Origin of the sequence: Parvibaculum indicum, from assembly GCF_011762095.1 — a bacterium.
Taxonomy (GTDB): Bacteria; Pseudomonadota; Alphaproteobacteria; order Parvibaculales; family Parvibaculaceae; genus Parvibaculum; species Parvibaculum indicum.
Window position 1 is genome coordinate 111,439 of record NZ_JAASQO010000006.1, and the last position, 55,605, is coordinate 167,043.

At 60.3% G+C, this 55,605-nt stretch carries 54 protein-coding genes and 1 pseudogene (2 of these 55 cut by a window edge); 35 read left to right on the plus strand and 20 right to left on the minus strand.

Features of this window, described 5'->3' with window-relative positions; genetic code table 11:
• From FHS78_RS09230 to FHS78_RS09255, 6 genes are all read left to right on the plus strand, one after another.
• Positions 1-232, plus strand: partial view of a metallophosphoesterase gene (locus FHS78_RS09230; RefSeq protein WP_167093455.1) — the 3' portion only. Its footprint begins 944 nt before the window's first position; 232 of the gene's 1,176 nt are visible here — the last part of the coding sequence; its start codon lies off the left edge, out of view; the stop codon is at positions 230-232.
• Complete coding sequence (locus tag FHS78_RS09235; RefSeq protein ID WP_281356618.1) at positions 232-810, plus strand: metallophosphoesterase; 579 nt, start codon at positions 232-234, stop codon at positions 808-810. The genes FHS78_RS09230 and FHS78_RS09235 overlap by 1 nt, the downstream gene beginning before the upstream one ends.
• A 281-nt stretch (positions 811-1,091) precedes the next feature.
• Positions 1,092-1,700, plus strand: a complete 609-nt coding sequence (locus tag FHS78_RS09240; RefSeq protein WP_167093459.1) for a DUF6088 family protein — start codon at positions 1,092-1,094, stop codon at positions 1,698-1,700.
• Positions 1,693-2,766: a nucleotidyl transferase AbiEii/AbiGii toxin family protein gene (locus tag FHS78_RS09245; protein WP_167093461.1), complete on the plus strand. Its 1,074-nt coding sequence runs from the start codon at positions 1,693-1,695 to the stop codon at positions 2,764-2,766. The genes FHS78_RS09240 and FHS78_RS09245 overlap by 8 nt, the downstream gene beginning before the upstream one ends.
• A gap of 35 nt (positions 2,767-2,801) precedes the next feature.
• Positions 2,802-3,092 carry a HigA family addiction module antitoxin gene (locus tag FHS78_RS09250; protein WP_167093463.1) on the plus strand — a complete coding sequence of 97 codons (291 nt, stop codon included), beginning with the start codon at positions 2,802-2,804 and terminating at the stop codon, positions 3,090-3,092.
• Between the two features lie 206 nt (positions 3,093-3,298).
• Positions 3,299-3,529 carry a hypothetical protein gene (locus tag FHS78_RS09255; protein ID WP_246220420.1) on the plus strand — a complete coding sequence of 77 codons (231 nt, stop codon included), beginning with the start codon at positions 3,299-3,301 and terminating at the stop codon, positions 3,527-3,529.
• 18 nt (positions 3,530-3,547) lie between these two features.
• Here FHS78_RS09255 and FHS78_RS19770 read toward each other — a convergent pair.
• Positions 3,548-3,802, minus strand: a pseudogene (locus tag FHS78_RS19770) (transposase); the annotation flags it as partial.
• Positions 3,790-4,278 carry a hypothetical protein gene (locus FHS78_RS19380; RefSeq protein ID WP_246220421.1) on the minus strand — a complete coding sequence of 163 codons (489 nt, stop codon included), beginning with the start codon at positions 4,276-4,278 and terminating at the stop codon, positions 3,790-3,792. The gene FHS78_RS19380 and the pseudogene FHS78_RS19770, both read right to left, overlap by 13 nt.
• Before the next feature lie 127 nt (positions 4,279-4,405).
• On the opposite strand from FHS78_RS19380, the gene FHS78_RS09265 reads away from it, so the two are divergent.
• Positions 4,406-6,535, plus strand: a complete 2,130-nt coding sequence (locus tag FHS78_RS09265) for an RNA-guided endonuclease TnpB family protein (protein WP_167093467.1) — start codon at positions 4,406-4,408, stop codon at positions 6,533-6,535.
• On the opposite strand, the gene FHS78_RS19385 is transcribed toward FHS78_RS09265, so the two are convergent.
• Together FHS78_RS19385 and FHS78_RS09275 are read right to left on the minus strand one after the other, a co-directional pair.
• Positions 6,511-6,873, minus strand: a complete 363-nt coding sequence (locus FHS78_RS19385; protein WP_167093468.1) for a nucleotidyl transferase AbiEii/AbiGii toxin family protein — start codon at positions 6,871-6,873, stop codon at positions 6,511-6,513. The two genes, FHS78_RS09265 and FHS78_RS19385, sit on opposite strands and share 25 nt — an antisense overlap.
• Positions 6,866-7,714: a type IV toxin-antitoxin system AbiEi family antitoxin domain-containing protein gene (locus FHS78_RS09275; protein WP_246220422.1), complete on the minus strand. Its 849-nt coding sequence runs from the start codon at positions 7,712-7,714 to the stop codon at positions 6,866-6,868. Before FHS78_RS09275 ends, FHS78_RS19385 begins: the two co-directional genes overlap by 8 nt.
• Positions 7,715-8,100: 386 nt before the next feature.
• Here FHS78_RS09275 and FHS78_RS09280 point away from each other — a divergent pair, with 386 nt between their 5' ends.
• Positions 8,101-9,315 (plus strand): RNA-guided endonuclease InsQ/TnpB family protein, encoded by a 1,215-nt coding sequence (locus FHS78_RS09280; protein ID WP_167093471.1) that lies wholly within the window; start codon positions 8,101-8,103, stop codon positions 9,313-9,315.
• Between the two features lie 479 nt (positions 9,316-9,794).
• Here the strand turns inward: FHS78_RS09280 and FHS78_RS09285 are convergent, their stop codons facing one another.
• From FHS78_RS09285 to FHS78_RS09295, 3 genes are read right to left on the minus strand one after another with little or no spacing between them, the layout of a single operon-like run.
• A complete protein-coding gene (locus FHS78_RS09285; protein WP_167093473.1) occupies positions 9,795-10,082 on the minus strand; it encodes a HigA family addiction module antitoxin in 288 nt (95 codons plus the stop codon).
• Positions 10,083-10,092: 10 nt separating this feature from the next.
• Entirely contained in the window at positions 10,093-10,371 is a 279-nt protein-coding gene (locus FHS78_RS09290; protein ID WP_167093475.1) for a type II toxin-antitoxin system RelE/ParE family toxin, read from the minus strand.
• Positions 10,372-10,402: 31 nt separating this feature from the next.
• Positions 10,403-10,585, minus strand: a complete 183-nt coding sequence (locus FHS78_RS09295; protein ID WP_167093477.1) for a hypothetical protein — start codon at positions 10,583-10,585, stop codon at positions 10,403-10,405.
• Positions 10,586-10,740: 155 nt separating this feature from the next.
• Here FHS78_RS09295 and FHS78_RS09300 point away from each other — a divergent pair, with 155 nt between their 5' ends.
• The 3 genes from FHS78_RS09300 to FHS78_RS09310 all read left to right on the plus strand — a co-directional run bounded on the left by FHS78_RS09300 (position 10,741) and on the right by FHS78_RS09310 (position 12,839).
• A complete protein-coding gene (locus FHS78_RS09300; RefSeq protein WP_167093479.1) occupies positions 10,741-11,046 on the plus strand; it encodes a hypothetical protein in 306 nt (101 codons plus the stop codon).
• A gap of 243 nt (positions 11,047-11,289) precedes the next feature.
• Positions 11,290-11,514 carry a helix-turn-helix domain-containing protein gene (locus FHS78_RS09305; RefSeq protein ID WP_167093481.1) on the plus strand — a complete coding sequence of 75 codons (225 nt, stop codon included), beginning with the start codon at positions 11,290-11,292 and terminating at the stop codon, positions 11,512-11,514.
• On the plus strand, positions 11,511-12,839 hold the full coding sequence (locus FHS78_RS09310) for a HipA domain-containing protein (RefSeq protein ID WP_167093483.1): 1,329 nt from the start codon (positions 11,511-11,513) through the stop codon (positions 12,837-12,839). Before FHS78_RS09305 ends, FHS78_RS09310 begins: the two co-directional genes overlap by 4 nt.
• 58 nt (positions 12,840-12,897) lie before the next feature.
• Here the strand turns inward: FHS78_RS09310 and FHS78_RS09315 are convergent, their stop codons facing one another.
• Positions 12,898-13,203 (minus strand): HigA family addiction module antitoxin, encoded by a 306-nt coding sequence (locus tag FHS78_RS09315; protein WP_167093485.1) that lies wholly within the window; start codon positions 13,201-13,203, stop codon positions 12,898-12,900.
• Positions 13,204-13,208: 5 nt separating this feature from the next.
• Positions 13,209-13,436, minus strand: coding sequence for a type II toxin-antitoxin system RelE/ParE family toxin (locus tag FHS78_RS09320; protein WP_343041953.1), 228 nt, complete (start codon positions 13,434-13,436; stop codon positions 13,209-13,211).
• Between the two features lie 130 nt (positions 13,437-13,566).
• Here FHS78_RS09320 and FHS78_RS09325 point away from each other — a divergent pair, with 130 nt between their 5' ends.
• Together FHS78_RS09325 and FHS78_RS09330 are read left to right on the plus strand one after the other, a co-directional pair.
• A complete protein-coding gene (locus tag FHS78_RS09325) occupies positions 13,567-13,758 on the plus strand; it encodes a type II toxin-antitoxin system HicA family toxin (RefSeq protein ID WP_246220424.1) in 192 nt (63 codons plus the stop codon).
• The gene (locus FHS78_RS09330; RefSeq protein WP_167093489.1) at positions 13,755-14,099 is read left to right on the plus strand and encodes a type II toxin-antitoxin system HicB family antitoxin; all 345 of its coding nucleotides are present in this window, start codon (positions 13,755-13,757) and stop codon (positions 14,097-14,099) included. Before FHS78_RS09325 ends, FHS78_RS09330 begins: the two co-directional genes overlap by 4 nt.
• Before the next feature lie 65 nt (positions 14,100-14,164).
• Here FHS78_RS09330 and FHS78_RS09335 read toward each other — a convergent pair whose 3' ends face one another.
• Positions 14,165-15,019, minus strand: a complete 855-nt coding sequence (locus tag FHS78_RS09335; protein WP_167093491.1) for a nucleotidyltransferase domain-containing protein — start codon at positions 15,017-15,019, stop codon at positions 14,165-14,167.
• 25 nt (positions 15,020-15,044) lie between these two features.
• On the opposite strand from FHS78_RS09335, the gene FHS78_RS09340 reads away from it, so the two are divergent.
• Positions 15,045-15,923 carry a metallophosphoesterase gene (locus tag FHS78_RS09340; protein ID WP_167093493.1) on the plus strand — a complete coding sequence of 293 codons (879 nt, stop codon included), beginning with the start codon at positions 15,045-15,047 and terminating at the stop codon, positions 15,921-15,923.
• A 22-nt stretch (positions 15,924-15,945) separates the two neighbouring features.
• Here the strand turns inward: FHS78_RS09340 and FHS78_RS09345 are convergent, their stop codons facing one another.
• The 4 genes from FHS78_RS09345 to FHS78_RS09360 form a co-directional block, all read right to left on the minus strand.
• Positions 15,946-17,316 (minus strand): rhodanese-like domain-containing protein, encoded by a 1,371-nt coding sequence (locus FHS78_RS09345; RefSeq protein WP_167093495.1) that lies wholly within the window; start codon positions 17,314-17,316, stop codon positions 15,946-15,948.
• A 95-nt stretch (positions 17,317-17,411) separates the two neighbouring features.
• Positions 17,412-17,930: a BLUF domain-containing protein gene (locus tag FHS78_RS09350; RefSeq protein WP_167093497.1), complete on the minus strand. Its 519-nt coding sequence runs from the start codon at positions 17,928-17,930 to the stop codon at positions 17,412-17,414.
• An 89-nt stretch (positions 17,931-18,019) separates the two neighbouring features.
• Positions 18,020-19,051: an SAM-dependent methyltransferase gene (locus FHS78_RS09355; RefSeq protein WP_425500296.1), complete on the minus strand. Its 1,032-nt coding sequence runs from the start codon at positions 19,049-19,051 to the stop codon at positions 18,020-18,022.
• A 15-nt stretch (positions 19,052-19,066) separates the two neighbouring features.
• The gene (locus FHS78_RS09360; protein ID WP_167093501.1) at positions 19,067-19,891 is read right to left on the minus strand and encodes a DUF1295 domain-containing protein; all 825 of its coding nucleotides are present in this window, start codon (positions 19,889-19,891) and stop codon (positions 19,067-19,069) included.
• 145 nt (positions 19,892-20,036) lie between these two features.
• On the opposite strand from FHS78_RS09360, the gene FHS78_RS09365 reads away from it, so the two are divergent.
• Entirely contained in the window at positions 20,037-20,720 is a 684-nt protein-coding gene (locus tag FHS78_RS09365) for a DUF6134 family protein (protein WP_167093503.1), read from the plus strand.
• A gap of 9 nt (positions 20,721-20,729) precedes the next feature.
• Here the strand turns inward: FHS78_RS09365 and FHS78_RS09370 are convergent, their stop codons facing one another.
• Positions 20,730-22,814 (minus strand): TonB-dependent receptor domain-containing protein, encoded by a 2,085-nt coding sequence (locus FHS78_RS09370; protein WP_167093505.1) that lies wholly within the window; start codon positions 22,812-22,814, stop codon positions 20,730-20,732.
• Between the two features lie 224 nt (positions 22,815-23,038).
• On the opposite strand from FHS78_RS09370, the gene FHS78_RS09375 reads away from it, so the two are divergent.
• From FHS78_RS09375 to FHS78_RS09385, 3 genes are all read left to right on the plus strand, one after another.
• Positions 23,039-23,689, plus strand: coding sequence for a cytochrome c oxidase assembly protein (locus tag FHS78_RS09375; protein ID WP_167093507.1), 651 nt, complete (start codon positions 23,039-23,041; stop codon positions 23,687-23,689).
• 105 nt (positions 23,690-23,794) lie between these two features.
• Entirely contained in the window at positions 23,795-25,675 is a 1,881-nt protein-coding gene (locus tag FHS78_RS09380; RefSeq protein ID WP_167093509.1) for a potassium transporter Kup, read from the plus strand.
• 12 nt (positions 25,676-25,687) lie between these two features.
• A complete protein-coding gene (locus FHS78_RS09385) occupies positions 25,688-26,437 on the plus strand; it encodes a rhomboid family intramembrane serine protease (RefSeq protein WP_167093511.1) in 750 nt (249 codons plus the stop codon).
• Between the two features lie 4 nt (positions 26,438-26,441).
• Here FHS78_RS09385 and FHS78_RS09390 read toward each other — a convergent pair whose 3' ends face one another.
• The gene (locus FHS78_RS09390) at positions 26,442-27,071 is read right to left on the minus strand and encodes an HAD-IIIA family hydrolase (RefSeq protein WP_167093513.1); all 630 of its coding nucleotides are present in this window, start codon (positions 27,069-27,071) and stop codon (positions 26,442-26,444) included.
• Positions 27,072-27,247: 176 nt separating this feature from the next.
• On the opposite strand from FHS78_RS09390, the gene rfaE1 reads away from it, so the two are divergent.
• Positions 27,248-28,708, plus strand: coding sequence for a D-glycero-beta-D-manno-heptose-7-phosphate kinase (gene rfaE1 / locus FHS78_RS09395; protein WP_167093515.1), 1,461 nt, complete (start codon positions 27,248-27,250; stop codon positions 28,706-28,708).
• Positions 28,709-28,715: 7 nt separating this feature from the next.
• Here the strand turns inward: rfaE1 and FHS78_RS09400 are convergent, their stop codons facing one another.
• Positions 28,716-29,297, minus strand: a complete 582-nt coding sequence (locus FHS78_RS09400; RefSeq protein WP_167093516.1) for a D-sedoheptulose 7-phosphate isomerase — start codon at positions 29,295-29,297, stop codon at positions 28,716-28,718.
• A 342-nt stretch (positions 29,298-29,639) separates the two neighbouring features.
• Here FHS78_RS09400 and FHS78_RS09405 point away from each other — a divergent pair, with 342 nt between their 5' ends.
• From FHS78_RS09405 to FHS78_RS09415, 3 genes are all read left to right on the plus strand, one after another.
• Positions 29,640-30,116, plus strand: a complete 477-nt coding sequence (locus FHS78_RS09405) for a polymer-forming cytoskeletal protein (protein ID WP_167093518.1) — start codon at positions 29,640-29,642, stop codon at positions 30,114-30,116.
• Positions 30,117-30,383: 267 nt separating this feature from the next.
• Positions 30,384-31,715 carry a porin family protein gene (locus tag FHS78_RS09410; RefSeq protein WP_167093520.1) on the plus strand — a complete coding sequence of 444 codons (1,332 nt, stop codon included), beginning with the start codon at positions 30,384-30,386 and terminating at the stop codon, positions 31,713-31,715.
• 16 nt (positions 31,716-31,731) lie between these two features.
• Entirely contained in the window at positions 31,732-34,821 is a 3,090-nt protein-coding gene (locus FHS78_RS09415) for a FecR domain-containing protein (protein ID WP_167093522.1), read from the plus strand.
• A 72-nt stretch (positions 34,822-34,893) separates the two neighbouring features.
• On the opposite strand, the gene FHS78_RS09420 is transcribed toward FHS78_RS09415, so the two are convergent.
• Positions 34,894-35,922 carry a KpsF/GutQ family sugar-phosphate isomerase gene (locus FHS78_RS09420; protein WP_246220425.1) on the minus strand — a complete coding sequence of 343 codons (1,029 nt, stop codon included), beginning with the start codon at positions 35,920-35,922 and terminating at the stop codon, positions 34,894-34,896.
• Positions 35,923-36,141: 219 nt separating this feature from the next.
• Between FHS78_RS09420 and FHS78_RS09425 the strand changes: the two genes are divergently transcribed.
• The 11 genes from FHS78_RS09425 (at position 36,142) to FHS78_RS09475 (ending at position 49,808) form a co-directional block, all read left to right on the plus strand.
• Positions 36,142-37,146 (plus strand): lysylphosphatidylglycerol synthase transmembrane domain-containing protein, encoded by a 1,005-nt coding sequence (locus tag FHS78_RS09425; protein WP_167093524.1) that lies wholly within the window; start codon positions 36,142-36,144, stop codon positions 37,144-37,146.
• A complete protein-coding gene (locus FHS78_RS09430) occupies positions 37,143-38,585 on the plus strand; it encodes a UbiA family prenyltransferase (protein WP_167093526.1) in 1,443 nt (480 codons plus the stop codon). The genes FHS78_RS09425 and FHS78_RS09430 overlap by 4 nt, the downstream gene beginning before the upstream one ends.
• 88 nt (positions 38,586-38,673) lie before the next feature.
• Positions 38,674-39,900, plus strand: a complete 1,227-nt coding sequence (locus FHS78_RS09435) for an FAD-binding oxidoreductase (RefSeq protein WP_205305264.1) — start codon at positions 38,674-38,676, stop codon at positions 39,898-39,900.
• Positions 39,897-40,634, plus strand: coding sequence for an SDR family NAD(P)-dependent oxidoreductase (locus FHS78_RS09440; protein WP_167093530.1), 738 nt, complete (start codon positions 39,897-39,899; stop codon positions 40,632-40,634). Before FHS78_RS09435 ends, FHS78_RS09440 begins: the two co-directional genes overlap by 4 nt.
• A gap of 178 nt (positions 40,635-40,812) precedes the next feature.
• Positions 40,813-41,769 (plus strand): IS1595 family transposase, encoded by a 957-nt coding sequence (locus FHS78_RS09445; protein ID WP_167093532.1) that lies wholly within the window; start codon positions 40,813-40,815, stop codon positions 41,767-41,769.
• A complete protein-coding gene (locus FHS78_RS09450; protein ID WP_167093534.1) occupies positions 41,769-43,301 on the plus strand; it encodes an RNA-guided endonuclease InsQ/TnpB family protein in 1,533 nt (510 codons plus the stop codon). Before FHS78_RS09445 ends, FHS78_RS09450 begins: the two co-directional genes overlap by 1 nt.
• 110 nt (positions 43,302-43,411) lie before the next feature.
• Positions 43,412-44,215 carry a metallophosphoesterase family protein gene (locus tag FHS78_RS09455; protein WP_343041949.1) on the plus strand — a complete coding sequence of 268 codons (804 nt, stop codon included), beginning with the start codon at positions 43,412-43,414 and terminating at the stop codon, positions 44,213-44,215.
• Positions 44,216-44,480: 265 nt separating this feature from the next.
• Positions 44,481-45,134 (plus strand): polysaccharide biosynthesis/export family protein, encoded by a 654-nt coding sequence (locus FHS78_RS09460; protein WP_205305265.1) that lies wholly within the window; start codon positions 44,481-44,483, stop codon positions 45,132-45,134.
• A gap of 371 nt (positions 45,135-45,505) precedes the next feature.
• Complete coding sequence (locus FHS78_RS09465; RefSeq protein WP_167093536.1) at positions 45,506-46,033, plus strand: hypothetical protein; 528 nt, start codon at positions 45,506-45,508, stop codon at positions 46,031-46,033.
• A gap of 128 nt (positions 46,034-46,161) precedes the next feature.
• Positions 46,162-47,400: an outer membrane beta-barrel protein gene (locus FHS78_RS09470; RefSeq protein WP_167093538.1), complete on the plus strand. Its 1,239-nt coding sequence runs from the start codon at positions 46,162-46,164 to the stop codon at positions 47,398-47,400.
• A 131-nt stretch (positions 47,401-47,531) separates the two neighbouring features.
• Positions 47,532-49,808: a GumC family protein gene (locus FHS78_RS09475; protein WP_167093540.1), complete on the plus strand. Its 2,277-nt coding sequence runs from the start codon at positions 47,532-47,534 to the stop codon at positions 49,806-49,808.
• 701 nt (positions 49,809-50,509) lie between these two features.
• Here the strand turns inward: FHS78_RS09475 and FHS78_RS09480 are convergent.
• The gene (locus tag FHS78_RS09480; protein ID WP_167093542.1) at positions 50,510-51,958 is read right to left on the minus strand and encodes an O-antigen ligase family protein; all 1,449 of its coding nucleotides are present in this window, start codon (positions 51,956-51,958) and stop codon (positions 50,510-50,512) included.
• 322 nt (positions 51,959-52,280) lie between these two features.
• Positions 52,281-53,105, minus strand: coding sequence for an IS5 family transposase (locus FHS78_RS09485; protein WP_167093544.1), 825 nt, complete (start codon positions 53,103-53,105; stop codon positions 52,281-52,283).
• 201 nt (positions 53,106-53,306) lie between these two features.
• Here FHS78_RS09485 and FHS78_RS09490 point away from each other — a divergent pair, with 201 nt between their 5' ends.
• Positions 53,307-54,656, plus strand: coding sequence for a sugar transferase (locus tag FHS78_RS09490; protein ID WP_167093546.1), 1,350 nt, complete (start codon positions 53,307-53,309; stop codon positions 54,654-54,656).
• Between the two features lie 26 nt (positions 54,657-54,682).
• Positions 54,683-55,605: the 5' portion of a bifunctional UDP-N-acetylglucosamine diphosphorylase/glucosamine-1-phosphate N-acetyltransferase GlmU gene (glmU, locus tag FHS78_RS09495; protein WP_167093548.1), read on the plus strand. Its footprint extends 439 nt past the window's final position; the window shows 923 of its 1,362 coding nt (coding positions 1-923); it begins with the start codon at positions 54,683-54,685; its stop codon lies beyond the right edge, outside the window.

The window sequence follows — 55,605 nt, forward strand, 5'->3', positions numbered from 1 at the left end:
GGAAATCGGCGATCGCGTCCGTGCCGGCGGGATCGAGTTGCCGAGCGCCATAGCCGAGCTGCGGGAAGCCTACTTCTTGACGCAAGACCAGCTCTCGCTTCTCACCAAGATGCCGGCCGATCGGATCAACGACATCGAAAACGGAGACGTCGACCCAACCCTGTCCGAACTTAACCGTCTCCTCCGGCCTTTCACCTTTATCGTTGGTGCTATTGCAAAGAAAGACAGCTAATGCCCCGGGAATTTGTCATATCCGACCTGCATTTCGGGCACGGGCTCATGATCTCCGAGAAGATCCGAAGCCCGCGACCGTACGACGATACGACCCAGATGAATAATGCCCTCGTCGAGGCGTGGAACGCGGCCGTAGAACCCGAAGATACGGTCTATGTCCTGGGCGATGTCGTGCTCGGTATGGCTCCGAACGCCGGCATCGCCCAGCTCTCGCGCTTGTTGGGGCGCAAGGTGCTCGTGCGCGGCAATCACGATGACGACGAGATCGTGACCGCCCCCGGCCTCTGGGATGAGGTCCATTCCTATCTAGAGCTGCTCCGCACGAAGAACCGACCCATGGTCGTGCTGTTCCATTTCCCGATTGAGGAATGGCACGGCATTCGGCGCGATGCGGTCCATCTGCACGGCCATCAGCACGGGCGCAACCGCCCGATGAAGAACCGGCTTGATGTTGGGGTCGATGCGGTCGGCCTGGCGCCGATCCGGCTGGAGGACGCGATCAAGCTGGCGCAGAAGCAGAAGACGGTGATGACCGCTCTCGATGTGCACAGCCCGCGCTCGAAGCGGCCGAAGTGAATTGCGCGAGAGAAAGGGCGGGCGGGGCAACCTGCAATGATTTCTTGCAGGTTCAATCTGACTCCGGCCGCACTGAATCCGGAAGATTCTCGACGGCGCTGACTTTCTTTTAGCGGGCTCTCGAAGGGATTGAGCTGCCACGCAGGGTATTTAGATCGCCTATACGGCACTGCGTGTTAAAAAATATCATAACTATATGAATATGAAATGATTTTTCGAAAACATGCAAAATTGCTTGTTAGAAATATATATGATAATATCTAACAAGAAAGTGAGGCTCAATGTCTGCAATTGCCGACAAAATCATGAAGCGGGTACGCGGCAAAGGCCGTGGCTGGGTCTTTACACCCAAAGACTTCATCGATTTCGGCACGCGCGGGTCTGTCGATATGGCGCTTTCGCGGCTTGTCCAGTCGGGAACGATCAGGCGCGTCGGGCGCGGCCTTTATGACTACCCGGAACTACACACGAAGCTCGGGCCTCTAAGCCCGGACGCAGATAGGCTTGCTCGCGCGGTTTCACGACAAGGCGGCGACCAGGTGACTACCTCCGGCGCGGCGGCGGCAAACCGCCTTGGGTTTTCGACCCAAGTCCCGGCCAAAGCCACCTATGCGACGACCGGCCCGACGCGCACCAAGAATGTCGCGGGACGCACCCTGACCCTCAAACATGCCCGCGCGCCGGTGATCGACAAGGCGTCCGACCGCGCCAATTCGGTGTTGCAAGCTCTCGCCCATATCGGAAAGGACCGCATTGATGCTGATACGATCCGGCAATTGGCGCGCCGCCTCGACGACCACGACATGAAAACACTCATCAAGGCCCGTCCGAAGATGCCGGGCTGGATGGGCGATATCGTGCTGAAGATCGGAGCGGTCAGACATGGATGAGTTCGCTCGCAGACCGGCAGACGACCGCCGCGCCTTCATCCAGGAAGCAGCGAGCCGGCGCGACCTGACCGCCGCCATCATCGAAAAGGACTTCTGGGTCTGCTGGACTCTAAGACGGCTGGTTCGCTGTGCGGAGCTGGAGGGGCATTTCACGTTCAAGGGCGGAACGTCGCTCTCGAAAGCCTATGGGATCATTCAGCGGTTTTCGGAAGATATCGACCTGACCATCGACAGGAACGCGCCGATGGTTCGCGACGCCCCCTCTCCTATGGAGAACGGAATCAGCGGCAAGGAACGCAAACGCCGCACCGATACGCTCAAGGCCGCCGCGCAGGAGTATGTGACCACCGTCGTCATGCCGGTTTTGCGCCGGGAAATCGAGACCGCGCTCGGCACTGCCGAAGGATGGGACATCGTTTCCGATCCGGACGATCCCGACAGCCAGACACTGCTGTTCAATTACCCGCGTCTTGCCAATTACGGCCAAGGATATGGGCGTGGTGGATGGGGCGTTGGCAGATTTGGCGAGGGCGAAATCGGCTACATCAAGCCCCGTATCAAGCTGGAATTTGGCGCGCGCGGAGATACCGATCCGTCGGAACTGAAAGACATTACGCCCTATCTGGCCGAGACATTTCCGGAAGAGCTGCCGGATTCCATATCCCCTATCCCGACTCTGGCGGTGGTGCGGACCTTCTGGGAAAAAGCGACCATCCTCCATGCCCTGCATCACAACGGAAAACTGCGTGAAGGTATGTCGCGGCACTATTACGACACGTTGATGCTGGCCCAAAAGGGCATTGCGGACGAAGCGCTGCAACAGCCGGACCTTCTTGCCCGCGTCGTGCACAACAAGAGCCTGATGTTTGCCGACAACTCCGCCTCTTACGACACGGCCGTCATAGGTTCGTTGCGGCTCGTCCCCTCGGAGGAAATCAAAGCGCGGCTCGAAGAAGACTATGCGGCCATGTCGGAAATGTTCATGGACACCCCGCCTACATTCGAAGACCTGCTGGCGGGGAGCGCCGAACTGGAAGCACGGATAAACGGCCAAGCCGAACGCTGAAGCGGGATCGTCGATTATAATTGACGGGATGTGGAATGAGCTTGGTGAAAAATCCATCGCATCCAGGCGAGGTGCTCAAGGAGTTGTATCTGGACGGGCTGGGGCTTAGCCCGATCGGTCTGGCGAAGCGACTGCACGTGCCTCGCACACGCATTGAGCGGCTTGTAAAGGAAGAGACGTCGGTCACTGCAGACACCGCGATGCGGCTCGGGAAGTTTTTCGGCACCACGCCGGAATACTGGTTGAACCTGCAACGAGCGTGGGATCTGGCGCGCGCCCGCGATGAAATCGACGTCTCCGATATCACTCCGCTAGAGGCGGCTTGACCGCGCTCGATGTGCACAGCCCGCGCTCTGAGTCGCGCGTAGACGCTTCGACATAAGAATAAGTCAAGAGGCGACTGTTAAAGCCCCGGGGGACATCGAGGCGCCATCGGCGACTTGACGTGACATCACATACGATATCATATTAACGTGTGATTGTTGTGACATCCAACATGAGCACCTACCCTCTCAGAATCGCAGATCATGTTATGGAAGAAGCCAAGCGAGCAGCGGCGGAAGACAATGTTTCGCTCAACCAGTTGCTTTCAGCGTTTATCGCCGATGGCATCGGTCATCGGCGTGCCATTCTGAACCTGAGAAACCGAGCAGCACGCGGCAATGTCGATGCGGCTCTGGAAATTCTCGATCGCGCACCTGATGTCGAACCTGACCCGGGCGACGAGTTGGTAAAAGCCCATGTCCGAGATGGCGCGGGATAGATGCCTGTTCGCCATCATGCCGCGAACATTGAGATCCTCAATGACCACAGCGCTGGCCTTGCGGGCCAGCCCGGTCGTGAGTTTATGCAGCCCATCCTGCCGGATATTGCGGATGCGCGCATGGAGCTTCGCGATCTTGGCGCGAGAACGCGCGCGGTTCTTCCCGCCTTTTGCCTTTCGCGCATGGGACCTCTGGAGCCTGGCGAGCCGCTTCAGATTTCTGCCCAGAGATTTCGGACCGGCAAACTTGCGGCCATCGCTCAGGGTTGCCAGGTCGGTAACACCGAGATCGACCCCGAGAACCTCCTCGTCGGGACGCGGCGTAAAGCTGTGTGTAACGCTCGGATCTCCGCTTCTTCCGCATGTATCAGCTCTATTCGCTGGAGGCCGACCCGCAGCCAGCGGCTCTGTCCGCTCGTGAGGTAGCGGTCTCCGGTCATGCTGTCGCCTGACCCTGACTTGTTGCTGCCCTGCCCTATGCTGCCGGCGCTTGGCGAGAAGAGTTCGCCCTGGTACTTCGCAAGCGCGGCCAGGATATGTTCGGGCCGCGGAAATCGGCTTGTGTACCCGTCGCCGGGCCGAATGTAGATCCCATCCTCGATGTGATAGGTCTTTTCCTGCTCAGTGAGCTCGGCCAGGGCGGCTTCAACGGCGCCGCGCTCGCCAAGATGCAGCAACTCGTTCGCTGTGACCGCGCCGCCGTCGGGGAACACGGCAACGTACGCCTCTACCTGCTGTGCCAGACTCATCGCGCGTCTCTCGAGGTTTCCGCTGCCGGTTTTGATGGTCAGAAACCAAGCATATCCGATGGAAACGCCAACAGACCTTGATAATTCAGGTTTTCCGGACATCTTTCAACCAGCAGAGGATTGAGAGATGACCGTCGAGATTTCCGAATTCATGGCCGATGCCTTGGTGCAACCCGGGCCGGACAGGCGCGTCTTCGCGATCGGCGACGTGCATGGCCAGCACGACGCCTTCCTGGACGTGCTCAAGGCCATGACGGCTGCGGCGTCTGAATGCGAGGAACACACCGAATTCGTGCAGCTCGGCGATCTCATCGACCGGGGGCCGTATTCCCTGTGTTGCATCGACGAGATGATGAAGTCGGCCGCCGAACTCGGCTTCGACGATAAAACCGTTTTAATGGCAAACCATGAGCAGATCGCCCGGATCGTCATGGACGTCGATGCGGGAAAGGCTGATTTGTGGATCGAGAACGGGGCCAAAGCGATTTTCCGGGAATGCGGCGTGCCGGATGATGCTCGCCGGCGTTTCAGCGCATCGCAGAAAGCGAGGGCTATGCGCGATTTCTGGGGCAAGGATCGTCTCGAGTTTCTTCGCTCGCTGGAGCCACATCGACAGATCGGAAACCTGCTTTTCGTTCACGCCGGGCTCAACCCGAACGTGCCGAAGGATGAGTTCCTGGCGCTGCCATGGGATTACACCTTCCAGCCGAATATCCTGGGCGACCGGGAAAATCACTGGGCCTGGATCCGGTTCCCGTTCCTGAATCATATCAGCGGATGGGGCGGCGATCTCATCGTGCACGGTCACACGCCCGAGCCGAGGGTTATTGCCTATGAACGAGAGGATCCGCGCATGGCCCACCGTATTCGCTACGACCGGCTGGACCTCGACGGCGGCGCCGGCATGGGCGAGCCTGTGGCGGTGGCGGGTGCCGAGTTCATCCGTGTCGCGCGGGAAACTCGGCCCTTCAGGGCGGGGAGGAAAGCGCGCTGGCCAAGGTCTTTAGAATTCTCCGTTTCTGACTATTTTCCGAGAATGATCTCGAACCGAGCGTACCGATACCGGCTGAAGCCGACGGAGGAGCAGGCCGCGCAGATGCGCCAGTTCTCCGGCGTGGTGCGGCTCGTTTACAACCTCGCGCTGGAGCAGCGACGCGACTGGTGGCGGCAATACGTCGCCCGAACCGGCAAGTCGCTCACCTATGTAGTCCAGGCGCGAGAGCTCACCGAACTGCGCCGGAGCTTCGACTGGATCGCAGCGGTCTCCCAGACGAGCCAGCAGCAGGCGCTGCGCGATCTCGATCGCGCTTATGCGAACTTCTTTGCCGGTCGATCCGGCTATCCATCGCCCCGGCGCCGGGGCGTTCATGACGGGTTCCGCTTCCAGGGTCGCGAGTGCCGGGTCCGGCGCCTCAATCGGAATTGGGGCGCGATCCATCTGCCGAAAATCGGTCCGGTCCGCTTCCGCTGGACCCGCGACATCGCCGGTGCCGTGAAGAATGTGACCGTGTCACGAGACCCGCTCGGCTGGCATGTCAGCATCGCCTGCGAGGTCGAGATCGAGGCGCCGGAGAAGCCGCCGTTGAAGGCGCTCGGCATCGATCGCGGTGTCGTACATACGCTGGCCTTCTCCGATGGGAGGTTCGCCGATCTCCCGCTGGAAAGGTTGCGCGTCCTCGACCGCCGGGCGCGCAAACAGGCCCGGTCGCTTGCCCGCTGCCGTCGCGGTTCGAAGCGCCGGGAGAAGGCCAAAGCGCGGCTGGCCCGGACCAGGGCGAAGACAGCGCGTGTCCGCAAGCACTGGGTCCATGAACGCACCGCCGGTCTGGCGCGTAGCTGCGGCACCGTCGTGATCGAGGATCTGCGGGTCCGGAACATGACCGCGAGCGCACGGGGCACTGTCGAAGCGCCCGGCACGAATGTGCGTCAGAAGGCGGGCCTTAATCGATCCATCCTCGAACAGGGCTGGTTTTTCTTCGAGACCTGCCTTCGCTACAAGCTTGAGGCCGCTGGCGGGACGCTGATCAAGGTGCCCGCTTCCTATACGAGCCGGACCTGCTTCGCATGCGGGTCCATTTCAAAACATCACCGCAAGAGCCAAGCGGTGTTTCTCTGTTCCGACTGCGGGTACTCGGCCCATGCCGATACGAACGCGGCGCGGAACATTCTCAAGGCCGGAACGCGGCCTTCGGGGAGGGTACCGGTTGCGGGCCCGTCGAACCGAGAATCTCGTCAGATCGCGCAAACCGCGGCCTGATGCAAAAATCCCCCGTTCAGGTGGGGGAAGACGTTAACGCTGACCATGATGCGGATGTCATTGTTGCCGCCACCGGCAATCCGCCGGGCCTGCATCTGCGGGTTTCGTTTGGTGACCGCCGCCATGATGCGGTCGAGTGTCTGGTCAATTTCCATCAGGGACGCTTCGCGTTCGCCAACCGGCAGGTAGGTCAGGTCGATGTCGACCGACAGGCGAGGCATGTCCCGATAGAATAGGTTTATGGCTGTGCCGTCCTTCAGGGCGAACACGTCCTCCGCTGCGATGTCTGGCAGTACGCCCAGCAGGAGCCGAACCTGATCCACATAGCGGTCAAGCATCGGCATCGGCCTCCGGGTCTTCCGTCCGCACGAAGCTCTTCGGGACGTAGATGCGGTATGTTGGATGGAGCTTGCCGCCTTCGACAAGCGCCCGCGGCCCCGAGCCGAAATCGACCTTGTCGATACTTAGGTGTTTGCGCCAGGCATGCTGGTGGCGATCGGCGAAGACGAAAAACAGGCGCCGCACCTTTACGCTCTGGCAGGCGGTGAGCAGCGCCATAAGTTGCTTGGGCCGCAGCGTTGTCAGGCTCTCGAAAATTTTGTCCAGAGCCTCGAAGCTGGCTTCGTCGGTCAGTTCGTCGAGCGCTTCTAAAGTGGCCCGCTCAGGAGACGATGCCCTCAGCGACCAATGCCAGACATTCACGGCCTGACTGCTTTCGCGGGTATCACGGTCAGTGTCGATGATGCCGGTCTGGTCGTCGCCGAACAGGGTGCGTCGGTGCACGACCATCTTTGCGTCGCTCGGCAGCCGCTTCAGCCATGAGGGCACATCGCCGTAGAGGTGGACGCGCGGCGTGCCGCCCAGGTGCAGGTAGTGGGCATAACCCGCCAGGTCGAGCGCGCTCACGCCGCCTAGGTGCACATCGTACTTCATGATCCATTGCAGGGAGAGCAGGGCGCTGTCCCATGGGACAGCGCTTTTTGCCTGCACACCTTCCGGCAGGGGGCGGCGGTAGACGCCCCTCATGACCCGCTCCAGCCAACCTCGGGCCACGTAGTTGTGGATCGACTTAGCATCGATGCCCTGGCCCTTGAGCCAAGGGGTGTCCACCAGAAGGCCCGGTGGTACCTTGTCCAGGAGAGGTTTTAATCGTTGCTGTTTTTGATGGTCCATAACCATCAAAATCGCATATTTTCAAAATAAGGCCAAGTGGGATTTTGATGTTTTGTCAATTGCATGGCTTTTTGCCAATCAAATGAATATTTTTCAAAATTATACCTCGTATACCTTAAGCGTTCTTGAGCCAGCGCCAACTGAAGAAAGTTAAAGGCTTCAACCCCCTACTAAGGGGCACCTTCGGGTGCTCGTCGTCGCTTTCGTCGATCTACGTGATCTTACTAACAACCGATTCCGGAAGATCTTCGATAGCGCCGACTTTCCGCGAGCGGCCTCTCAAGCGGTCATCTGATCAAGCGCGGGAAACCTCGTCTTTCAGGGCGAGGAAGAAAGCGCGGTGGGTAGGGCCTTTTGAAGGCCGGGTTTCTGACTATTTTCGGTGAATGATCGTGAACCGAGCTTACCGATACCGGCTGAAGCCGACGGATGAACAGGCCGCGCAGATGCGTCAGTTCTCCGGCGTGGTGCGTCTCGTTTACAACCTCGCGCTGGAGCAACGTCGGGACTGGTGGCGCCAATACGCCGTCCGAACCGGCAAGTCGCTCACCTATGTAGCTCAGGCCAGAGAGCTCACCGAACTGCGCCGATCGTTCGACTGGATCGCAGCGGTCTCCCAGACGAGCCAGCAGCAGGCGCTGCGCGATCTCGATCGCGCTTATGCGAACTTCTTCGCCGGTCGATCCGGCTATCCCACCCCCCGGCGCCGGGGCGTGAACGACGGGTTCCGCTTCCATGGCCGGGAATGCCGGATCCGACGCCTCAACCGGAATTGGGGCGCGATCCATCTCCCGAAGATCGGAGAGGTGCGCTTCCGCTGGACCCGCGACGTCCTCGGTGACGTGAAGAATGTCACCGTGTCACGGGACCCGCTCGGCTGGCATGTCAGCATCGCCTGCGAGGTCGAGAGCGAGGCGCCGGAGAAGAGAGCAGCAGAAGCGGTCGGCATCGATCGCGGCGTCGCGCATACGCTTGCCTTCTCCGATGGAACATTCGCCGATCTGCCGCTGGAGCGGTTGCGCGTTCTGGACCGCCGGGCGCGCAAACAGGCCAGATCGCTTGCCCGCTGCCGGCGGGGATCGAAACGCCGGGAGAAGGCGAAAGCGCGACTGGCGCGGACCAAAGCGAAGACAGCGCGTGTCCGCAAGCACTGGGTCCATGAGCGCAGCGCCGGTCTCGCAAGGCGCTACGGCACCGTTGTGACCGAGGATCTGAAGGTCGCGAACATGACCGCGAGCGCGCGAGGTACCGTCGAGGCGCCCGGCACGCATGTGCGCCAGAAGGCGGGCCTGAACAGATCGATACTCGAGCAGGGCTGGTACCAGTTCGAGACCTGCCTTCGCTACAAGCTGGAAGCGGCCGGCGGTGTCCTGATCAAGGTGCCCGCGGCCTATACGAGCCAGACCTGTTCGGAATGCGGCTCGATCTCGAAAACCCACCGCAAGAGCCAAGCGGTGTTTCTCTGTTCCGATTGCGGGCACTCGGCCCATGCCGATACGAACGCGGCGCGGAACATCCTTCGGGCCGGAACGCGGCCTTCGGGGAGGGCACCGGTTGCGGGCCCGACGACCCGAGAATCTCGTCAGAATGCACTCGCTGCGGCCTGATGCAAAAATCCCCCTTCTTGAGGTGGGGAAGACGTTAAGGGATCACGGTAGAAGAGCTCTTGGCCGACGGGGTCTCCCCAGAAGAGGCGATAGGCCGGCTTGATGCCGCCTTGGCCAGCTGGACCGTCTTTTCGGATTCGCCCAAGGACCAGGAATGGCTCGACCGCCTTTATCGGGATGGCACGACCTGGATCCGGCCCCGACCTTTTTTCCGGAAGGACGTCGCCGTGGTTTTAGAGCGACGTGACACGGATGAAATGAGGGTCCATGCCGCGCTGAAAGAGCGGGGCAGGGCGACCAGGAAGCACAGGGCCGCTGACGATGCTCGGGAATGGGCCCAGCTCTTCCTGAATTCGCGGTCGAGCCTTTTGTAGGCAAAATGGCTGAATTGCCTACAAAAATTGCCCCAAATCCTGCGAAATGGGGGCAACTTCGAGCAAAAACAAAGAGTTAGGGCTTGTTCGATTTGCTTGCGTCCGTTAAGCGGCGGCCTCTTGCAGGGCCCGTACAGGTGGCTGCTCATGCTGCTGCGCCTGCCACAGATCATAGTTGGCCTGAAGGTTGATCCAGAAGCGCGCAGTGCTTGCCCCCGCCAATTCCAGGCGGATGGCCAGGTCAGGGCTAATTCCCGCCTTGCCGTTTAGCACTCGTGATAGGGCCGTGCGGGACATGGAAAGCCGCTCAGCGGCTTCCGTCACCTGCAAATCCAGCGGTTCGAACACCATTTCTTTCAGGATTTCTCCCGGATGGGGATGCTTGTAAATCATGGCTTTGTCCTCAGTGATAGTCTTGATAATCGACCAGCTCGATATCGGAACCGACAAAGCGAAAGGTCACTCGCCAATTTCCGTTCACCCATACTGACCAGCGGCCTTTCAGCTCCCCTTTAAGCGGATGTAACCGCAATCCGGGTTGCTCCATATCCTTTGGCTCATTTGCGGCATCGAGCATAGCCAGGATCATGGCCAGTCGTTTGGTGTGGGTGGCTTGAATGCCGCGCGTTGAACCGGTGCGATAGAACCTTTCCAGGCCCTTGTGACGGAATCCGATAATCATACCGACAATGTAGCGCGTAACGTTACGCGCATCAACGACCTGCTGCCGCCATGGCACGGTCCATCTGCATGGCCATCAGCACGGGCGCAACCGTCCGATGAAGAACCGGCTTGATGTCGGGGTCGACGCGGTTGGCTTCGCGCCGATATGGCTGGGTTAGGCTGTCAAGCTGGCTCAGCAGCAGAAAACAGTGATGACCATGCTTGATGTGCACAGCCCGCGTTCGAAGCGGCCGAAGTGATCACCCGAGAGAAAGGGCGGGCGGGACAACCTGCAAGGATTTCTTGCAGGTTCAATCTGATTCCGGCCGCCCTGAATCCGGAAGATTCTTGATGGCGCCGACTTTCCTTTAGCGGCCTCTCAAAGCGATTGACCTGCGACGCGGGACGCACCCTGACCCTCAAACATGCCCGCGCGCCGGTGATCGACAAGGCCTCCGACCGCGCCAATTCGGTGTTGCAAGCTCTCGCCCATATCGGAAAGGACCGCATCGATACCGATACGATCCGGCAATTGGCGCGCCGTCTCGGCGACCACGACATGAAAACACTAATCAAAGCCCGTCCGAAACCAGTGCATCGCGCAGGAATGGGCACAGCTCTTCCTGAAATCGCGGTTGAGCCCTTTGTAGGCAAAAAGACGATTTTGCCTACAAATCAAGTGAGGGGTGTGTGAAAGGTTGCCCCCATTTTCCGAGGTGTGGGGCAACGTCGAGCGAAAACAATGGGTTAGGTCCTGTTCGACTTTGCGCCGTTCCTATTTGTTACGTGGCCAATTCGATTGATGAGATATATGCGTCTCATATGGTCGTCAGGAGATAGTACTTCCTGATTTGCGCCATATTCATCTCATTTGTCTTGAACTCTCCCGCATATCCGCTATATGGGATGTATACGTCCCATTTTATGGACCCGATTCATGGACAAGCTCGCATTGATTTCGACCGCCAAAGAGTTCGGCGCCGAGATCCGCCGCCAACGAAAAGCGGCGAAACTTACACAGGCGGAGCTCGCAACAGCGATAGGCACGACCCGACGTCTCCTCTCCGCCCTCGAAAACGGGGAGCGCGGTGTCTCCATCGAGGCGGCACTGGCCGCCGCCAGCGAGCTCGGGCTCGAACTGCGCATGGAACCGAGATCATGACGCGCGAAATCGATGTCTTCGTCGAAGGCGAGGATCGCCCGACCGGACGGCTGTCCGGCGACGAGCAGGGCGCCCTGTCGTTCCGCTACACTGCGGACGCCGTGCGGCCGGTCTCGCTCGCTCTGCCGCTCGAGCGGGAAAGCCTCAAGGACAGCGAAACGCGATCCTTCTTCGACAATCTACTGCAGGAGAATTCGTCACTCGATGCGGTGATGGCGAAGCACAACATCGATCGCTCCGACATTGCAGGCCTGCTTTATCACCTCGGCCGCGATTGCCCAGGTGCGATCTCTTGCGTGCCGGCCGGCGAGGGACCGGGAAAGAGGCCCGGACGCCTGGAGGAAGACTACGATGTGTTGAGCGATAACGATCTCGCCAGGATCATGCGCTCCCTTCGCGACGACAGGCGTCTGCCGGTCGACACCAAGGACCCATCGCCGCTGGCCGGCGTCCAGGGAAAGATCGCGCTTACGTTATTGGCCGACGGATCCTTTGCCATTCCGCGACATGGAACCGGCGTCCCTACCACGCACATTCTCAAGATCCCGCGGCGCGGCGAAGAAGCTCTCGTCGACCAGGAGCATCGATTGATGTCGATCGCGGGCAGGGTTTACGGGGACGAAGTCGCACATGTCGAGCCGCTCGAAATTGATGATGTGCGTGGACTGCTTATCACCCGGTTCGACCGTGTCGTCGAGAACGGTGTGGTGAGCCGGATCCATCAGGAGGACTTCTGCCAGGCGCTCGGCCTGCCGAAGAGCCTCAAATACGAACGAGACGGCGAAGGCGGCCGATCATTCAATGCAGAAGCGGTAGGCAAGGTCCTCGGAAAGACAAGGCTGCCGGCCAAGGCGCGGCGCTCCCTTCTGCAGATGACCATCCTCAATCTTGCTCTCGGCAACACAGACAACCACGCCAAAAACCACGCCCTGATCTATCGTGGCAACGCTCCGGAGCTCGCCCCACTCTACGATGTCGTCCCCGTGCTGCTCGACTCGAACATCGATCATCGATTTTCGCTGCATATCGGAGCCGCCGACACGATGGAAGCGCTCACACGCGATGACTTCTTCGACTTTGTAAGAGCGATCGGCCTCAGGGCACGCGGCAGGTCTGGTGAAGACGAAATCCTCAAGAACACCGGAGAGGTCCTAAATGCGATCGCCGGGCTTGTGGATGAACTGCAGGGCGGACAAACGAAGCTGCTTGGCGACATGATCGCACACCAGGTCGAACGTATCTCGGAAGTTCTGGGGCTCGAGACCGAGATTCCAGAGCGAGACGCCTTCCTGCTCAGAGGGGGTGGCTTCCGCCTGCAGAGCTGATGGGGAGGCTTAAATGGGCGTGGACGGTGAATTGCGACGGACAAGCAGGAGCGAAACCCTACGCAGCTTCCAGAGGTTTGGCTCGGTTGATTCGTGCCTTTTCCTTCGGATCGTGCATGGCTTTCCAGAGTTCGCTGCGGCGCTGCGTGTTCAGCCAGAAATCTGGCGTGTTGCCGAACACGCGGGCCAGAATGAGCGCGGTGGAGGCAGTCACATTTCTCTTGTCATTGCAGAGTTCGTTGACGTGCTTGCGTTGTACACCCATGGCCTCGGCCAGTTCGGTCTGGGTAAGCCCGAGCGGCTCCATGAACTCCTCGGTCAGGATTTCGCCGACCGTGGCCGGTTTGCGCTTCGTCATCAACATGAGCTTTACCTGTAGCTGTGATCGTTCAGATCGATATTCCTCGCCTCGCCCCGGCTTGCATCCCACTGGAAAACCAGTCTCCATTGCTTGCTGACGCGGATTGAATGCCAGCCGGACAGCTTGCCCTGCAGCCGTTCGAAATGATTGCCGGGCGGGATACGAAGGTCCTCGTCGGCCATCGCGTCGTCAATCATCTGGAGCTTGCGAAACACCCGCAGCCTTTTTAGCAAAATGCGGGGTTACAAATCGCTAGCACCTTATGCTTACGTATATGATTGTGGCCGATTATATTGCTTGCATGAACAGCAAGCACAAAAGGACGCTCAAAGCTGTGTTTGCCGAGCCCGTCTCAGGAGCGATTGAATGGGCGTCTATCGAGAGTCTGCTTGTTGCTGTCGGGGCGCCCGCGTGATCGAAGGCCGTGGCTCCCGCGTCCGGTTTGAGAAAGATGGTGTAGTCATCTCGTTCCATCGGCCGCATCCGCGCAAGGAGGCCAAACGCTATCAGGTCCGCGACGCCTGCGAATTCCTCTCCCAGATTGGAGCGAGACCATGAACACGATGACTTACAAGGGCTATTCGGCGCGGGTTGAATATGACGATGAAGATGAAATTTTTTTCGGCAAAATCGCCGGTATTTCCGATGTCATAGGGTTTCACGCGGAGACTGTTGCTGATCTGAAGACAGCGTTCCATGAAGCGCTTGATGACTATCTTGCCACCTGCGCAAAGGTTGGTAAGGAGCCCCAAAAGCCCTATTCAGGCAAGATGATGTTCCGCGTGTCTCCGGATGTTCATCGTAAGGCTGCCGTAGCTGCAGAACTTTCCGGAAAGAGCCTCAACCAATGGGCCGAGGAAGCGCTGTCAAAGGCGGCCCAGCCGAATTCGGTCGGGTAGCTTGCTGTGCCCGCAGCCTCGATTGCGCCGTTTGTCAGAAGATCATTTTTGGGTACTTTCGGGTGTCAAAACACCCGCATCCCATCCTTGAGAATATGCGTTTTGATGATGTCACGCGCGCTTTCGATCTCGACGACATCGCAGTCGATTTGCAGGTAGCGCTCGATCACCCGCTGCGTCTCCTGCCATATCGCGAAATAATCCCACCCGGTCACCCGCGTCTTGTCGGCATCGATTGCGATATCGATGTCACTGTCCGGTGTGGCGTCTCCTCGGACGAGGGATCCAAAAAGCCAGAGCGCTTGCACCCCGATACGCCGCAGTTCCGGCTCAAGTTCGCGCAACCCTTCGATGCATTCAGCCTTGTCGGGCACGCGCGGCCGCAGCTTTTCCAACGCGCTGTGTAACGCGCGGATCTCCGCTTCTTCCGCATGTATCAGCTCTATTCGCTGGTGGCCGACCCGCAGCCAGCGGCTCTGTCCGCTCGTGAGGTAGCGGTCTCCGGCCATGCTGTCGCCCGACCCTGACTTGTTGCTGCCCTGACCCATGCTGCCGGCGCTTGGCGAGAAGAGTTCGCCCCGGTACTTCGTAAGCGCGGCCAGGATATGTTCGGGCCGCGGAAATCGGCTTGTGTACCCGTCACCGGGCCGAATGTAGATCCCATCCTCGATGTGATAGGCCTTTTCCTGCTCAGTGAGCTCGGCCAGGGCGGCTTCAACGGCGCCGCGCTCGCCAAGGTGCAGCAACTCGTTTGCTGTGACCGCGCCGCCGTCGGGGAACACGGCAACGTACGCCTCTACCTGCTGTGCCAGACTCATCGCGCTGTTCTCGAGGTTTCCGCTGCCGGTTTTGATGATCAGAAACCGAGCATATCCGATGGAAACGCCAACAGGCCTTGATAATTCGGGTTTTCCGGACATCTTTCAACTAGCAGAGGATTGAGAGATGACCGTCGAGATTTCCGAATTCATGGCCGATGCCTTGGTGCAACCCGGGCCGGACAGGCGCGTCTTCGCGATCGGGGACGTGCATGGCCAGCACGAGGCCTTCCTTGATGTGCTCAAGGCCATGAACGCTGCGGCGGCAGAAAGCGCGGAACGCACCGAGCTCGTTCAGCTCGGCGATCTCATCGACCGGGGGCCGTCCTCCCTGCGCTGCATCGATGAGATGATGAGGCCGGCTGAAACGTTGGGCTTCGACGAGAAAACCGTTCTGATGGCAAACCATGAGCAGCTCGCGCGCATCGTGATGGATGTGGATGCGGGCAAGATCGATCTGTGGCTTGAAAACGGCGCCAAGGCGATCTTTGCAGAATGCGGCGTGCCCGACGAAGTGCGCGCACATATGAACTGGGCCGAAAAGGCACGCGCGATGCGTGATTGCTGGGGCGCGGCGCGTCAGGCTTTTCTGCGTGAATTGCAGCCCTATCGCCGGATCGGAAACCTCCTCTTCGTGCATGCAGGCCTCAACCCGGATGTGCCGAAGGATGAGTTCCTTGCGCGCCCCTGGGATTACAGCTATCGCCCGACCCGCCCCGGTTTCGATGAGGATCACTGGGCGTGGATCCGGTTTCCTTTCCTCAATCATGTCGGCGGATGGGGTGGCGATCTCGTGGTGCATGGGCACTCGCCCGAACCGCGGCTCATCGCCTATGAAGGCGAGGATCCGCGCATGACACACCGCATTCGATATGACCGGCTCGATATCGATGGCGGGGCGGGCATGTCAGAGCCCGTGGCTGTGGCGGGCGCCGAGTTTATTGCGGGTGGGTATCGGATATATAAAGCGCGGATATCCGAGAGCCGTGCTCGGGCGCGGACATAGGTTGTGCGCGCCAGGGCCGCGCCTAGCTGTGGACCGGATATCCGGCCGCTTTCCACGCGCTCATCGATCCCATAAAAACGTCGACTTGCTTGAAGTCTTGTCGGCGCAGCATTGATGCCGCGATGGTGGAACGCGCACCGCTCTTGCACATCACGGTGTAGCGTCGTTGAGGGTCAAGTTCGCGCATCTTCTCTGCGATCTCGCCGACATAGATGTGCTGGGCGCCGTCAATGCGCTCCTCCGCCAATTCGTCTTTGCCGCGCACGTCAAGAAGGGTCCAGTCGTCTGGCGCTTCGTCGAGACGGCGGGCCACTTCGGGAACATCCACAACCGGCATGGATTGAAACGCACCGGACATCGCAGCCCAGCCGGTTATGGACGGGGTGAGAAATCCTTTCACGCCGTCAAAACCGATCCGGGCGAGATGGCGCGACGCACAACTGGCCTGATCCGCGTCGTTGGCGACGAGCAGGATTGCGTCCAACGGATCGAGGAACCAGCCCGCGAAAGCCGGGATCATGTCATCGGGCAGGGCGATCGCGCCGGGCAAATGCGCACCGAGATAGGCGGCGACCCCGCGAACATCGAGGATCGTGGCATCGCCTGCGGCGTCCTGCCAGGCCTTCGGTCCGAATGCGGGCGGTACGGTCGGTTCCTCAAGGCGCGGTCCGCCTTCCAGGTTGATCTCTTCCATCAGGCGGAAATAGGGCGGCTGGTCATGATGCTCGATGAGCTTGGTGTCGATGAAAGCGTCGCGATCGTTCATCCGGAGCATCGGGTTTGTCTGGCGTTCATAGCCGATGGTGGAGAATTCGCGGTCCGCCATATTATTGCCGCAGACTGAGCCCGCGCCATGGGCGGGGTAGATAATGGCCTGGTCGCCGAGCGCGCAGATCTTCTGCAGGCTGTCGAATAGGTCGCCGGCGACGTTGCGCGCCCGATCCGGATAAAAGTCGGTGCGGCCCACATCGCCGACAAACAGCGTATCGCCAGTAAAGACGCCGACCGCGTTTTCGCCAAAAGCCTTGTCGTAGATAGCAAAGGACAGGCTGTCATCGGTATGTCCCGGCGTTTCCATCACGCAAAGCGTGAGACCCCCAAAGGTGAAATGATCGCCCTCCCGGACCGTTTCCGCATAGGTGACATCGAGTTTGTCATCGGGGCCGTGATGCACCCGGGCGCCTGTGATCGCGGCGAGGTCAGGCGCACCGGAGACGAGATCCTCGTTCCGGTGTGTCTCGAAAATATGCGTGATGCGGCATCCGCGGCGGTGCGCCATCTCCGCATAGACCGCGCAGTCGCGACGGGGATCGATGACGGCAGCTTCCGTGCCGTCTCCGATGAGCCATGAGAGATGAGCCAGGCCTTCGGTCTTGATCTTTTCCACAAACACGCGCGATCTCCTCTCTGGGAATTCACTAGCCGGCTTGTGAATTAGGGGCCGGATGTGACGAGTTTTTGTCCGTGACGTGGTGAAGAAATGGAGTCTCAGGCCAGGGCCGGTTCGCTGCCGATCTCTCCGCGCCAGGGTATATCGAGAGTGTCGTGGCCCTTGAGCTGGATCCGGAAGAACCAGTCCAGCATGATCCGGGTCGTGTGTGGCAGCTCTGCGGTCCTGCCGCCAGACACGGTCAGGAAATCGGCAACCGTGCAGATCGACGCTTGCGGACAAGTGAGGCACTGCATCTCACATTCGTCCGGCGAAGTGAGAAGAGAGCTTTGCACCACGACCGACCATTCGTCGAAACAGCGAGCCGGAATTTTCTCAAAGGCGACCCGTTTGACCGACCTGATGCGCCGGTCCGCTTCGAGGCGCTCTTCAAGCGCCCGAAGTTCGGCTTCGGCGCCTTCCACGATGTGGAAGAAGGCATTTTCCGCACAGAAGAGTGCACCCGTAATCGCGGCGAAATTGTTCCGGATCGCCGATCCTTCGAATATCTGTCGAAGGTCCCTGTCGCTTATCCGCTCACCCACCCAGGCGCTGAGGCACGCCATCTGGAAAATCATTGTTATTACCCTTGTTTCCTCCCCGGGAAACAAGGGTCGCGTGATAGGCCTGAATAAACCGTATATCCCTGATCTATGTGGGGATTTTCTCAGTCCGCCTGCGGCCGCAACAGGTAATGGCTGACACCCCAGGCCGTGCCGTTCTCATGGCCGAAGAGCCCGGCCGTTGCGAGAAAGAAGAGCCGCCAGCGACGGAACCAGACGCCTGCCTCATTGCCATAGACGTCGCTCAATATGCGGCGGATGGCGGGTGCATTCGCATCGTAGTTTTCCAGCCAGTCGAGCGCGGTGCGTTGATAATGTTTGCCGTTCCAGTTCCAGTCCTGCTCGACCTCGAAAAGCTCGGGGAATTGTCGGATCAGGCCGTGGCTCGGCATATTACCGCCCGTGAAGAAATACTGGGCGATCCAGTCATTGCCGTCTTCATGGTCGAAGCGGTACGGCGCATTGCAATGCGAGAAGACATGGATGAAGAGGCGGCCTTCGGGGTTCAGCCATGTCCTGACGCGTTTCAGCAGATCGTACCAGTTCGTCATATGCTCGAACATTTCGATGCTGATCGCGCGGTCGAACTTGCGATCCGTCTCGAACACATTCATGTCCGCGGTGATGACTTCGAGGTTGTCGATGCCGCGCTTTTTTGCCTCCGCTTCGATGAAGGCGCGCTGCGAAGCGGAGTTGGAGACGGAGACGATGCGCGAATTCGGATAGGTCGCAGCCATGTAGAGCGAGAGCGATCCCCAGCCGCAGCCGAGTTCCAGAATATCCTGTCCGTCGGCAAGGCCTGCGCGCTCGCAGGTGATCCGCAGCGCGGCTTCTTCCGCCTCGTCCAGGCTAGCCCCGTCATGCTGGTAGAAGCAGCAGGAATATTTCAGATGCGAACCGAGCGCGAGCTTGAAGAAGTCGGCGGGTAGTTCGTAATGCTGTTCATTGGCTTCGTCGGTGAAAAGCGCGACAGGGCTTTGCCGCATCATTTCGGCGAAAGCGCGTTCCTCACTTGAGGGCAGATCCATCAATCGCCTGTTCGTGCTGGAGACGCGCATTCCGATCCCCGCCTTGAGCAGGCTGTCGGGAAGCGGCGCATGTTCGGCAAGCGAAACAGTCAGAGATTTCAGCATGATATTGTCCTGAAAAGATCAGTTGGCGGAGGAAACCGGGCGGGTCGTATCCCCGCCGGAGGGCGGCAAGGGAATGAAGGCGCTGACGCGGGCCTGATAGGCTTCATAGGCGGCGCCCTTGGAGGCGAGCATCTCGCGCTCCAGCATGGGCACGCCGGATACCCGGGTCAGAAGCCAGTACATGAAGACAGGGCCGATGAGGGTCAGAAAGCCGGCGTAGTAGCCGTCCGTCAGGTTGATCGCGAAGACGGGATAGGCAAGCCAGCCCAGCCATTCGAAGAAATAGTTCGGGTGGCGCGACCAGCCCCAGAGACCGGCATCGCAGACCTTGCCCTTGTTTGCCGGATCCGCCTTGAACCGGCGGAGCTGACGGTCCGCGAGGCTTTCGCCGAGAATGGCGCCGGCGAGGACGAGGATGCCGGCAATATCGGTCCAGCCAAGGCCGGGCGCGGGATTATGCGCGGCGAAGAAGACGGTGACGGCCAGAAGGAAGGCGGCGACGGCCTGTATCTGGAGAAAAAGCGCCATGCGGGGCGACCAGTAGGAGCCATATCTCTGGGCAAAAGCGACATAACGCGGATCGGGCTCGCTGATCAGCGTGCGCCGGAAAAGATGCGTGGTCAGCCGGGCAGACCAGGCGCCAGCCAGGACGGCGATCAGCAGCTGGCGCTCGCTCAGCCCGCCCTCATGCGGGAAGAGAGCGGCTGCGACGCAGGCCAGGCCCGTCGCCAGCGACCAGACCACATCGACCGCGCCGCCATGCTTTGTGACGCCCTGAACCGCCCAGGCCAGAAGCATGGCGCCACTGACGCTAACGGCTATCAGGCCCAATACTTCGGCCATTTTCCCGGCTCCTCGTTCAATTTCGACTATCTGACTGAGCTATACGCCGGTCAGGCCGAGGCGGATCATTCCCGCGCGGCGTGATCCGGCTCCCGCTCAAATGCGTATCCCAGACAGTCGAAGCGTTACGCCAAGGAGGATCATCATGCCGACCCGCCGCGCACTCCTGTTGGGCACAGGCGCTGCCATTCTGGTCTCGCGCCCGGTCTTTGCCGCCGCTCAAAACATCGTCGAGGCGTCAATGACGCCGCGCCGGCCGGCATCAAACGAAATCGCTTTCGATATTTTCCGCAAGGGGTCGCAAATCGGGCATCACCGGCTGAGTTTTCAGGGCGGCGAGCAGGATTTTCAGGTCGCAATCGATGTGGAGATGGTGGTGAAAATCGGTTTCATCCCTGTCTTTCGTTATGAGCACCAAAATCTGGAGCGCTGGGAGCAGGGGCGCTTTGTGGGCCTTGAAGCAAAAACCAACAATGATGGCGACGACCTCGTGACGAAGGTCACCCAGACGGAGAAGGGCTACAGGGTCGAGTCGACGGGCAAGAAAACCTATGTCGCGCCCTCGCAGGCGCTGGCGGCGACGCATTGGAACATCGACGAGCTGAACGGCCCGATGATCAATCCGCAGAATGGCGAGTTGCTGACACCGGAGGTGGTGAAGCTGGGTGCAGACAAGGTCGCGCTTGCCGATGGCGGGCATGTGCCCGCCGCCGGTTACAGGCTCGAGATGAAAGACCCGCTTTCGCTCTGGTATGACGGGCGGGAACAGTGGACGGCGCTCGACTTCACCGCAGGCGACGGATCCAGCGTGATCTACCGCAAGGTGTAAGCCTGAAGGTCAGAACCGCACCGTCGTGCCCGCATAGATCGCGCGGTCCTCGGCGGGGAAATAGCGCGCCGCGCCGCGGAAATAATCCGCCCGGTCGGCATAACGCGTGTCGAACAGATTCATCACCTTGCCGAAGACGCTCAAGTTCTCGTTGATGTCGTAGCTGGTCCGCAGGTTGAAGATGTCGTGGCCGGGGTATTTCTGCGTATTGGCCGCATCCATCCAGTACGAGCCGACATGTACCCATTCGAGTTCCAGCCTTCCGCGATCCTCGTTGAAATTATAACCAAGCGCCACATTGGCCAGTGTGCGCGGCGCGGTGTCCACATCGTCGCCGGAACTGATCGACTCGGTGGTCAGCGGGACCGTGCTGATGGGGCGGTCGAACTCATAGCTGTGCCGGGCATAGGTGCCTGACGCCGCAATATCGAAGCCATAGGCGAGAGGGGCGGCGAGTTCGAGTTCGACGCCGACATGCTGGGTCTTGCCATTGGCGACATTGGTATCGTTGGCGTCGCGGAAATAGAAATTGTGCTTCTTCATGAAGAAGGCCGTGGCGGAATAATTCAGACGGCCGATCCCGCCGCGCGCGCCGACTTCCACGCTGTCCAGAATTTCCGAATGCGCCGCGCCCGCGGTCTCGTTGATGCGCAGGCGGTAGAGGTCGCTTGTTTGCGGCGCGCGTGTGCCGCGCGCAAGCCGGATGAAACCGGTCAGATCCTCGTTGAACCGGTGGACAAGGCCAAGCTTGGGCGAGATGTCGGCGAAGGTGCTGATCTCGCTCGGGATCCGCAATGCCTTGCCGAGCGATCCGTTCGCGGTCCGGTTTTCATAATCGTAGCGCGTGAACTCAAAGCGTGCGCCGGCGTCGAGCGTCGTTGCCTCGTCCAGCTTCCATTCGCTCTGAAGGTAGGGGGCGAGCACAAGCGCGTTGACGGCATAGTCGTAATGCGTGCCCTGCACATAGGAAAAGACGGTGGGTTCGTCCTGGATTTCCGTCAGCGTGCCGCGCGTATAGTCCACGTCGAAACCGGCGATGATGCGGTGCCCGCCATCGAGATTGAAGACGTAGCTCGATTGCATGCCGCCGCCGGTCTGCTGGTTTTCCTCGACGGGCGAGCCCGGCAGGAAGTGCATGCGGAAATCCATATAGGTTCGCCGCGCATAAGGGGTGATGACCAGCATCTGGTCATCCGAAATGCGTCTTTCGATGCGGATCATGGCGCGTCCGGAAAAGGCGTCGCGATAGGCTTCCGGATTGGGATTGGCCTTGTAGATGCCCGGATCCTTGTAGGAGCTGGCATAGGTCGCCGTTTCCTGATTGACGTTTACATAGGTCAGCGTCGCCATGACATTCGTGTCGGCGGAATTATAGTCATAGCGCAGCCGCGCCTTCTGCTGGTCATAACCCGACGCGTCGCGGAAGCCGCCGTCATGACCGAATACGAAACTTGCCCGCATGCCATGGCTCGTTCCGTTGTCGCCCGACACGGTCGTACTCGCCGTGCCCTGGAGGCGCAACACGTCATGCGGTCCGGCCCAGGCAGTGACTTCGCCGCCCGGCTCTTCGGCGGGCGGCCGGCTCAGAACATTGATGAGGCCATGCACCGCATTGGAGCCATAGCGGGCGCTGGCCGGACCGCGCACGATTTCGATGCCGCCATTGATTTCCGGCATGGATTCCATCAGCGCGTTCACATTGCCGAAGCCCGCTGCGCGCAAGGGCACACTGTCTTCCAGATAGAGAAACGACCCTGCGCCGGCGCCGCCGGTCAGCACAGGCGAGCGGATGGCCGTCAGATGTTCGACGCCGAAGCCCTGTTCGATATTGACACCGGGGAGCCGATTGAGTGCTTCGGCGGGCTGGTCGGGCGCGATGAAGTCGTACCGGTAGGGCGGGAGTTTTGCGATATTGCCGCTATGGGTGGCGCGCGGCGTGCCCGGCACGCTCGAGGTCACGACGATGGCACTCTCGGTGTCCTCTTGCGAGGCACGGTTCTCCGCGGCGCGGGCCGGGGCCCATGCGGTCGAAAGTACGAAAATGGCGGCGGCGGCCGAAATACGGCGGCGCGTCATGAATATGGCTTCAGACACGAAACGATTTCCTCCCCATGCGTCTCGTCCCGCCGGGCGCCCGTTCTGTCGGGGCCGTTACCGGCCGGATGCGAAGTGATAGCACGACCGGGCATGGCGCCGAAACGGCGCAAAACGGCATCTCGCAGGGGAAACCCTTCGTTTTCTGCGAGACAATCGGTCACGGGGTTCCGGGAGCTGCGCCAGCTTGCCGCAGGGCGATCCGGCTCTTAATGTCCGGCTTCATGAAACGTATTCGCGACAATATCGTCCCGCTCGGCATTTCGTTCGTGCTGCTGGCCATCACGACGACGGCAGTCGTCTATGCGCCGACGCTTTACCGGTTGTTCTGTCAGGCGACGGGCTATGGCGGTGCGGTTACCGTGAAGCGGGACGTCAATCCGGGCGTCGACAGGATCGGCCGCGCGATTACGGTTCGTTTCGACGCCAATGTGGCCAATGACCTGCCCTGGACCTTCAAGCCGGCGCAGCGAGAGGTGAAGACCCATATCGGGCTTCCTACCAAGGTCTATTACACCGCGACCAATAATTCAGACCGCACGATCGTCGGCCGGGCGGTCTACAATGTGACGCCGGACGCGGCGGGCTATTATTTCACCAAGACGCAGTGCTTCTGCTTCAACGAGCAGAAACTCGCGCCGGGTGAAACGGCAAAAATGCCGATCATGTTCTATGTCGATCCGGAGTTCGAGACCGATATCGACACAAAGACCATCCAGGCCATCACGCTCTCCTACACCTTCTTCCAGCTCAAGTCGGACAAGGAGGCGGTTGCCCGGGCGACCTCGCTGAAGGATGAAGGGGCGGCGCGCGACAAGGACCTCTCCACAGCCAAGACGGCGGAGTTCGAGGGGCCGCGCCCCTTGCGCAAGTAGTGGCGGTCCGAGGCTCTCCTTTCGGCTGCGATTAGGCTCCATCCATCGGTCGGGATATAAATGCCGGCGGACGGATCAGGCGGATTTCACGGCAAAGAGGCCCGGATGCCGGAAGGTCAGCAGGAAGAGGGGCAGCGGAAGCTGCCGGTTCTCGCCCTTGGCGCGCTGGGCATCGTCTATGGCGATATCGGCACGAGCCCGCTCTATGCGTTTCGGCAGGCGCTGTCGGATCTTCAGCCCACCCCTTCTCATGTACTCGGCATTCTGTCGCTCATCGTCTGGGCGCTCATCATCGTCATCTCGCTCAAATATCTCGTGCTTGTCATGAAGGCGGACAACAAGGGCGAGGGCGGCATACTGGCATTGCTGGCGCTGCTCAATCCCTGGCGGGGCGGGGAGACGCGCGGCAAGACCATGCTGATCGTCTTCGGCATATTCGGTGCGGCGCTGCTTTACGGCGACGGGATGATCACGCCGGCGATTTCGGTGCTGAGCGCGGTGGAAGGGCTGGAAACCACCGCGCATGGGATCGATCCTTATGTGATACCGATCACGCTGGTCATTCTGGTGGCCCTCTTCTCGCTACAATCGCGCGGCACCTCCAGTGTCGGAGCGTTTTTCGGTCCGGTGACGCTTGTCTGGTTCATCACCATCGGCGTGCTGGGGGCTGTCCAGATCGTCCGCAATCCGACGGTTCTGCTTGCGTTCAACCCGCTTTACGCGATCGAGTTCTGCGCTCAGGCGGGCAGTGTGGCGCTCCCCGTTCTGGGGGCCGTCTTTCTGGTGGTGACCGGCGGCGAGGCGCTCTACGCCGATATGGGGCATTTCGGACGTGCGCCGATCCGGCTTGCCTGGTTCGCCTGTGCCTTTCCCTGTCTCATCCTCAATTATTTCGGGCAGGGGGCGCTGGTGCTGGCCGATCCCGCACAGGCAAGCCATCCCTTCTACCATCTGGCGCCCGGTTGGGCTCTTTATCCGCTGATTGCGCTTGCCACGGCGGCGACGGTCATCGCCTCGCAGGCGGTGATATCCGGCGCGTTCTCATTGACCCGGCAGGCGGTGCAACTGGGGCAGTGCCCGCGCGTCAGGATCATACAAACCTCGTCGGAGGAAACCGGTCAGGTTTATGTGCCCGCGGTCAATGTAGCGCTGGGGCTTGCGACGGTGGGGCTGGTGCTGGGCTTCAGGACATCCGGCAATCTCGCCGCCGCCTATGGCATCGCGGTCAGCTCCACCATGGTCATCACCACCGTTCTGACCTTCTATGTGATGCGCAAACAGTGGAAGTGGAGCGGCTGGGTGGCGGGCGGCATCGCGCTCGTATTTCTGCCGATCGATTTGCTCTTCTTCGGCGCGAATATTCTCAAGATCGGCGAGGGAGGCTGGTTCCCGCTATTGGTCGGCGGCGGCGTGTTCTTGCTGATGCGGACATGGTGGCGGGGGCGCAAGCTGCTGCATGAGCGGCTGACCGAGGACGAGCAGGGGCTGGACGAGTTCATCGGCGAACTGAAAGAGCACGACCTGGCGCGCGTTCCCGGCACCGCCGTTTTCATGGTCGGACCCTCGCCGAAAATGCCGCCCATTCTGCCGCATCACATCGCGCATAATCAGGTGCTGCATGAGCAGGTTCTGCTCGTCACCGTGGTGACCGAGGATGTACCGAGGGTGAGCGCGCAGGACAGGCTGGAGGTGGAGGCGCTGGGAGAGGGCTTCCACCGTATCCTTCTGCATTACGGTTTCATGCAGTCGCCGGATATTCCCGTCGCCTTGAGACTGGCGGACGAATTGGGGATGACCATCGATCTCGACAGCCTGACCTATTATGTCGGGCGCGAAACCATTATTCCCACCGACGACGTGCCGGGCATGCCGCTCTGGCGGGAGAAGATCTTCGCCTTTCTCTCGCGCAATGCGATGGATGCCACCACATTCTACAAACTGCCCGCCGACAGGGTGGTGGAACTCGGCATTCAGGTGCCGATATAGGCGGACGGGATCATGTTTCCGATTTCCGACGATAATTCGCGGCCCGGTACGCCCTATGTGACATGGGGCTTCATCGCCGCCTGCGTCCTCGTTTTCCTGTGGGAACTGAGCCTGCCGGACAAGGCGCTGGAAGCGGTCTTCTATCGCTATGGCGCGGTGGCGGCCCAGCTTACCGGCACCGGCGAGCAGGCCATGGGCGCGCCGGCAGTGAATGTCTCCGGGGATTGGTCCACGCTCGTGACATCCATGTTCCTGCATGGCGGTCTCGCCCATATCGCGGGCAATATGCTCTATCTTTGGATATTCGGGGACAATGTGGAACTGGCCATGGGGCGTGTGCGCTTCTTCCTTTTCTACATAGCTTGCGGCGTTGCGGCGGCGCTTGCGCAGATCTGGATGAGCCCGGCCTCCGCCTTTCCGATGATCGGGGCGAGCGGGGCGATTTCCGGTGTGCTGGGCGCCTATCTGATGCTCTACCCCTATGGCCGGGTGCGCGTTCTTATCCTGCCTTTTCCGATCATCATTCTTCGCGTGATCGAAGTGCCGGCCATGCTGGTGCTGGGTTTCTGGTTCGTACTCCAATTGCTGAGCGGGCTTTTCAGCAATCCGGCGGAACCGGGCGTCGCCTTTGCGGCGCATGTGGGCGGGTTTCTTGCGGGAATGATACTGGTGCTGGTCGCAAGGCAGCCGGGGGTCCCGCTCTTCGAGAAGCCGCGCCCGCGTTCACCCTGGGAAAGGCGCAGGCGTGGGCCCTGGGGGTGAACGCCTAGAAGCGATCCCGAAGCAATTTCAGCGTGTCGCGGAGGTCGTCCGCAGGGAGTACGTCGAATGTCTCCGTTGCCAGTGATAGCGCCTTGTCGCGATGGGATTTGCCGTGACCGGTCAGGACATGAACCGCGCCCCTGAGACCGGCGGCGCGGGCGGCCTCGACATCGCTGGTCTTGTCGCCGACAAGCCAGCTTGCCGCGAGGTCGATTTCCATCATCTTCTCGGCAAGCTCCAGCATGGCGGGACCGGGCTTGCGCCAGCGCGCTTCCTCCTCGCCATAGCCGGGCGTGAAATCGGGATGAAACGGGCAAGCGACGACCAGGTCGAAGGCCGTGTCCCGGTCCGCCAGTTGCCGGGCGATTTCCGCTTCCACCGCTTCCAGAGCCTTCAGGCCGAAGCGGCCCCTTGCGATACCGGATTGGTTGGTCGGACAGACCATGGCGATATCCCCGTCGCGCGCCCAGCGCATCAGCTCGGCAGCCCCTTTTTCGAGCGCGACGTCCGCAGGGTCCGACAGATAGTCCCGTTCGACAACGATCACGCCGTCGCGATCCAGAAAGAGGGCCGGGCGGCCCGGCATCGGGCGGGGCCTCTCGGTCGAAATCCAGATGCCATTGTCGATGAGCATGAGAGGGACGCTGTGCGTGGCGGGAAGGGCCGCATTCTGCCCGTATTCGGGAAGTCTGGCCAGCCGTAGGGCGTTTCTCCGATTTTACTGCGTGACAATATTGTGGATGCTATATCCGGTTAGCCCCGGTGGAAGGGGCGTTCGCGGTCTTGAAGCAAATCCGGGCATCGATCCTCATGAGCGATATTTCCAGGCAAGTCCATGTCGGCGCCTTGAGCGGCGCACGTATCGTTTGCGTGGGCGATGTGATGCTCGACCGCTTCGTCTATGGACAGGTGGAACGGATATCGCCGGAAGCGCCGATCCCTGTTCTCAGGGTACGCGATGAAAGATCCATGCCGGGCGGCGCAGGCAATGTCGTGCGCAACCTGGCGGCGCTGGATGCGACCGTCTCTTTCGTTTCGGTCGTGGGCGACGACGAGGCGGGCCGCTCGCTTTCGGAAATTTTCGACGATTTGGGCGGTGTGACGGCGGAACTGGTGGCCGACCCGGGACGCCCGACCACGATCAAGACACGGTACATCTCGATGGGGCAGCAAATGTTGCGCGCGGATCGCGAGACTGCGGAAGCGATTGCCGACGAGACCGCCGATGTCGTCGTTGCCGCCGTCGCCCAGCATTTGCCCAAGGCAGACATTCTGGTTCTTTCCGACTACGGCAAGGGCGTCTTTACGCCTTATGTCTGCGAAGTGGTGATCAAGGCCGCCAGGGAAGCGGGGGTGCCGGTGCTGGTCGACCCCAAGGGGCGGGATTATGCGCGCTATCGCGGCGCCGATGTCATCACGCCGAACCGGCAGGAGCTTGCCGAGGCGAGCGACATGCCGGTGGATAGCGATGCGGCGGTCGTCGCCGCGGCGCGCGCTGTCATGGACACGGCCGATATCGGCGCGGTCGTCGCGACGCGCAGCGAAGACGGCATGTCCGTGGTGCGCGGTGAAAACGATGCGATCCATTTCCCGGCCGAGGCGAGAGAGGTTTTCGATGTCTCCGGCGCGGGCGATACGGTTGTCGCCACCCTGGCTGCTGCGTGGGCGGGCGGGCTTTCGCTGCCGCAAGCGGCGCTGCTGGCCAATGCGGCGGCGGGGATCGTCGTCGGCAAGGTCGGAACGGCGGTCGTCTATCGCGACGAACTGGAGGCGAAGCTCCGCGACGAGGAACTGTCGAGCATCGAAGAGAAAGTGGTCGGGCTGCCCACGGCCTGCGATCTGGTGGCCGGCTGGCAGGCCGCCGATCTCGAGGTGGGTTTTACCAATGGCTGTTTCGACTTGCTGCACCCGGGCCACGTCACGCTGTTGGAAAAATCGCGCGCGCAATGCGACCGGCTTGTCGTCGGTCTCAACAGCGATGCGTCGGTGAAACGGCTCAAGGGGCCGGAGCGGCCCGTTCAGCCCGATATCGCGCGGGCGACGGTGCTCGCGGCGCTGGGCTCGGTCGATCTCGTGGTCATCTTCGAGGAGGATACGCCCGCAAAATTGATCGAAGCCTTGCGGCCCGATGTGCTCATCAAGGGCGGGGATTACACGGTCGAGACGATTGTCGGGGCGGAATTCGTGAAGGCGCAGGGCGGACGGGTGGAAATCATCGACCTCGTGCCGGGGTTCTCGACGACACAGACCATCGAAAAACTCGGAAAGTAGTCCGCGCTTACTCTTCGACCAGTCCCAGCTTTTGCTCAATGGCCGCGCACAGCATGTGGCCAAGCGTGATGTGCATTTCCTGGATGCGGGCCGTGGTGCGCGAAGGGACCTCCAGAATATGATCGGTGAAGTCCTTCATGGGGCCGCCATCGGCGCCGGACAGGCCGATGGTGACCATGCCTTGCGTCTTTGCCTTGTCGAGCGCGCGCAGCACATTCGGGCTTTTGCCCGAAGTCGAGATGCCGATGGCGACATCGCCCGGCCGGCCCAGAGCCTCGATCTGGCGGGAAAAGACCTGTTCATAACCCATATCGTTGGCCGCGGCGGTCAGCACTGAACTGTCGGTGGTGATGGCGATGGCGGCGATGGCCGGGCGGTCCTTGATGTAGCGCACGGAAAGCTCCGTCGCGAGATGCTGGGCGTCCGAAGCGCTGCCGCCATTGCCGAAAAACATGATCTTGCCGCCGCCGGAAATCGCCTCCACGCAGGAGGCCGCGGCATGAGTGAATTCCTCTTCCAGGCCATCCATTTCCTCCATCACGCGACGGTGTTCGGCAAGGTTGTTCTGGAAGATCGTTGAGAAGAGCATTCGCCGGGTCTCTCGATGGTTTGTGCCTCGGGACTTCAATCTATCCAATGCGGAGGCAAGAGGCGAGGGCAAGGGAGGCGTTTTGCCCGTTCGCGGCTGTGGCGGAACCATATTGAACACGAATCCCGCACGAGCCTGCGTGATGGCCTGCTACTGATTCCGGATTGGATCGCGAGCCGGGAGGGCTGACCTTTGAGTATTGCCGACAACAAATCATCCCCTGAAAAGCTTCCGCCTGAGAAAGCGTCATCCGACAAACCCTCGTCCGGTGAGAAGCATGCCGCCGGCGCAGAGGCGCGATCGGCGAATGTCCACGTCCTGCGAGCCGGCAATGAAGATATTGTGGTCGGCGACAACAGTTCCCTGGAGGGGTCGTTCGATACGAACGGTTCCATGTTTGTGGACGGGCTCGTCCGTCGGGCCGAACTCCGCGCCAATCTCCTCTCGATCAGTGCGTCCGGGCGCGTGGAGGGCGAGGCTTTCGTCCAGCGGGCGGAAATCGCAGGCGAGTTCGAGGGAACGCTGACCTGCGCGGGCGAGGTGATCATGCGATCCACCGGCCGCGTGAGCGGGCACATCACCTGCGGACAGTTGGTTACCCATCGCGGTGCCGGCGTCGATGCGCATATCAATGTGACCGGGGTTGAGGAGCTTCGCGAAGCATCGTCCGGCTCTTCTCACGGATCGGCACGCGGTGCCGGCGGGCGTCGGGGCTTCCGGCCCTCGCTTCGCTGGCATGTTCGTCAGATGGCGCCGATCATGTTCGGCGTAATCATCGCGCTGGGCTCCATCGGCCTTTTGTCGCTGATGCCCGGTTAAACCGGCCCGCCGCGCCCGATATTCAGGGTGCACCCCCCGGTATCAAACATCTGCTGACGCATTTTTAGCCCAAATGGATCATGCGGGCGGAACTGCGATTTCACTAGCCTGACCCCCGTTTCCCGCCCTGCCGAGACGACTCGGCGCGCGGGAAGAGTGATCGATGTGATGGGGGTGACACAGATGAATATCGGGAATGTTTCCCTGCGCCGGGCTAGGTCCCGTCGTGGGGCCGTGCCGTTTCGGCGGGGCGCGGCGCGACCTTCGATGCGGTCGGGTCTCTTCGGCGCGGGGCTGGCCATCGCGGCGGCGATTTCCGCCGCCGGGGTCGCAGCGGCGGGCACACTGGAGAATGCGAAAGCACTGATCGACAGGGGTAATGCCCCGGCAGCCTATAAGATATTGAAGCCTGAAGAGCGCGCCCGGGCGGGCGAGCCTGGTTTCGATTATGTGCTGGGTGTCGCCGCCATGGACAGCGGCAAGCCGGCGGAAGCGGTCGCGGCCTTTGAGCGGGTTCTGGCCGTGAACCCCGACCATCTGCAGGCACGGGCGGAATTGGGGCGGGCCTATATCGCGCTCAACGAGCCGGAAGCGGCGCGCCGCGAACTTGCCGCGGTCGAAGCGCAAGAGAGCGTGCCGCCCGGCGTCAAGGAGACCATTGCGCGCTATGTCGATGCGCTGGATACCGGGCTTTCCGGCGGCGGGACGACACTCAAAAGCCACCTGGAAATCACCGCTGGCTATGATTCCAATGTCAATAATTCGACCAGCGACAGCCGTATCCTGATCCCGGCCTTTTCCGGGCTCGGCTTTGCCACGCTGTCGTCGGGCGCCACGGGACAGGAAGACGGATTTGCGGAGGTGGCGGGCCGAATGTCGCTGACGCATGGTCTTGGCCTCGACCGTTCGCTGTTTGCCGATGTGAACGCCTCCTACCGAGGAAATTGGGAAGAGGACCAGTTCAATCAGGCGATTGCCGGTTTCAATATCGGTGCGACGCAGCGTACCCCGGATTGGGGATCGTTCTCGCTTTCCGCGCAAGGGCAGTCCTACTGGGTCGACGGTCAGCCCTATCGCTACACGGTCGGCGGTCTCGGCCAGTGGAATTATCGCAGCGACGGCGAAACCGATTACGGCGTTTATCTGCAATATGCCCATCTGAGCTACCCGTCCAGTCAGGCGCAGAATGCCGACCGCTATACCGCCGGTGTAACCCTCGGCCAGAGCTTTGGCGGTGCACGGGAGCCCTATGCCTACGCAGGCATTTACGGCGGCTATGAAAAGACCACGGACAGCAATTTCGACCATCTGACGAACGGGTTTCTCGGCGGACGGTTGGGGGCCGAGATCACGCTCATGCCGCGCCTGCGCGGATATGCGAATGCGGCGGTAGAGGTTGCCGATTACAAGGACCCGGATCCGCTTTTCCTGACAGAGCGGCATACGGTCCGCACCGATGCAACGCTCGGCGTGCGCTATGCGCTGAACGATGCGTTCACGCTCGGCGCCAAGGTTTCCTACACCAATTCAGACAGCAACATCGTGCTCTACGAGTATGACCGCGTCGTCGCGGGTCTCTCGTTGGGCGTGGATTTCTGAAGCGAGGATATTCGATATGACCAGGCATTTTCGTAACACTCTGCTGGCTTCGGCTCTTCTCGTTCCGTTGGCGGGCGTCACCAACGCCGAGGCGCTGCCGGTTCTGTTCGGCAGCGATGCGGCAAACATTCAACCCGGCGAAACGGTGACGGCGGAAGGTTCCATCCTTCAGCTTCAGGCTCCGGACGGGTCGATCATCTCCTTTTCCGAAGGTTCGACATTCAAGATCACGGGCGAGGGGGATTCGCTGTCCTTCGAACTCGTCTCGGGTTCCATGCGTGTAGCCTCGCAGGGCATGCCGATTTCGGTGACGCGCGGCGGTGTGACGGTGTCGTCAACGGGCGGTGCCTTCTCGGCATTCGCGACGCAGGGAAGGGGGCTCGACGGCCGCGTCAATGACGGAACGGCGAGTGTTTCCAATGGCGGCGAGACGCGGGAATTCGCCCGTGGCGACGGCTATGAGGCAGACGGTACGGATATCGCGGGCACCTTCACGCCACCCGTGCCGACGACGACCCAGGTCGCCTCGAATACATCCAATGGAACCGATACGGATTACTCGCCTGCCGATCAGCAGGGCAGCGGCGGGTCGAGCGTTGCCGAAGACGCGGCGGGCGGCCCGGGCGGAGGCGGCTCGGGCGGCGGCAATTATGGCGGTACGCCGCCGGTGACCGGCGTGGTCAACCCGGTGACGGGCACGGAGGATACGGGCTATTCCATCGCCTATGCGGCCGATGCGCTTGGTATCGATACGCGCACCGATGTCACCGTGACTGTCGGCAGCGGTGGGGAACTCAACCGCTACAAGGTCGGTACCGGCACGGATGAGGATCTGGAGCGCAACTCCAACTCGTCGCTGGAGCGCGGCAATGCGGGCAATGCGATCTTCATCGAACGCTGGGCGGGCGGCGAGACGCATGGCAACTACTACAACGCCTATAACGGCACGACCTTTTCGGAGCTCGGGCGAACAAGCCATCAAGGATTTCATCTGGCTTATGGTCGGCCTGCAACATCGCTGCCGACGCAGGGCGTGGCGCAATACACGCTCGCCGCGGCGACCTCTCCCACTATTGACGACGGCAGCTTTGCGCCGGGGACGTTCACCGGCACGCTGGGCATCGCTTTCGGGCCGGCTTTCAAGGTGGGGGTGGATTTCTCCGTCGACATGCCGGGAGACCACACTTATGTGATCCAGACCAGCGGCGGATCGGCCACACCCAGCGGCTCGGTGAACTACACCGATCTTGCCAATGGCGTTTTCGTTCTCAGTTCCGTCAATATGGCGCAGGGCGGAGCGGCCTGTCCGAGCGCGAACTGCCAGGCTTTCGTCGACGGTATTCTGGGCGGTGCGAGCGGCGAGTATGTCGGCATCGCCTACAATATCTACGACTCGTCGGCAGCGACCGACAGCAGTTTCCGCGGCAAACGCATTTCCGGCACGGCGGCCTTCTCTCAGTCCTCCTATGATGCGGGCGCAAGCGGCGGCGGAGGCGGTGGAGGCGGTTCGACGCCGCCCGAGGAAAGCGGTTTGCTGGATGCCGAACCGATCATGGTCTTCGACTCGGAGATCAATTCCTTCCTCTATTTTGCGGCTCCGAATAATTCCCGGAGCAAGCCGAGCGCCAGCCGGGATTTCGCCTTCGATAGCGAAGGAGAGTTCGCCGGGTTCGGTACGATTAGCGGCGGATACAGGGTTTACGACCGCAACGATGCGGTGACGGCGGATCTGGCAGGAACCGAATATTTCCAGATCGGTCGGTGGAATGGTGGCGACATCGAGATAACCGGTGTGGAAGACGAGACCTATTCCGTGTCGGGCGATGAAGGCCTCGTCTATCTGGTGAGGGCGGGTTATGACAGCCAGCTTATCCCCGTATCCGGTACCGCCCACTATGCGCTCAAGGCGGCCACGCGGCCGATCTACAAGACGGGCATCGGCTATGACGGGACATTCTCCGGGGAGATGGCGATCCTGTTCGACCCGGCCGGTTCGAAAGTCGGTCTCGATGCTCTGGTGACGATGGAGGAACCCGGCGGCGATGTCGTCTACGATCTTTCAACGGCGGGCGGCGCGAGCGATCCGTCCAATGGCGGGCTCGACTTCTATTCCTCCAATGGCAGCTTCAGCACCTATTCGAACCTGAATTCGAACGGTCTGGCCTGTGGCGGAAGCTGCTCCTACCAGATCACCGGTTATGTGAGCGGCCCCGGCGGCAGGGATTCAGGACTTGCCTATGTCATCGGCAGTGGCTCCGAGGAGCTTGCCGGCGCGGCGCTCTTTCAGCGGGACGACGATGCTTCCCTGTCGAACCAGACCGCCTTCATGTCGGGTGTGTTGGAGAGTCCGGGCAAACCGGCCCTGGACAATGGTGTGGGCGATTACAGCTATTCGTCCAATGGGCTTGTGACCTTCGATGAGAGCACCGGTGCCATCGTCGCGGTCGAGGATCCGGGCTACAGCAATGCCGCCTTCGCCCAGGGCGATGCGACGATTGCCGATGCGGGGAGCGACGGTCCGATATCCTGGGCTCGCTGGACGAACGGTCAGCTTGGCGGGACCTATTTCGGCAATCCCATGCCCGTTATGCCCGAGGATGGAGGCATGCACCTTGCCCTCGGTCCTCTGGCTACGAACGTCCCGGTATCGGGGACGGCGCAGTACGGTCTCGTCGGGGCAACGCAACCGACCACGTCCGACGGTTCGGTTGCGCCGGGTACCTTTACCGGCGATCTCGCGGTCGCTTTCGGTGCCAACTATCTGACGGCCCGTGTCGGGTTCGACTTCAATGTCTCCATTGGCGGCCACGACTATGCCTTCGCATCGACGGGCGGTGTGGCCGATCCGAGCCAGTCCGAGCTCAGCCTGCACGGTGCGAGTTTCGGCACGGCGGCGGGCCAGCTTGCGGAGTCCAAGTTCGACACCAATCCCGGCGGACCGGCCTGCCCCAACAACAGCTGCAAAGCCGTGGTCGGCGGCTTCCTGTCTGGTAACGGGGCGACCCACGCAGCGGTGGGCTACCGGATTTCCGAGACCGGTTCGCCGAATAATGACGGCGTGGTGCAGGGCACGGCAGTCTTCAGTCAGGCAGCTGCGATACCTTGATCTGCGCTCACCAGGAAACGGGAATGGCCGGGCAATTGCCCGGCCATTTTCGTTGGCGGAGTATCGCGTGCCCTACATCACACCGGCGCGCAGGAAGTCGTGGATATGGACAAGTCCGACGGGCTTGCCGTTGTCGACGACGAAGAGGCTGGTGATCTTCTTGTCGTTCAGGATGTTGAGCGCTTCGGAGGCCAGCATGGAGGGCGGGATCGATTTGGGCGCGGGTGTCATGACCTCGCCCGCCGTCTTGGTCAGCAGGTTTTCGCCCATGTGACGACGCAAATCGCCATCGGTGATGATGCCGGCGAGTGCGCCCTTTTCGTCCGTGATGCCGATACAGCCGAAGCTTTTCTCCGACATGATGATCAGCGCCTGGCTCATCGGCATGGACTGATCGGCGAGCGGCAGGGCCGCGCCCGCATGCATGATTTCGCGCACATGGCGGAGCATCGCGCCGAGTTTGCCGCCGGGATGGAAGACACCGAAATCGCTTGCCGTGAAGCCCTGGCGTTCCAGGAGCGCGATGGCCAGCGCGTCGCCGAGTGCGAGCTGCATGGTGGTCGAGGTGGTGGGCGCAAGGCCGTTGGGGCAGGCTTCCTCCGCGCGGGGAAGCACCAGCGGAACTGTCGCGGCCTTGCCGAGCGCGCTCGTGTCGACCGAGGTAATCCCGATCAGCGGAATCGAAAACCGTTTGGCGAAGGTGATGATCGAGGTGAGCTCGGCGCTTTCACCGGACCAGGAGAGCGCCAGAATGGCGTCCGCCGGTGTAATCATGCCGAGATCGCCATGGGAGGCCTCTCCGGGATGAACGAACTGGGCGGGGGTTCCGGTGGAGGCGAGCGTCGCGGCGATCTTGCGGCCTACATGGCCGGATTTCCCCATGCCGGTGACGACGACGCGGCCTGCGCGACGCTGACCATCGCCATCCTCGCCCCGAACGCCCGCCAGCAATTCGACAGCGTCGGAAAACGGACCGTCCAGCGAGGCGGCCATCTGCTTCAGCCCGTCGATCTCCAGCTCCAGCGTCCGCCTGGCGGAGGCGAGGTGATCGTATGACGGGCTTTCGTCCGGTGAGGCGGCGCCGGCCTTGCTCTTCGACAAATCGGTCTCCTGAAAGGTTGGGTCTTCCGCTCCGGCCGATTCGCATATGGCCGCCGGTTTCCCGTTGTTTGCCTCATCTTATAGCAGGGGACAGGCAATCAACGGAATTGTCCAAAAGGCGAAGAAAGATCGCGGAATTCTGCACTTTGGGGGTCGTTTCTTTGTTAACCCCTGTTCATTAGACTGATCGGCGGGCGCGAAATTGAGGTTCGGTATCAGATGCGGCGTATCTCCCAAAGCTGGCGGCAGGGAGCGATCACGGTAACGGTGCTGGCCCTTGTCGGCTATCTCGCGCTGTCCGTCATCGCGGATGGCGATCGCCTCATGGAGTCCCTGGCGGCGATCGGCTGGGGCCGGCTCGCCCTGGTGCTGATGCTTTCCCTGGCCAATTACGCTTTGCGCTTCTGGCGCTGGCAGCTTTATCTCGGCTGGCTTGGCCATGCCGTGCCAGCATGGCGCAGTCTTCTCGTCTATCTGAGCGGATTTGCGCTTACCGTGAGCCCCGGCAAGGCCGGTGAGGCGGTGCGGTGCCTCTATCTGCGGCGCGACGGCGTTCCCTATTCCACGGGGCTGGCGATGATGTTCGTGGAGCGGCTGCTCGACCTTATCGCTATCCTGGTTCTGGCATCCTTCATCCTTCTGGCGCGGCGGGATCTGGCCTGGACGGTCGGCTTCTTTGCCCTATGCGTCGCATTCGGGCTGGTCGTGCTGCATAACCGTCGCACACCGGGTCTGCTGGTTGCGCTGGGGGCTCGTTTCGGCGCGCGCGCGGCCGGGGTCGCGGATTGGCTGTCCACGACGCTTATGCATGCCCGCGAGTTGCTGCGCTGGGGGCGTCTTGTGCCTGTCCTGGCAATTGCGATCCTCTCTTGGGGGGCGGAGGGGGTCGGTGTCTGGGTTCTTGCAAGCGCTTTTCCGGCGAGCCCCGATCTTGTCTTTTCCATCGGCGTGTACGGACTGGCGATCCTGGCCGGCGCGGCGGCGGTGTTCCTGCCTGCCGGGCTCGGCGGCACCGAAGCTGCCATGACTGGTCTTTTGCTGGCTGCCGGGCTCTCCCTGCCGGAAGCGGTGGCGGTCACCCTGATCTGTCGGCTTGCAACGTTGTGGTTTGCCGTTGGCTTGGGCGCGGTCGCGCTTCTCTGGCTCGAATATCGCGGAGGCGACGGTGAGGATTTGGGCAAAGCTCGCCCTGCCGAGCTGCATCCGGGGGAGGCCTCCCAATGAATGAAACGCCCCAGTTTGCGACGGAATCTGTTCTCTGCGTAGATCTCGACGGCACATTGTCGCGTACGGACACTCTGATCGAAACCCTGCTGATGCTGGTAAAGCAAAGGCCCTTGGCGGTGTTGCTTCTACCGTTCTGGCTGATGCGCGGCCGGGCGGCCTTCAAGGCGGCGATTGCGCGCGCGGTCCGTTTCGATCCGGAGAGCCTTGCCTATAATGAGGAGCTGGTCGACTGGCTGCGCGCTGAAAAAGCGGCAGGACGGCGTATCGTGCTGGCAACCGCGGCAGATGAGCGGATCGCCCGGCCTATTGCGGCGCATCTGGGTATCTTCGATGATGTGATCGCCAGCGACGGCTCGGCCAACCGCAAGGGCAAGGCCAAGGCGGCAGCGCTGCGCAACGCCTATGGCAGTTTCGTCTATGTCGCGAATGCCGATGTGGACGTGCCCGTCTGGGAAGCGGCCGACGGGGCCGTGCTTGTCGCGGGCTCGCCGCGTATTGCGAGGCGACTTTCGGGCCGAGTGTCGTTCGCGCGTGTATTCGGTCCGTCTTCGGAGCGTCCGGCCTGGCGTTTGTGGCTGCGGCAGTTGCGGGTGCATCAATGGGCGAAGAACGCGCTCATTTTCGTGCCGCTGGTGCTCGCGCATCAGATCACCAATCCGGAAAAGCTTTCCATCGCCGCGATGGCGTTCCTTGCCTTCAGTCTTTGTGCCTCAAGCGTCTATGTGCTGAACGACCTTCTGGATCTGGGATCCGATCGCCGGCATGTCACAAAGAAGAGCAGGCCCTTCGCAGCCGGTGCTCTGCCGCTGGCGGCAGGGTTCACGATGATCCCGCTTCTGCTCGTGCCGGCCTTTGCGATTTCTTTCGCGCTCGATATCGGTTTTGCAGCTGTGCTTGCGGGCTATTACGCGCTCACGCTGGCTTATTCGCTTGAGCTCAAGCGGCAGCCGGTGGTCGATGTCTTCACGCTTGCGGGCCTTTATACGATCCGGCTTTTCGCCGGTGGTGTGGTCGCCGGCGTACATCTTTCACCTTGGCTGCTGGCGTTTTCGATTTTCCTTTTTCTGAGCCTCGCTATCGTTAAGCGTGTGGGCGAGTTGCAGGGGCTTCCCCGTGACAGCGCGCCTGCGCTGCACGGTCGGGGCTATGGGCGGGACGATCTACCGATCCTGACCGCGCTCGGTGTTGCCTCGGGCTATGCAAGCGTGGTGATCTTTTCGCTCTATATCAATGCACCGGACAGCCGGGCGCTTTATCCTCATCACGAGTTTCTATGGCTTTTCGTGCCCCTTATTCTCTTCTGGATCAGCAGGGTCTGGCTCAAGACCTGGCGCGGCGAAATGCATGATGACCCCATCGTATTTGCGCTGAAAGACAGGGTGAGCCAGTTGACGGCTTTGGCCGCAGGTGGCGTTCTTCTGGGATCGGCGCTTTAGAATGCCTGATGATCTCCAAAGCTGGGGGCGTTTTCCAGCAGATCCCCACCAGAAAGCGGTCGCATGGCGTGATCGTCGCCAGATGCCCATGCTTGACGACGGTCCGGTTCTCGCGCGCGGCAATGGACGTTCCTATGGCGATGTCTGCCTGAACGATGAGGGCACGCTTCTCACCACGCGCGCTCTCGACAAGTTCGTCCTGTTTGATGCAGAGGCAGGCGAGCTGGTGTGCGAGCCGGGCGTGCTCCTCTCAGACATTCTCGATCTTGTAGTGCCGAAGGGCTGGTTTCTGCCGGTCGTGCCGGGCACAAGGCTCGTGACGGTGGGGGGTGCGATTGCCAATGATGTTCATGGCAAGAACCATCACCGTTTTGGAACCTTCGGTACCAATGTTCTCGACTTCCGCCTGTTGCGGTCCGACGGGACCGCGCTCACCTGCTCCCGGGACGAGAATGCCGAGCTTTTCGCCGCGACGATTGGCGGGCTCGGGCTGACGGGGCTCATTGCCGAGGCGCGGCTGAAGCTTCGCCCTATCGCCTCGAGCTATCTGGAAGGCGAGCAATTCCGTTTCGATACGCTGGACGAGTTTTTTGCCCTGTCGGAGGCATCGGAAGCGTCTCACGAATATACGGCTGCCTGGATCGACTGTCTGGCGGAAGGTGACAGGCTGGGGCGGGGGCATTTCATGCGCGCCAATCATGCGGCGGATGGGGGGCTCGATCCGGCCGCCCGGTCCCTGCCGCTTGCCGTGCCGCTGACACCGCCCTTGTCGCTCGTCAACCGGGCAAGCCTGCGTGTCTTCAACACGCTCTATTACGAGCGCCAGCGGGCGCATGAGGTGTCGCGGCGCTGGCATTTCGACCCTTATCTCTTTCCGCTCGACAGCATTGCGAACTGGAACCGGCTCTATGGCCCCAAAGGGTTCCTGCAATATCAATGCGTGGTGCCGGGCAATGAGGCGCGGGCGGCTTCTGCGGAACTGCTCAAGGAAATCAGCCGGTCGGGCCAGGGCTCCCCGCTGGTTGTCTTCAAGATGTTCGGCGATGTCGCGTCGCCAGGCCTGCTGTCCTTCCCCATGAAGGGCGCGACTCTGGCGCTCGATTTCCCCCTTCTCGGCGAGCGGACGTTCGAACTGCTCGACCGGCTGGACGCAATCGTCCGGCAAGCCGGCGGGCGGCTATATCCGGCCAAGGATGCGAGGATGAGCGCGGAGATGTTCGAAAAGGGCTATCCGGCGCTGGACCGTTTCATGAAGCAGATCGATCCGGTATTCGGGTCCGGCTTCCAACGCCGTGTGATGGGGAGGGCGCGATGACGCGCATTGTGATTTTCGGCGCCACATCGGCGATCGCGCAGGCCGCTGCCCGGCAATGGGCGGCCGCAGGCGGTGCCCGCTTTGTGCTGGTGGGACGTAATGAGACCGCGCTGGGCGATATCGCCGCTGATCTGGTCGCACGCGGTGCCGAGGAAGCGACGACGAAGCCCGCCGATCTGGCGGCGCTGGACGCACTCGGCGGTCTCTGTGCGGAGGCGGAAGAGGCGCTGGGCGGGATCGATATCGCGCTCATCGCCCATGGCGTCCTGCCCGACCAGGCCGAGGTGACCGCCTCGGCGGACGCCCTTCTCACAAATCTCGGCGTCAATGCGTTAAGCCCGGCCGCGCTGATGGTCGAACTCGGCCGGATCATGAAACGCCAGGGGCATGGGAATCTCGTTGTCATCTCATCCGTGGCGGGTGACCGGGGACGACCGAGCAACTGGGCCTATGGGGGCGCGAAGGCCATGCTCTCCGTGATGGGGGAGGGGATGGGCCTGGAACTCGACAGTGCCGGGGTCAATGTCCTCGTCGTAAAGCCCGGCTTCGTTGATACGCCGATGACGGCGGATTTCCCGAAGGGGCCTTTATGGGCCTCGGCCGATCAGGTGGCCGGATCGATCGTGCGGGCGGTGCGGAGAAAACGGGGCGGTGTGTTATATGCGCCGGGATGGTGGCGCTGGATCATGCTGGTGGTAGCTTTCGCGCCCGGCTTTCTGGTGAAGCGGCTCTGAGCCCGCGGAACGACGGGCTCTCCTGAAGAGGGCGTACGCATTAGGGCCGGAGCGGGCCGCTCGGTGCTCTGATACCGCATTCGACGACGGCGCACCCCTTGTATGAGCCCGAAGCGCTCATAAGGTTTATCGGAACTATCGTCTTGCCACACAGAGCCACAAGCCCTATGTTGAGAACATGAGGAGAACGAACCTCACGCTGCGCGAGTTCAATGCGCTGTTTCCGGACGAGGACGCCGCTCGGACGTGGTTCGAGCGCGCCCGTTGGCCGGATGGCCCGACGTGCTATCACTGCGGCGTGGTGAACGAGGCGCGGCGGATCGAGAGCCGCGGCATCTGGCGATGCCGGGCGTGCGGGAGACAGTTCTCGGTGACGGCCGGGACTCCGATGCACAAGACGCATCTGCCGCTGCTGACCTGGGCGCAGGCCATCTACCTGATCGTCTCGTCGTCCAAGGGCATCTCGTCGATGAAGCTCAGCGAGATGCTCGGCCTGCCCTACAGCACTGCCTGGCATCTGTCGCATCGCATCCGGGCGATGATGGCGGAGGACAGCCCGCTGCTGGCGGGCGTCGTCGAGATCGACGAGACTTACGGAGACGCTCCGCCGCGCAAGCGCGCCAAGTCGAGGCGCGATGACGACGGTCCGCCGCCGTCGGATCCGACCGGCCGAGGCACGAAACGGCCGCTCCTTCTGGTCGCGGCCGAACGTGATGGCGACGTCTTCACCAGCATCATCCCGACGCATGGCCGCAAGGCGATCTCCGAGGCCCTGCAAGGTGTTCTGGATGCCTCAGCGGTCGTCATGACCGACGGCCTGCCCGCCTACAAGCATCTGCGCAAGGACCGGGCGCACCTCGCGGTCAACCACAGCCAGCGGAAGTACGCCCGTACCGACGAGGCAACCGGGCGCCGCGTCCATGTCAATCGCGTGGAGTCCTTCAACGGGTTCCTGGGCCGGGCCGTCGTCGGCGTCTTTCACTTCGTCTCGCCGAAGCACCTGGGTCGCTACGCGGGCGAGGCCGCGTTCTGCTGGAACCGGAAGAAGAGTTCCTGCCTTGATCGCATGGTCTCGCTGATCCGCAACGGCGAGGGTCGCATGCTGCCCTGCGACTTCCTGACGGCGGCGGCGTGATGGCGAAGAAACCCGAACACCGGCCTATCCATCGCACGGACCTGCTGCCGTCGAACATGACCGCTGGCAAGGAAGCGGCCGTGCGCGAGATGCTGGCAGCCTACCGGACTGGCGCCGTCATGCTCGGCCGTGAGCAATGGCGTCTGTTCTTCGAGACCGGTCGGTTCAACAAGAACTTCGACAAGGACAAGAAAACCTACGCCGCGGTCATCGGCGCAGCCAACCGCGTGCAGATGTGCCGCTACCAGGTCGTCGGGGCCTTGCAGTCCTGGGTCTCAAACCGTTCCAACGAGTTCCGCGAGACCGTCGTCCGCTCGTCGCTGCCGCCCGAGACGAAGCACATGCTGCACGTCGTCAACAAGGCCGGAGCGTGCTTCAGCAAGGACGACGTGTTCATGCCGAAGAGCGGAGAAGTCATCCCGGACGACCTCCGCCGCCTGGCGCGTTCCATCATGCGGCACGTCATGGCGAAGCATCGGCGGCCGAACCTGTCTCGTATCTCCATGCGCCTCGACCGCCGCGCCGGGGCGATCTCGCGCCCGGCGGCGGCCGACCAGAACGGCCGGGTCGGCTGGTGGGTGCGGCTCTCCACCATGGAGAAAGGCCGCAAGATCGACGCTCCGCTGCTGACCTACGACTTCCACGAAAAGCGCCCCGGCCGAGTCACCGACGGCATCCAGATCAACCTGGACCGCGACGGACGGCTGACGTTCGGCGTGGTCACCGACATGGGCGAAGCGTGTGCCGCAAGCCGCGACGCCTATGACGGCAATGGGGAAATCGCCCTCGACTTTGGGCTCTCGACGCTCTTCGCCACGTCCGAAGGCCAGCTCCTCGGCCAGGGCTGGCTCAAGGAGCTACGCCGCTACGATGAGCGCATCACGAAGATCGCCCGCGGCATGCAGCGCCGCGGACTCAAGCCGCGGCAAAGCCGACGCTACAAGAATGCCGTCACGGCCCTGCGCGGCTTCCTGCGCACCGAGATCGGCCGCGTGTTCAACAAACTGGTCGAGCAAGGTCAACCGAAGGAGCTGGTCCTGGAGCGGCTGGACTTCCGGAACCCAACCCTGTCCCGGCGCCTGAACCGCATCCTCCAGAACGCCGGACGGTCGATCATCCATGCCAAGCTGCAAGACCTCGAAGAGCGCCTTGGCATCACCTCGACCGAGGTCAACCCGGCCTACACGTCGCAGACCTGCTCGTGCTGCGGCTACCTGGACAAGAAAAACCGCCGCGACCAGAAGACTTTCCGCTGTCTCTGGTGCGGCCACGTCATGCACGCCGACCTCAATGCGGCACGGAACATCGGCGAGCGCCGTGCGCTCGCCATCGGCTCCGGGTTCCACGGGAAGGCGGCGGTCCTTGCCGAACTGGTGCGCCAGTTCGGTGAGCGACGGGTCTATTCGACTCGATCCGGTGGGCGGGGCTCCACCGTCGACCCGCTCTCAACCAACCCCTACTTCAAGGGCAAGGTCGAACGCGGCTCGGATGTCGCCAAAGCTCGGCCGTCACAAAATCTTGTGGCTGCGTGAGCTAAAGCGATAGTGCCTAGGTTTATGGTATGTGTTTCAGGCACATGCACCGGCGCGACAGCACGGTCCAATGATGAGCAAGCGGCCCTCGGGCCGGAACAGAGGCAGGCGTGATCAAGGGTCTGGTCGGACGGCTTCAGAATGCGATGAGCGGGGGACGGCGTGCCGGTCCGCCGGCTACGCCCGAGAACATGCGTCTTTATGCGATCGGGGATATTCACGGGCGTGATGACCTTCTGGCGGATCTGATGATGCGCCTCGCCGAGGATGGTGCCCGCCATCCGGACCGGCACAAGTTGTTGATTTTCCTTGGTGATTATGTTGATCGCGGGCTTCAATCCAAGGCTGTTCTGGACCGGCTGATCGCGGGGCCGCCGCCCGGTTTCGAGGCGGTGCATCTCAAGGGCAATCACGAAGAGGCCATGCTTCAGTTCCTGGACGATGCCCAGTTCGGCCGGGAATGGAAATATTACGGCGGACTGGAGACGCTTCACTCCTACGGGGTGAACGAGGTCACGCGTTCCGACGATCCGCGGGATTTCGAGCGTGCGCGGGACCATTTCGAGCAGGTGCTGCCCGAGGCACATCTGGAGTTTCTGCGCCGCGCGCAGGCTTTCGTGGAATTCGGGGATTATTTCTTCGCTCATGCCGGTGTGCGGCCGGGTATCCCGCTGAACCGCCAGGTCGAGCATGACCTGCTCTGGATCCGGGAGGATTTCCTGTCCTGGACCGGTTCGTTTGACAAGTTTGTTGTCCACGGACACACGCCCAGTGAAGAGGTTGTTGTGCGTGACAACCGGATTGGCGTCGATACCGGCGCCTACATCACCGGCGTGCTGAGCGCCCTTGTGCTGGACGGCACCGGGCGCGAGCTTGTCCAGACCGGGGTGCCGGCCGAGCATATGTCGGCCTGAGCGGGACGACAGGCAGCGGTGATACTCCGTGTGAGCAGTGCTTGAAGCCGCTCTTAAGCTTAACGGCAGGTTCGGCGCCTGGTAACGGGTCCCGCGATTAATTTCCCCCTTACCTCTCGCTGAAATGATGCTAAGAGCAGGATGCGGGGTATGCAACGGCGCGCTACAACGATGCGCGGGGCTTCAATGTGCTGATCCGAAACGGGTTTTCCGCCCGGGTGATCTTTCGCGCTTTGGGGCCTGGTTCAGTGAGGAGATTGCTGTCATGGCTTTTCGGGGCATCTGTCACATCATCACAGGCAAGGTTGCAATGCCGGTGCTGCGCGCGCTGACGCTTTCGATCACGCTTGCCATGGCCGGGTTTGTTGTCGCCGCGCCGGCCCAGGCGCAGGACAACCAGCCCGCTGCGGCGCCCGCGTCGACCGGCACAGCCGCTAGCAGCGAGGTCCACAAGGCTCGTACGCTCGACTACCGGCTCGGCTCAGGCGACAAGCTGCGTGTTATTGTTTTCGGCGAGGAAGATCTCTCCGGCGAATTCGATGTGACCGGCGCCGGCATGGTTTCGCTGCCTCTCATCGGTCAGGTACGCGCCCAGGGGCTCACGGTTGATGAGTTCGAGAACGCGATCCGGAACAAGCTCCTGGATGGCTATCTCAAGAACCCCCGCGTCAGCGTCGAGGTGCTGAACTACCGGCCTTTCTACATCATCGGCGAGGTCAATAGTCCCGGTCAGTATCCCTATACAAGCGGGATGACGGTGTTGAATGCCGTAGCGGTGGCCGCAGGGTATACCTATCGAGCCAATGAAGACCGGGTTTATATCACCCGCGGGGATGGCGAAGAAGAAGCTTATGCTGCTGATCAGACCGTCAAGGTCCTGCCCGGCGATGTGATACGCGTACCAGAGCGGTTTTTCTGACTATCATTTGATATCGTCAGAGATGTGCTTGGCAGCACGCTGCGCCCGGAAATGCGCGGAACTTTCTCGGCTCATGGCCGATGACAGAGTTAAAAAAGTTAATTATTTGGGTTAACGGAGCGATCCATGGTGCGTGGTTGCAACGGATGTGAGTTAAATAGGCTTTTTCGGCACTTAATGCAAAGTTGACTTTCAATAATCAGTTCAGCCGCTCCTGCCGATGTGCTAACGTTTGAAGCAATCCGGAGTGGGAATGACTCCCGAAAGTAGTGCGACTGACCTTCTTGCTTATGCGGGCTGATAGGTGACCATAGATGGCACCGGAAGAGTCGGCATATGGGCCAGTCCCAGAGAGCGAACGGGGATTTAACATGATTAAGAAGCTGCTTACCGCATCCGTCTGCGCTGCGGCTCTGCTGGCCGCGCCGGCCGTGACCGGCAAGTCGCTGGTGAGTAAGGCCTACGCGGCTGATCCTGCCCAGACAAGCGCAGCGGATGCGCTTGAAGAATATCTGGCCTCAGAGATGTCTCTTGGGGACGCCCTTGAGCAGCTTGTGAAGGACGGTTATCCGGCGGCCGATGTTGTTGCAGCTGCAAACAGTCTCGCCTCGGACAATCCCGACATGGTAGCTTCAATCGGTTCGACGCTTGCTGCGCTGGCTAACGAACTCGCCGCTTCAGATGATAGTTCGTGTCAGGGGTATCTGGGGGGGGCTAGCGATGTTTGTCAGGAATACGCAGCCGCGCTGGATGGGGCTGTTGCGGGGACTCAGCTCGCGGATGCTTATGGTGATGCCCGCGGAACAACCGGGTCCATCAATGGCGGGGCCGGGGAAGTGAGCCCCAGCAATGTAGGCAACACGACCAATACCAATGAGGCTCCTGCCAGCTCGAGCTAGGAAGGCCGAACCGCGCCCCCTTGGTCAGTTGGACAAAGACGAAGTGAGAGTGGAGGGGGAGTGTTGTTCTCCGCCCACCTTCGAATATCTCTGAAATTCGCGGAATTAACGTTACCGGAGGAGCAACCATGCGTCCGAGCCCTTACCCTGATTTCAAGCTGCTGGGAGCTGTGCTGCTCGCGGCAAGCTTGGCCTCTGCCCCCGCACTCGCCCAGCAGGCTGGCGCCAGCCCCAGCGATGGCACAGGCGTTCATGTCGGGGCGTTTATGGTCTATCCGCAAGCCTCCTATAGCGGCACCTATAACGACAATATCTACGCAGACGCCAACAATGAGCAGGAAGACTATATTTCGACGTTGAAGGCTGCCGTGGACGTGAGCTCGACCTGGAGCCGCCATGCGTTGAACCTGACGGGCTCGATCACGAAATCCCTTTATGCGGATCGCTCTTCCGAAAACCGTTTGGACTGGAATATCGGCGCTGATGGCCGGCTCGATATTACCCGCAACAGCAATCTGACGGCGGGGACTTCTTATTCCCGGAACCATGAGGATCGCGGGTCGGCCAATGCTGCGATCGGTGCTATCCGCCCCTCGGAGCCGATCGAGTACGACCTGTTTACGACGGAAGCGAAGTTCCACCAGGGCTTCAACAGGCTGTTTGCGGAAATGGGTGGCAAGTACTCGAATTATGACTACAAGAATGCCACATCGGTAACAGGTACAGCGCTTCCTCAGGATTACCGCGACCGTGAGCGTTGGGATGAAAGTCTCCGTCTGGGGTACATGGTATCTCCCGACACCAATGTGTTTGTCGAGGGCTCGCTCAATCAGCGCACCTATGACAAGAAACCGCCTGCTGTGGCGGTAAACCGCGACTCAGATGGATATGCCATCGTTGGCGGTGCGCAGTTTCGCTTGACGAATCTGGTTACGGGGGAGATCTCTGCCGGTTATCAAGAACAGCATTATGACGCAGGTAGTGACGTCAGCGGGCTCAAATATGGCGCGTCCGTTACGTGGTCTGCGACGACCCTCACAACTGTGACGCTGAACGCAAACTCGTCGATTGAAGAAACCACCGCCGTCGGAGCTCCGGCCTACAAGAACCAGAATGTCGAGGTCGTGGTTCAGCATGAGCTTACGCGTAATATCATCCTGACCGGGAATGCTGGCTATACCAATGATGATTTCGAAAGTATTACCCGCAATGACGATATTATCGATGCCGGGCTCGGCGTACGCTACCTCGTGAATCGCAACGCGGATGTTCAGATCGGGTATGATTTCACGGATCGGAACTCGGATGTTGCCGGCTATGATTATACCCGCAATCAGATCGGCTTTACCCTGAGGCTTAAGCTCTGATATCAGAGCACAACGGAAGATTGATGGCAGAAGCGGTACACCGTTTCTGCCATTTTTGTGTGTGATGCGTTAGGATTCTCGCAATGTATCGCGCCCTAGAAAATTGCTGAGAGTAAAGGGATTTGGCCAGAATGAATGCGCCTACGACATCCGGACAACAGGTTGCCCCAGGCTATGGTTATTCAGGAGATCAGCATGCCGATCACCTGGGCTCGCCGGAATTGGATATTCGCGCAATCTTCAAAACCTTGCGAAAGCGCATGGGCCTGATCATTTCCATCACAATGGGGATGACAATTCTTGTTATGGTGGCGGTCTACCAGATGACCCCGATCTACACGGGCAAGGCACAGATTCTGCTCCAGGCCCAAAAAGAAAATGTCGTGGATATCGAATCTGTCATGTCGGGTCAGCCGAGCGATAGTGCGGCGATCGACAGTCAGGTGGCGATCCTGGAGTCGCGTTCTCTGGCGGGGCGCGTTGTCGATGAATTGAATCTTGTGAACGATCCAGAGTTCAACTCGTCTCTGACCTCGCCCTCGATTTTTCGTTGGCTCGATCCACAGCGCTGGCCGGGTGAAATTGCGTCGCTTTTCAAATCAACCCAGTTCTCTGAGGCGGGGAGTGAAGAAGAGTCGAGTGGGCAAGAGCGTAATGCGGTGATCAGTGCGTTTATGGGCCATATGGACGTCTCGCGCCAGAGTCGGACCTATGTGCTGTCGGTGGAATTTCGTTCCCGCGATGCAAAAAAGGCGGCGCGTATCGCTAACAAAATTGCTGACACCTACATTGTCGATCAACTCGAAGCGAAATTCGACGCGACAAAGCAGGCAAATGACTGGCTTTCGAAGCGGTTGCAAAGCCTGCGTCAACAGGTACAAGCTTCCGAACGTGCCGTTGAGATTTATCGCTCGAAAAACGGGCTGGAAACTGCCAAGGGCACGACGGTCAACGAACAACAACTCTCCGAACTCAACGCGCAGCTTATTCTTGCCAAGGCTAATCTTGCGGAAAAGCAGGCGAACTATGACCGTGCGCGGCAGGCCCTTCATGGGAGCGGCGATATCGAATCCGTGGCCTCGGTGATGCAATCCGGCACGATTTCAGGTCTGCGTCAGCAGGAGGCTCAACTCGCACGAGAGCAGGCGGATCTCTCCTCGAAATATGGGCCCAGACATCCCGCGATCATCAAAATCGAGGCTCAGCGTGCGGACATAACACAGCAGATCAAAACCGAGGCCCGACGGGTTGTCGACAGTATCAAAAATCAGGCCGATGTCGCCAGATCACGGGTGGACGCGCTCCAAAGGAGCCTAGATCAGCTCAAGGCGAAGACCTCGGAAAATGATCAGGCTGAAATTCGGCTCCGTGAGTTGCAGCGCGAAGCGGATGCGAACAAGACGGTTTATGAGTCTTTTCTAAACCGATTCAAGCAGACCTCTCAACAGGCCAACCTTCAGACGCCGGATGCGCGCGTGATCAGTGAGGCAATGGCTCCCGGCGCACCTTCAAGTCCGAAGAAGGGGCTTATCGGCGGCGCGAGCCTTGTCTTATCGCTGATGATCGGTGTGGGAGTGGCCTTTCTTCTTGAGCAGCTCGACAATGGGATCGAGACCGGTCGCGCTTTGGAAGAATTCCTCGAGATTCCTAATTTGGCGTCTGTCCCGGCCATTCCGAGCGAGAAAGGCGAAGATGGCAAAACCTTGTTGCCTGAACGCTATGTTCTTGCAAAGCCGCTATCGGCATTCTCGGAATCCATTCGGAGCCTGCGCAGCGCGCTTCAATTGTCAAATGTTGATAACCCGCCTAAGATTGTCGCATTTACCTCGGCACTTCCCAACGAAGGCAAGACGACAATTGCGGCCTGTTTCGCGCGGGCTGCGGCCGTCTCGGGTCTAAAGGTCGTGCTGGTTGATTGTGATCTTCGTCATCCCTCTGTTCAGAAAACATTCGAATTGGAGAGTGCCAAAACGGGGCTAGTTGAGCTCCTTGCGGGGCGTCTCGAACCGTCTTCCGTCTTGATCCGTGATCCCCTGACCACTCTTGATATTCTTCCAGTGGCGTCCGGCGCTGCCAACCCTCCCGACGTACTGGGCTCTAAGCAGATGAAGCGGCTATTGCAGGAATTGAGGAACACCTATGATCTCGTTGTTCTCGATACGGCACCGGTCCTGCCGGTATCGGACTCGCGTGTGCTGTCGCGTCTCGCTGATGAAACCGTCTTTGTAGTTCGTTGGAGCGTCACCCCGAAAGATGCTGCTCTTTCTGCGTTGCGGGAACTTCGTAACTTTAACGCCGGTATTGCCGGGGCTGTTTTGAGCGTCGTCGATACGTCAAAGCAGGCCAGATATGGCTACGGGGACAGCGGTTACTATTATCGTCAATACAGCAAATACTATGTCAACTAGGGGAACTCAGATTTCGACGAGTGACCTAACTAGGTTGCCGGTGGCGGCTTTTGTTTTGCTCGTATCGATGGTGCTTATTGTACTTTCGCTACCCCGTATCATCGCTGCCGGGCAGACCCTGCCTGTGAGGGATGAGGCACAAGCGATTGCGAACGGAGACGGCGCTGCCTCGCCGTTGGCCTTGGCACGCTCGGTCAAGGCTTATTCCCGAGCGGCATGGTGGATGCCGGGCGATGCTCGTATGCAGGAGACCTTGGCGCGTCTCTATATCGCGGAAGCAAATAAGTATGCCGGGGCGGGGCGGGAGATCGATGATCTTCAGATGGCCCTGACACATATGGATGCTTCGTTGAGGCATGCGCCTAATCGGACTTTTGGCTGGGCCTTGCGCGCAGAAACCCTCAGGCGTTTGAACGAACCGGTGAAAGAGATAGAGCGAGCCCTGCATTTGTCTTATCTGCTGGGGCCACGCGAGGCATCAGCCATGCTACTCCGGGCCGGTGTTATCCTTGATATATGGGGAGCAACTAACTCTAACATACACGATATAGCGGAAAACGATCTCATGGAACTCTGGGCATCCCCTCGTTCTCGCGTTTCCCTCGCTCAACTGTATCTTAGGAAGCCTCTCGGTGGCCGGCTACGTTTACGGCGCCTCATATTGTCGTCACCGGAGGACGTAGCGAAATTCAATACGCTCGTCAAAAGCGTGCATAACCGGTCCTAGATGGAACGCGGGCGTCGGGAGATCGGCTTTGCGCGGCAGCAAATCCCATGATGAAAGCATAGAGAACAGAGACGGCCGGTATCTCCAGACTAAAATCGACAAGCGAGTGTAGTGCCACGAGCAGAGTAGTAGCTACCCCGAGGGCGGGAAGATATTTCATCCTTCGCCTGCGAAAAGTGCCTCGCCAGCAGATAAAAAATAGTGTTGCCAAGCTCAGATGGAGAAGGAAGGCGACCGGGACACCGAGTTCAAAAGTGCTTTCGAGATAGGTATTATGGGCATAGCCTACTCTTGTCATGGGGCTGATATCATCCTGCTTGTATGCGGGATAGGCATCCTCAAACGAGCCGAAGCCGACGCCCTGCCAGGCGGCGGACAAAATGCCATTCACTGTGGAGTTGTAAATCGACGCGCGAAGCGTGGTGCTTTCACCTTCGCCAACCTGTCCCAGGCGACCCAGAAATGATCCGCCCGCAGCAATGAGTACCGCAAGAAGGATGCCCAAGAGCGGGGTCCAGACACTCAGACTGTTTTGTTTTTGGGTTTTGTTCCGGCTAAGAAGAAAAATCAGCGCAAACAGTGCGAAGAGACTCGCAAGAACCCCACCGCGCGACGTCGTAAGGAAAAGGGCGAGCAGCATCAGCAATATGGCACCGGTTTCCCAGCGCCTCGCCACAAAAACATGTTCAATCAGCAATGCGAAGGTCTGCGATCTCGTACGCCGTTGTTCGATCAGGGGCTGAAGCTTGTGAAACATTTGCGCGGTGCCGCATAGCAGGCACAGGCCGACAAAAGTGGCAAAGTGATTGCGATTGGCAAAGGTGCTTTTGAGTGACCCTCCGTCCAGCGGCACCTGAAATGACAGAAATTGGGATCCGGCACAAAAATGAGTAATGAAACCAATAATGCTGTAGATGGCTCCGAGTAGCAGGATTGCCGCAACTGATCTCCGAGCAATAACGGCATTTTCGGACAATCGAAAACTGAGCCAGAAGACTGAAAAATAGGTGAGTAGCCGCATCAGCGCTGACATCGTGGCCGGGGGGGCGATGGAAATGTGTGACGGGACACGGGGCATGCCAAGGTGTTCCGCTGCGATTGCCCAAATTGGATCACCCCAGGACCTGGGTAGTGGAACCAGAGCCTGGAAGGTGATCCAGAAGGTTACGATTGCAAAAAGGAAGAATGGCAGTTTCAGGTCGGACCGTAGTGCCTCTTTTGCGGTGCTATTTACCGCGCCCGACGAGACATAGCCAAGAATGAGCACTGCCGATGCCAGAGCCAGAAGAGCTGACGACAGAGGGCGGTTGCTGCCATAGTCCCAGGGGGCCAAAAAGAGTAGGGCGAGCAGGAACGAGAAAGCCACTTTTTCTCGATGGGATGGATTTGTCGGGCGCTTTCGAGCCGCGTTGAGTTCCTGCATATTCTATCCCCACAAATGAGCGTAAAGCTGGGTGGTGATTTCAGCACGGAACCAGATTTGCGTCTTATGCCGAAACTGAGTGGTGGCCGATCCGTTATGTCGGTAGACCACCGGTTATTGCGACTGTTGACGGTCTTCTGTTTTTGGTCCGGCGTGAGGCCCAGTTCACGGTTTGAGGTCTTATCGTCGCTTTTGTCCTGCCCAAATCTATACAAGCCTACAAGTGTTCGAGCTGCAGGAATATCTGTACCATATAAGATGGAAGCGGTAGCAACGCTGTGTTGGGGCTAAGAGTCGGACTCAAAATTAATACCCATTGATTTCAAGCCCTTGCGATGAGCCTTGTGGAGCGTCGGATGGAGGCGATCAGGAGCCATGCATCGGAGGATGCGATGGTTGCTTCCCAGTCCTTGGCGAGACGGCGGCAGCGGCCGAGCCAGGCAAGGGTGCGCTCGACGACCCAGCGGCGGGCGATGACGACGAAGCCCGTTGCCCCATTGGGCCGCTTGACGATCTCGATGCTCGGCCCATCCATGTTCTGCAAGGCGTTTTCCAGCTTGTCGCCTCCATAGCCGCCGTCGGCGAACAGATGAACGAGCGTGGGGAAGCTCTGCATGGTGTCGGCGATGACACCCGGCGCGCCATCGCGATCCTGAATGTCGGCGGTGTGCGTGATCGCGCCCAGCATGTTGCCTTGCGTATCGGTGAGGATATGGCGCTTGCGCCCCTTGATCTTCTTGCCGGCATCATAGCCCGCCGGGCCGCCGCTTTCGGTGGTTTTCACGCTTTGGCTGTCGATCACGCCTGCTGTCGGCTCCGCCGCCCGACCGGCCAGAAGGCGCGTGGACATCACCAGCGTCTCGTTGATGATGTCGAACAGGCCGCTGTCGCGAAGCCGGTAGAAATAATGCTGAACCGTCGTAAAAGGCGGGAAGTCTTTCGGCAGCATCGCCCATTGGCAGCCCGCCGCCGCGATATACTGGATGGCGTTCCATATCTCGCGCATCGCCCATTTGCGAGGTCGGCCGACCTTGCTCGGCACAGGCATGAATGGTTCGATCAACGCCCACTCCTCGTCTGTGCAGTCGCTTGCGTAACGCAGGTGTCTGCGGTCATAGTGCTCCCGAGTGATTTCAGTCCAGGCCATCTGATCCTCCGTAGTCTTCGCAAACCACAGAGAATCATAAGCCACTGAAATCACTCAACTTAATTTTCGGTTGGGCTCTAAGGGGCGCACGACGAATTCCGCTATATTCGCATTTTTGTCGGTGGATGCTGATGAAGACTTGATGTTTTCGTTACATTTTATCGTGTAGAGTAAAGATGGGGATTATCTGGAGTTGGGGCAATGTTTTTGGAGGATCCTGACCGCGTTGTCGGGGCTGAGCCCGAGCGCAGTCGCGGCAAGAATGGTTCGCGCGGGACCAATATAGGGCGAATGGTCATAGCCCGCATTCTTGAGAGCAGTGCCTTTCTGGTTGTCAGCACAATCGGTGTCGCGATCTTTGGACCGCTTCTGGCCCGGTTTGGGGTGTCGCCCCTCTTCTTGTCGGGCGATTATTTCTGGAATGCTATCGTCGGTGGATCCTGCGCGATATTCCTTGGTGTCTATGCGTATAAGAATGTCGCTGTTTTTCCCGGTGGCGCCAAGATTCAGTATGTTTTTACCTCCGTTTCCCTTGCATTTTTGTGCGTGACCGCTGTTTTGCTCTCATTCCGAATGAGCTACAGCCTTTATGTTCTCGGTTGCGGTTTTGTCATCTCTGTTATCTGGCTCTCATTATGCGACCTGCTGCGTCAGAGGATTGCGGTGCGCCGACTGGCTCTGGTGCCGGGCGGGGGGACCGATCGGCTTACCGCGCTCTCTGGGGCAGATTGGCTTGAACTACGAGATCCGACGATTGAGGACATCCAGTGCGATGCACTCGTAGCCGATTTACGGTCCGGGATGGCCCCGGAATGGGAAAGGCTGCTTACAGATGCGGTTCTCGCCGGAATTCCCGTATTTCACTACAAGCAGATTTACGAGGGGTTCACAGGCCGTGTCGAGATCGAGCATCTTTCGGAGAACAATTTGGGGTCCTTGGTTCCGAGTACTGCATACTCTGGCCTGAAGCGGATTTTCGATATGGCGCTTGCACTCCCCTTATCAGTTTTGCTCTCTCCCCTGTTTGCCTTGCTGGCTCTCCTGATCAAAATGGATTCGCCCGGTCCGGCGATCTTTACTCAGAAACGGGTGGGATTCGGGGGCAAGGAGTTCGTGATTTTCAAGTTCCGAACCATGAAGGTTGCGGCCGTTGAAGAGGACGTCGACAAACGCGATCAGGCTATGACCCAAGACGGGGACCCGCGGATTACAAAACTCGGGAAGTTCCTTCGGAGAACACGTCTCGATGAACTGCCGCAAATCGTCAATATTCTGAAAGGGGAGATGAGCTGGATCGGGCCTCGCCCCGAAGCGGTTGCCCTCTCGTCATGGTACCGGAAGGAGCTACCTTTTTATATGTACAGGCATATTGTCAGGCCGGGTATTACCGGTTGGGCACAGGTCAATCAGGGTCATGTTGTTGATGCGGATGATGTGCTTGAAAAGCTTCATTACGATTTCTTCTATATAAGATATTTTTCATTCTGGCTCGACGTTCTCATCTTTGTCAGGACAGTGCGTATCGTCTTGTCCGGCTTCGGGGCCAAATAAAGAGTTTTTAGGATTTTATGGGCGGTATGGCGAGAGAGACGGTCACAGCAATCATTCTCTCAGCGGGGAAGGGCACGCGGATGAAGTCGCGGCTGCCCAAGGTCCTGCACAAGATTGCCGGACGGCCGATGCTCGGCCACGTGCTTTCTGTCGTCAGCGAATTGCCCAATGCGCGTTCCGTGCTGGTGGTCGGGCCGGATATGGAGGAGGTCGCGACCTATGCGAAGGGCCTTGCTCCCGACACGGGCATTGCCGTCCAGGCCGAGCAGCTTGGTACCGCTCATGCCGCACTGATGGCCCAATCCGAAATCTCCGAGCGGGAGGGCGTTGTCCTTGTGATCTTCGGCGATACGCCGCTGATGCACCCCGAAACACTTGCCGACATGGCCAATACCTGCCGCGAAGAAGCCGATATCGTCGTTCTGGGCTTCCGGCCTACGGATCCGGCCGCCTATGGGCGACTTGTGCTTGATGAGGCCGGTAGACTTCAGAAGATCGTCGAATTCAAGGACGCAAGCGCGCCCGAGAGGGCTATTACCCTGTGCAACGGCGGCGCGATGGCGGTTCGTGCCGAATACCTTTTCGATCTCCTTTCCAAGGTCGGCAATGACAATGCAGCGGGCGAGTTTTATCTGCCGGACATTGTCGGTCTCGCTCGCTCGCAAGGTCTCACCTGCCGCGTGCAGGAAGGTGAGGAAGAGGAAGTGCAAGGGGTCAATAGCCGGGCCGATCTCGCCGCAGCGGAAGCGGTCATGCAGCGCCGCTTGCGACAGGCGGCAATGGCGGGCGGTGCAACGCTCACCGACCCTGATAGCGTTTATTTCAGCTTCGACACGGTGCTGGGGCAGGACGTGGTCGTCGGCCAGAACGTGGTCTTCGGACCGGGCGTAAAGGTTGCAGATGGCGCGATGATCAAGCCTTTTTCTCACCTGGAAGGAGCGATTGTCGC

What these genes read in the sequence shown, in the direction of transcription:
- FHS78_RS09445 (WP_167093532.1), top strand. Translation starts at nt 40,813, where the DNA reads ATGAGGAGAACGAACCTCACGCTGCGCGAGTTCAATGCGCTGTTTCCG.
- FHS78_RS09365 (WP_167093503.1), top strand. Translation starts at nt 20,037, where the DNA reads ATGCCGACCCGCCGCGCACTCCTGTTGGGCACAGGCGCTGCCATTCTG.
- FHS78_RS19385 (WP_167093468.1), bottom strand. Translation starts at nt 6,873, where the DNA reads ATGCTTGACCGCTATGTGGATCAGGTTCGGCTCCTGCTGGGCGTACTG.
- FHS78_RS09335 (WP_167093491.1), bottom strand. Translation starts at nt 15,019, where the DNA reads ATGTCCGGAAAACCCGAATTATCAAGGCCTGTTGGCGTTTCCATCGGA.
- FHS78_RS09385 (WP_167093511.1), top strand. Translation starts at nt 25,688, where the DNA reads ATGTTTCCGATTTCCGACGATAATTCGCGGCCCGGTACGCCCTATGTG.
- FHS78_RS09350 (WP_167093497.1), bottom strand. Translation starts at nt 17,930, where the DNA reads ATGATTTTCCAGATGGCGTGCCTCAGCGCCTGGGTGGGTGAGCGGATA.
- FHS78_RS09245 (WP_167093461.1), top strand. Translation starts at nt 1,693, where the DNA reads ATGGATGAGTTCGCTCGCAGACCGGCAGACGACCGCCGCGCCTTCATC.
- FHS78_RS09305 (WP_167093481.1), top strand. Translation starts at nt 11,290, where the DNA reads ATGGACAAGCTCGCATTGATTTCGACCGCCAAAGAGTTCGGCGCCGAG.
- FHS78_RS09325 (WP_246220424.1), top strand. Translation starts at nt 13,567, where the DNA reads ATGGGCGTCTATCGAGAGTCTGCTTGTTGCTGTCGGGGCGCCCGCGTG.
- FHS78_RS09475 (WP_167093540.1), top strand. Translation starts at nt 47,532, where the DNA reads ATGAATGCGCCTACGACATCCGGACAACAGGTTGCCCCAGGCTATGGT.
- FHS78_RS09250 (WP_167093463.1), top strand. Translation starts at nt 2,802, where the DNA reads ATGAGCTTGGTGAAAAATCCATCGCATCCAGGCGAGGTGCTCAAGGAG.
- FHS78_RS09410 (WP_167093520.1), top strand. Translation starts at nt 30,384, where the DNA reads ATGCGGTCGGGTCTCTTCGGCGCGGGGCTGGCCATCGCGGCGGCGATT.
- FHS78_RS09425 (WP_167093524.1), top strand. Translation starts at nt 36,142, where the DNA reads ATGCGGCGTATCTCCCAAAGCTGGCGGCAGGGAGCGATCACGGTAACG.
- FHS78_RS09310 (WP_167093483.1), top strand. Translation starts at nt 11,511, where the DNA reads ATGACGCGCGAAATCGATGTCTTCGTCGAAGGCGAGGATCGCCCGACC.
- FHS78_RS09400 (WP_167093516.1), bottom strand. Translation starts at nt 29,297, where the DNA reads ATGCTCTTCTCAACGATCTTCCAGAACAACCTTGCCGAACACCGTCGC.
- FHS78_RS09435 (WP_205305264.1), top strand. Translation starts at nt 38,674, where the DNA reads ATGCTTGACGACGGTCCGGTTCTCGCGCGCGGCAATGGACGTTCCTAT.
- FHS78_RS09465 (WP_167093536.1), top strand. Translation starts at nt 45,506, where the DNA reads ATGATTAAGAAGCTGCTTACCGCATCCGTCTGCGCTGCGGCTCTGCTG.
- FHS78_RS09470 (WP_167093538.1), top strand. Translation starts at nt 46,162, where the DNA reads ATGCGTCCGAGCCCTTACCCTGATTTCAAGCTGCTGGGAGCTGTGCTG.
- FHS78_RS09375 (WP_167093507.1), top strand. Translation starts at nt 23,039, where the DNA reads ATGAAACGTATTCGCGACAATATCGTCCCGCTCGGCATTTCGTTCGTG.
- FHS78_RS09440 (WP_167093530.1), top strand. Translation starts at nt 39,897, where the DNA reads ATGACGCGCATTGTGATTTTCGGCGCCACATCGGCGATCGCGCAGGCC.
- FHS78_RS19380 (WP_246220421.1), bottom strand. Translation starts at nt 4,278, where the DNA reads ATGAGTCTGGCACAGCAGGTAGAGGCGTACGTTGCCGTGTTCCCCGAC.
- FHS78_RS09285 (WP_167093473.1), bottom strand. Translation starts at nt 10,082, where the DNA reads ATGATTTACAAGCATCCCCATCCGGGAGAAATCCTGAAAGAAATGGTG.
- FHS78_RS09390 (WP_167093513.1), bottom strand. Translation starts at nt 27,071, where the DNA reads ATGCTCATCGACAATGGCATCTGGATTTCGACCGAGAGGCCCCGCCCG.
- FHS78_RS09235 (WP_281356618.1), top strand. Translation starts at nt 232, where the DNA reads ATGCCCCGGGAATTTGTCATATCCGACCTGCATTTCGGGCACGGGCTC.
- FHS78_RS09485 (WP_167093544.1), bottom strand. Translation starts at nt 53,105, where the DNA reads ATGGCCTGGACTGAAATCACTCGGGAGCACTATGACCGCAGACACCTG.
- FHS78_RS09340 (WP_167093493.1), top strand. Translation starts at nt 15,045, where the DNA reads ATGACCGTCGAGATTTCCGAATTCATGGCCGATGCCTTGGTGCAACCC.
- FHS78_RS09450 (WP_167093534.1), top strand. Translation starts at nt 41,769, where the DNA reads ATGGCGAAGAAACCCGAACACCGGCCTATCCATCGCACGGACCTGCTG.
- FHS78_RS09265 (WP_167093467.1), top strand. Translation starts at nt 4,406, where the DNA reads ATGACCGTCGAGATTTCCGAATTCATGGCCGATGCCTTGGTGCAACCC.
- FHS78_RS09460 (WP_205305265.1), top strand. Translation starts at nt 44,481, where the DNA reads ATGGCTTTTCGGGGCATCTGTCACATCATCACAGGCAAGGTTGCAATG.
- FHS78_RS09330 (WP_167093489.1), top strand. Translation starts at nt 13,755, where the DNA reads ATGAACACGATGACTTACAAGGGCTATTCGGCGCGGGTTGAATATGAC.
- FHS78_RS09490 (WP_167093546.1), top strand. Translation starts at nt 53,307, where the DNA reads ATGTTTTTGGAGGATCCTGACCGCGTTGTCGGGGCTGAGCCCGAGCGC.
- FHS78_RS09315 (WP_167093485.1), bottom strand. Translation starts at nt 13,203, where the DNA reads ATGTTGATGACGAAGCGCAAACCGGCCACGGTCGGCGAAATCCTGACC.
- FHS78_RS09360 (WP_167093501.1), bottom strand. Translation starts at nt 19,891, where the DNA reads ATGGCCGAAGTATTGGGCCTGATAGCCGTTAGCGTCAGTGGCGCCATG.
- FHS78_RS09255 (WP_246220420.1), top strand. Translation starts at nt 3,299, where the DNA reads ATGGAAGAAGCCAAGCGAGCAGCGGCGGAAGACAATGTTTCGCTCAAC.
- FHS78_RS09415 (WP_167093522.1), top strand. Translation starts at nt 31,732, where the DNA reads ATGACCAGGCATTTTCGTAACACTCTGCTGGCTTCGGCTCTTCTCGTT.
- FHS78_RS09290 (WP_167093475.1), bottom strand. Translation starts at nt 10,371, where the DNA reads ATGATTATCGGATTCCGTCACAAGGGCCTGGAAAGGTTCTATCGCACC.
- FHS78_RS09275 (WP_246220422.1), bottom strand. Translation starts at nt 7,714, where the DNA reads ATGGTTATGGACCATCAAAAACAGCAACGATTAAAACCTCTCCTGGAC.
- FHS78_RS09240 (WP_167093459.1), top strand. Translation starts at nt 1,092, where the DNA reads ATGTCTGCAATTGCCGACAAAATCATGAAGCGGGTACGCGGCAAAGGC.
- rfaE1 (WP_167093515.1), top strand. Translation starts at nt 27,248, where the DNA reads ATGAGCGATATTTCCAGGCAAGTCCATGTCGGCGCCTTGAGCGGCGCA.
- FHS78_RS09480 (WP_167093542.1), bottom strand. Translation starts at nt 51,958, where the DNA reads ATGCAGGAACTCAACGCGGCTCGAAAGCGCCCGACAAATCCATCCCAT.
- FHS78_RS09430 (WP_167093526.1), top strand. Translation starts at nt 37,143, where the DNA reads ATGAATGAAACGCCCCAGTTTGCGACGGAATCTGTTCTCTGCGTAGAT.
- FHS78_RS09380 (WP_167093509.1), top strand. Translation starts at nt 23,795, where the DNA reads ATGCCGGAAGGTCAGCAGGAAGAGGGGCAGCGGAAGCTGCCGGTTCTC.